The organism is Candidatus Goldiibacteriota bacterium, assembly GCA_016937715.1.
Lineage (GTDB): Bacteria > Oederibacteriota > PGYV01 > PGYV01 > PGYV01 > PGYV01.
In genome coordinates this window covers 1-56,339 of the sequence record JAFGWA010000086.1, presented here as the reverse complement: position 1 = coordinate 56,339, position 56,339 = coordinate 1, and the positions used below count along the sequence as shown (strand labels likewise).

Below are 56,339 nucleotides of genomic sequence, written 5' to 3'. Positions count from 1 at the left end.
GTCGTTCTCACAAACAACATAATAACACAAGTGAGCAGTGGGACTTTTTGTTACTTCAAATGTTGCACTTCATCTTACAATTTTTAGGCATTATTTCCAGAAAGGCGGGCTGTCAGTTTTTCTTATGAAAAACAGCAGCCATTTCACCTTCGGCAAGGTCAACAGCGCTTTTATTTTCAAGGTTTTTAACCGTGGGGTCGGCCCCCGCCCTTAACAATTCCTCTGCTATTTCCTTATTACCGGACCTTACCGCGTTTATAATGGGAGTATCCCCGTATTTATTGCTTACATTTACGTATGCTCCGGCTTTTATTATGTCCCTTACCGCTTCCACGCTGCCTTTTTCAGAAGCAAGCAATAACGTTGTATTTAAAAGCACATCCCTTCCGTTTACATCCCCGTTCGCGTCAATAAGTTTTTTCATTATATTCCTGAAACCTTTTTCAGCCGCGCCCATAACCGGGGTTGTGCCAAAAAGATTTTTTGCGTTTGGCGACGCCCCGTTATTAACAAGCATATCCACAATTTCAGGATGATTGTGTTCCACGGCAAAATGAAGCGGGGTATATCTTCCAAAACCCTTCGCGTTTACATTAGCGCCGGCCGAAATAAGTTTTTCAGCTATCTTAGCATGGCCGTTTTTAGAAGCAAAATGAAGGGCCGTATAGGTGCCAAACCCGCGTTCGTCCACATAAGCTTTCCTTTTTATAAGTTCTTCCACAATGGCGGTTTTCCCTTTTTCAGCGGACCTTATTAAAATAGTATTCCCTTTAATATCTTTGATGTTGTGCTGCGCTCCCGCCTCTATAAGTTCCTTGACCATCTTTAAGTCAGCGCGCTCCGCGGCAATCATAAGGGCGGTGGCTCCGTTTATATCCGCCGCATTGGCATTGGCTTTATAATTAAGCAGAAGGGTTACCATTTTAATATTGCCCCTTTTTACCGCCACTATAATCGGGCTTTCTCCGTCGTTATTTTCATCGTTTACCCTGGCCTTTGCCGAAAGCAGTTCTTTGACCGTTTCATAATGTTCATTTTCAACGGCAAAAATCAGCGCGGTGTAATTACCCATGCCTTTTATATTCGGGTCAGCCCCTAAAATAATAAGCTCCCTGCAGATATCCGTGTCACCGCGGATTGAAGATATTATCAGCGCGGTATTGCCGTCATAATCCGTGCCGTTTATTTCAGCTCCGGCTTTTACAAGCTGCCTTATAATTTCCAGATTCCCTTTTTCCGCGGCGGCAAGCAGTGCTGTTTTTCTTGAAGATGTTTTGGCATTTACGTCCGCCCCCGACCTTAGAAGCACCCTTACAATATCAATATTTTCCCTGGACGCGGCCATTACAAGCGGCGTATTACCGTCCATATTTTTCGCGTTAATGTCAGCGCCGGCTTTTATCAGTTTTTCCGTAAATTCCGCCGAAGCGTCCGCCTGAATCGCAAGAAGCAGGGGGGTATTTCGTTCAAAATCTTCGTCGTTTACATCGGCTTTAGCGTCAATTATTTCAGAGGCTATTTCCATATTACCTTTTTTTATCGCCTGAATAAGTTCCGAAATTCCGGATTCCTTGTTTTCCACCCTTGCGCCGGCCCTGACAAGCGCTTTTATAATTTCAGTGCTGCCCCTTTCAATCGCAAGGCTTATGGCGGAATAACTGCCGAACCCTTTGGCGTTTGGATTGGCGCCCTTTGATAAAAGCATATTTACTTCTTCAAGGCTGGTTTTGAAAACCGCGCTTAAAAGCTGTTCTTCAAGCCCCCCCATTATTCAACCGCCTCTTTTGCCGTAAGCAGAATGCCTATTTTCTGCTGCGTACGGTTTTTTATAAACGTGCAGTTTACAACAAGCACTTTTGCTTCGCCGCCTTCGTTAACTTCCACCCGAAGGTCATTTGAAACTTCCGAACCGAATGTAAGCTTCATAATAACTTCTTTTACAGTCGCGGGGATTTCCAGTCCTGAAAACGGGGTGTTAAAAGCGCCCGCATTTTTCATCCCAAGTATTTTATATGCCTTTTCATTTATCAGGCGCAGATTCCCCGAAACATCAAATATTACCACCGCTTCATTAAAACTGCCGCACAGGTCCCTGGCAAATTCCTTTACCAGCCCCAGTTCCGTGGTTTTCATAAGTATTTCGCCGTTTAAATAATTTTTTTCTTTTTCAAGTTCCTCTTTTTCTTTTAATTCCACGTTTGCTTTTTCGGCAAGGTAGCTGCTGTGAAGCGCCACGATAAATATAAACGGAATGTTAAGAAGCGTTTTTTCGGAAAACAGATTATATCCTTCGCCGCCGGATATGTACCTTATATAAAGATAGACGGCGTTTACGACAAGGGCTATCAGAATGCTTAATTTAACAGACTGGCTTAACGCGGCCATAAAGATTGTCAGAAAAACAGCCAATACAAACTGAATATCAAGCTGGGAATAGATGTGCGATGATATTACGATAAAAGAAATGTCCATCATAAAAATCAGATAGTGCAGCCTTACTCCCGTATAATTGGAAGCGGGAATTGATATAAACAGAAAATTGCTTAACGCAATCAGCACAATGAAAACAATTGAGACTAAAGGGTCTTCGGCAATTACTTCATGATTGTAAAACGCCAGAAGCACGATGGAAAGCGAGAGTATTGCCCTTATGTAAACAATGTACCGTTTTGAATCATCGGCGGAATTTTTCAAATACAACTCCTTTCGCGGCTGCCTGCTTGCTTATTTTCTGTCCAGGATTTCCTTTACCTGTTCAATAAGTTCGTACGGGTCAAAAGGTTTTATTATGTAATCATCCGCGCCTGACTGCAGCCCCTCTTCGGCGTCGCCTTTTTGGCCTTTGGCGGTAAGCATTACTATCTTTGTGCTTTTAAACAGGGGGTTTTTTCTTATTTCCACGCATGTTTCATACCCGCTTAATCCCGGCATCATTATATCAAGCAGTATAATATCCGGTTTCTTTTCCGTTTTCAGTTTATCAAGGCATTCTTCCCCGCTGTTGCATTCAATCACTTCATAATTGGCAAGTTCAAAGGATATTTTTACTATTTTTACTATATCCGGCTCGTCATCCACTACCATGATTCTTGTTTTCTCAGACATTTTCCACCTCTTTATTTTGAAATAAGTTTAAGATAAAGCCAAGATGCCGCCGCCACAAGCAATGACGCAACAAAGAAACACGTAAAAGAAAATGCCTTAAGCAAAAGCAGCGAGTTTTTTACAGCTTTAATAGACTCCTTAACAATTTCTGTTTTCTGAGGGTCAAGAAATACGCTTTCTTCGGAGAACATCTGAATGTTTCTGCCTAATTCGGGTAATAATACAACAGAGGCGTAAAAATGCGCCAGCGCCGCCGCCGCGAGAAATGCCGCAGAAATAAGGGGCAAAACCCAGTAATTGTTTTTTTCCTTCACTATGCCGGTTAACTTTCTGATTGCTCCGGACATATATAATGCCGCGGCAGCAAGAAGCAATAAACCCACTTCATAAATTATGACATCAACGCTCATTTTACGCTCCTGTATTTTTCAAGTTCATCAAGCAGTTTTCCGAATTTCATAACCGCCGCCACGCATAAAGCCGCGGAAACAAAGAGAAAAACATACGCGCCCATCTGTATCAACGAATTAACTTCGGGATTTTTTATAAAAACAGCAGACCTGAAAAACAAAAGGACAGAATATATCAGTATCCCCGACGGCGCCGCCATCATAAGCCCATAGTACGTCGCCTTATTAAAAACAACGCTGTATCTTCTTGCAATCATGCCGAAAATAATAAAACCCAGCCAGAACAAAACGCCTCCCGCTACCGCCATTATAAGACTGTAAGCCTGTAACAATTCTTCCGTCATCTGCCCACCTTCGCGTTAAATTTGCTTATATTACCTTGTGCTGGCCCATATCTTTTCAATTACCTGCGCTGACTTTGTCTTTCCCACTATTTCCGAAAAAGAATTTTCAAGGGAATTTAACAGCAGGATAAACTCTTTCATACCCATCCTGTTCCTGTCTATTCCATGTTTTTTAAATTCGCTGTCCACTATCGCCAGCCCTATATTGCCAAGACTTTCAGCAGCAACCCTTCCAATTTCCGGGGTCTTAAACCTTGACCTTTTCAGCAGGCCGGCAGCCAAAAGCCCAAACAGCGCGGTTTTCGCTTCCTTTTCGTCAATACCTGAATGTTCAAGCACAAAATCAATATTATTGCTGCCGTCAAAAGCCGCCATAAGGTTCCATTCGCGGCTTAGAAAATCAACAGACACTTTTTTGTTTTCGGAGAACGTTGAAATCTTTAAAACTTCCCTGCCCAAAAGAAGGTAATCGGAAATGTCCATACCCGCGTCAAGCAGTTTTCTTGAACTTTCAAGTATAATATTTTCAACGGAAATATTCAGCGGCTGTTTTTCCACGTCGCGCGTCTCTTCAAAATAAAAAGAACCTTCATCAATTACAAGAAGCATTTTATAAAGCGCTTCTTTAACCTCTGCGGAATCCGCTTCCCGCGCGAAAGTAACAGCGCCTTCAAATATATGAATAAGCCCTTTGGCTTTATTGTGGTCAACATTAAGAATCCCGGTTTTTTGATAGTTGCAAAGAAGCCTTAACATACCGGCAACGCTTATGCTGTTTACAGTTCCCTTCATTCCTTCCTCCTTTAAAACCCTTTATATATACATATATTACATCACTTTAACGCACTAAACAAGCACTTTTCAAACGTAAAAAAACGGTTGAAAACGGCTGCTTTATTTACCCCTGATTTTCATCCATTTCCGAACCGTCAGGAAGAAGTCCGGTTCCCGGAGACTCTCCTTTTTCTAAAATCCTGTACCTTAAACATTTTTTATACTCCGAATTACAGTACTTTTCGGTAAGTTGTTTCTTCTTTTCCGTGTCTTTTAACCTGCCCATTACAAAACATCCCTGTGCTTTATCGCATTTTTCACTTTCATTTTTTATCGGCAGTATTATATTAAAAACCGCGCCTTTCCCCGGCCCGTCAGATTCAGCCCAGATAGCGCCCCTGTGCGCTTCCACTATATTTTTGGAAATGGCAAGACCAAGCCCTATGCCATACCCGCGGTTCTTGATATTTTTCACCTGATAAAACCTTTCAAAGACCTTATCAAGATTTTCTTTCGTAATACCCGGCCCCCCGTCTTTTATGGCTATCCTAAGGTATTCTTCCCCTTCATCAAAAGACGCGTCCGCGTAATCAGGCGCGTGCAGCTGCCGGCCGGCTATCTTTTCCATATCAATTATAATTTTGGTTTCTTCAGGGCTGAATTTTATTGAATTGTTAATGATATTTATTAAAACCTGCGAAAGCCGCATAGGGTCAACCGGCAATACCGGAACAACACCGTCCGGATTGACTATCACCTGAATTTTCTTCTGCTGCGCCACGGATGAAATGTCTTTCACCGTGGACTCTACCACGTTTTTAATATCGGTATCTTTCTTATCCACTGAAAAAGTGCCTGATTCAATCTTGGAAAAATCCAGCAGTTCATTTATAAGGGAAAGCAGGCGGTTGGAATTATTTCTGATGATTTCAAGGTATTCTCTCTGCTGGTCTTCAACTTTACCCCCCACACCCTTTAATAGAAAAGCCACAAACCCCTTTATTGAAGTCAAAGGCGTCCTTAATTCATGCGATATCATTGCAATAAAAGTGGACTTTAACATATCCAGTTCTTTTAATTTTTCATAACTTGTTCTCATTATTTTTTCTGATATTTTAATTTCAGTCATATTTTTCAGCATAAGCCCCATACCGTCCCCGACTTTAAACGCCGACCCGCTGAAGACTATCTGCTTTAATTTAACATCAGGAACCATATCATCTATGACAAAAGGAACGCCCGTTTTTATCACTTTGACGAATTCATTATAAAGTCCGGATATTTTCACGTCATCGTATACTTCTTCAATAGGCTTTCCTATAACATTTTCTTTTTTTGTGCCGTCACCAAAAAATGACATAAAAGCCGCATTAGCATCAATCAGTTTCAAATCCCCGTCCCAAATACTTAATGAGTCCGTGGCATTTTCCATAAACAGCCTTAGTTTTCTCCCGCTTAATTCAACTTCTTTTGAAAGCCTGGTACTGTCAATTGAATATATGATAGTCTGAATAAGATTAACGCCGTTAATATCACCTTTGACAAAATATGACTGCGCTCCCATATTAGTGGACTCAATGGCTGTTTTTTCGTCTTCGTGGCCCGTTGTTATCATTACAGGCGTTTCACTTTCAATCGCCCTTATTTTTTCAAGCCCGTTTAACCCTGCAGAATCAGGCAGCGAAAGGTCAAGGATTATGATGTCAAATTTTTCATTGCGGAGTTTTTCAAGGCCTGCTGCTATGCTTTCAACCGGCACTATTTCAGGTTTGATTATGGATGAACCGGCAAGCATGTTCTTCATTAAAAAGACATCGTTTTTATTATCTTCAATCAGCAGAACGCGTATAGCCCTGATTTTCATATAACCACCCGTTTTGGTGCATTATAAGTAATTATTCTAATATTTAAATTATAACATAATTACTTCCGCTATTTGTATATAGTTGTTACAGGTGAAGCATGTGCCCCAGTTTTTCCATTTTAGTCTTTAAATACCTGCGGTTAATATCATTAGGCGTTATTTCCAGCGGAAGGCGCTCCACAATTTCCAACCCATATCCGCTTAAACCTATGACTTTTTTAGGGTTATTTGTTAAAAGTTTTATCTTTTTTATGCCCAGGTCGGCTATTATCTGCGCGCCTGTTCCGTAATCCCTTAAATCCGCTTTAAACCCAAGGGCTTCATTTGCTTCCACGGTATCAAGGCCTTTTTCATGCTGTAATTTATACGCTTTCATCTTATTTATCAACCCAATACCGCGGCCTTCCTGCCTCATATAAATAAGCGCGCCCCTGCCCGCCTTTCCTATCATAGACAGCGCGGCGTGCAGCTGATCCCCGCAATCGCATTTTAACGATCCAAGCACATCGCCTGTAAGGCACTCTGAATGTACCCTTAAAAGCACAGGTTCCGGCGTTCTTACATCACCCATTACCAGCGCAAGATGAAGGTCTTTTTCTTCTTTATCCGTATAAATAAAAAGTTTAAACGTTCCGTATTCAGTAGGCAATATGGTTTCCACAACTGATTTAACAGTCTTTTCTTTTTCCCTGCGGTATTTTATTAATTCTTCTATGGTGAGAATTTTCAGGTTGTGTTTTTTCGCGAATTCCACAAGCTGCGGCATCCTTGCCATTTCGCCGTTCTCCGTCATAATTTCACATATTGCACCGCCGCATACTTCACATCCGGCAAGGCGGGCTAAATCCACCGCAGTCTCCGTGTGCCCCGCTCTTTCCAGAACGCCGTTCTTTTTTGCCGCAAGTGGAAACACATGCCCGGGCTTATGAAAATCCGCCGAAGCGGCATTTTTATCCGCCGCAAGTTTTATAGTAATCGCCCTGTCGCGCGCGGAAATACCTGTGGTAGTTCCCTCTTTGGCATCAATAGAAACGGTAAAAGCGGTGCGGTGTTTGTCTTCGTTCTGTTCCACCATCTGGCTTAAACCAAGCCTTTGTATCTGTTCTTCTTCCATTGAAAGGCAGATAAGGCCGCTGCCTTCCTTTGCCATAAAAGTAATTATTTCCGGAGTTACCCTGTCCGCAAGGCAGATAAGGTCGCCTTCATTTTCCCTGTCTTCATCATCCACCACTATAACCATTTTGCCTTCTTTTAAGTCGGCAACTGCTTCTTCCACTGTTGCTAATTTATAACCTTCCATGATGATTGCTCCTGATGTCAGATTTTTCTTTAAGAATACATATCAACTAAAATACCCCTGATTCTGTCTATTGTGGCCAGCAGGTCAAGGGTTTCTTCCTGGGAATTAAGTATCTGCGCGGTTAATTTTTCAAGCTCTTCATCCACTTTTTCCACAAGCACATATACTTTTTTACGCCTTGCCATCACCTTTGAACTGTCGGAAAATTTCACCGTGTACATTGTCTCCACGGCTTTTTTCATAAAGTTTTTTACAAGGCTTTTATATTTATCAAGTTCGGTAAAAGTACGCCTTTTTACAAGCACCTTTGCCTGTTCTGACAGTTCTTCAATAAGCTGGTCAAGATTCTTTTTAACCTGATCCTCTGTGGCATCAGTAAGCTGCTTCATAAAATTCATTTCATTAACTTTGTCCCTGGCAATGAATTTTGTGCCTCTCTTCTCTTCCGCTTTTTTGTTCCTTCCGGTACCGCCCACGTTCTTGTCGTGAGGCATCCCTGCCGCGTCAAAAACCCTCATCTTTAATTCTCCATCCTTTTATTTGTCTGCCGTTCCACATACTTACTGATTATATCAAATTCCAGGTTTACTTTTGTGCCTTTATTATAGAATTTTACATTTGTAGATTTAAATGTCTCCGGTATTACAGAGACTTTAAAGCTGTCTTTCTTTACGTCAAAAGCTGTAAGGCTTATTCCGTCAACCGCAACAGAACCTTTTTCTATAATATATCTGGCAAACTTTTCAGGATAACTGACGGCAATAACAACATTGCCGCTTTTTTTATCCACAGATTCTATCTGCCCCGCGCAGTCCACGTGCCCCTGCACAATATGGCCGCTTAAAAAACCGTCCGGAGTCACGGGGAATTCCACGTTTACATTGCTGCCCGTGCGAAGCGCTGACAGGGTGCTTTTTTTCATGGTCTCCGCGGTCACATCAGCCGCAAACTCCCTGGCGTTTTTTATCAGAGACGCTGTCAGACACACGCCGTTGACGGCAATGCTCATCCCTTTTTCGGAATTTTTTATGTTTTTATTAAGTTTTATTTCAAACACTTTAAGCCCGCCCTTGGAACGCACGGCTTTTACCTTTGCAAGGTCAAAGACTATCCCGCTGAACACTTTTAACCTCCGGATATTGAATTTCACCGGAAATCAAGACATCCGGCCCGCACTGTTTAACGGTGTGATCCTTTAACTTTAGTACATCCTGCATCCTTTCAATTCCAAACTGACCCGCAAAAGGTATTGCGTCATTTCCCATTATCAAAGGAGCAATATGTATATTAGCTTCGTCTATAAGACGTTCTTTAAGAAAAGACGCTATCACCGTTCCGCCGCCTTCCAGAAGAACGCTTCTTATCCCCCTGCAGAAAAGTTCTGACAGCACTTTATCGGGTGCCGGCTTTTCTTCATTTCCTTTAAGATATATAATATTAATGCCCTTTTTTATCAGCCTTTCAGCTTTTCTTTCTTCCATTCTTTTTACCGCCACATAAATATCTTCAGGCGCGCTGTTTAAATATATATTGCCTTTTTCCGGCATCCTGCCGTTTGTATCCAGAATTATTTTTTTAATTTTTTTACGCCTGTCAATTCTGCAGTCTAAAAAGGGATTATCATTTATAACCGTATTAATCCCCACAAGTATCGCGTCGCACATTAAACGCAGTTTCTGCGCCTCCTGCCTTGCCGGCGCGGAAGTTATCCATTTAGATTCCCCGTTCTTTAAAGCCATTTTTCCGTCCGTGGAAACAGCCGCTTTCATTATTACATACGGCTTTTCTAAGGTTATATTTTTTATAAAAATTCTGTTTAAGGCAAGGGCTTCGCCATGAAGCACTCCATTTCTTACTTTTATCCCGGCTTTTTTAAGTTTATTAAAACCTTTGCCTGACACCAGCGGGTTGGGGTCTTTCATGGCACACACCACTTCTTTTACCCCTGCTCTTATTATAGCATCGGCGCACGGCGGCGTCTTTCCAAAATGGGAGCATGGTTCAAGGTTAACGTATAATACCGCGCCTTTCGCTTTTTCCCTTGCCTGCTTTAGCGCCTCTATTTCGGCGTGAGGAAGCCCTGCTTTTTTATGATACCCCTCCCCTATAATCCTGCCGGACTTTACAATAACACACCCGACCAAAGGATTAGGAGATGTATGGCCCGCTGCTTTTGCCGCAAGTTCCAGCGCTGTTTTCATGTAAAATACGCCTTTATTATCTTTCATCGTCCCGCCTTTATTAATATAGAATAATAAGTTAATTTTATCATATTGCAGTTGAAATGGTTAAAGAAAAATAGATTGGAGGGACGGAGGGACGGAAGTTACAAGAGCAGCGGCTTAAGCTATAGGCAGTTAAGCAGAAGCGAAAAACGTCAAAACAAACACAAAGGACATAGGGACAGAGGATAAAACAAATAATAAATCAACTGCCGCGCTCTAAAGGGACGCGCCTACCAAGGCATAAAAATCATAATCACATAGGCGCGTCTGCCGCTTCGTAAATCTAAATCAATACAGGGGTTGGGTGTGTTTTTTCAGTATGCGCCGCCCTAACATACTGTGTATACGGCAGGGACGGTTTAATGCTGCGGCGGCAAATCCGTATGTGCCGCGGGCTTACGATTGCCAATGAATTAACCTGAGTAATAATTTCAAGTTTATTTGGATACAAGGATACCAATTTGCGGCGCGTACTGAAAAAATATACCCAGCCCCGGTAAAAACCAAGTGACCTAGGCACGGATGCACAGAAGGACAGAAATTACAAGAACAGCGGCTTAAACTATAGGCAGTTAAGCAGAAACGTAAACATCAAGACAAGCAAGAGGAACAGAGAGACAGAGACAAATAATAAATCAACTGCCGCACCTTAAAAGGTGCGGCTACCAATACAAAACCAAGTTCATCTAATTCTGAATGAACATTTTCCCCGTAATCAGCTGTTTTGAATAATTGTTTCTTATCATATACATATAAATTCCCGGGGAAACATCAGCCCCGTTACCGTTTTTTACGTCCCAGGTTATAAATGTACTTTCGGCTTTTATTGACCTTACGTGTTCTCCGGTGATAGTGTAAACCACAAACACAGACTGCGGCACCATGTTGGCCACCTTAAGCATCCCGTCTTTTGCCGCTGATTTGCTGAAAGGATTCGGGAAAACTATAGGCTCCCTTAGCGGGTATTTGACTATCGCAGAAAAAGCGGTATTTGGGTTCTGTCCCGCGTTATACACAGAGTCATTCCAGTTTACCGCCACGCTGTTATCTATGGAATCCGAATGTATTGCATCCAGCGTCAGGCTGAATTCAAGCACAAGCTGTTTACCCGCTTCAAGCACATAGGACGGGTCAAGGACAAAAGTGACAGTACCGCCGGATAACACGGGGTCAGACGCCGTCCTGAAGTCCGTCCCCCTGAAACTTGTCCCCGGCGGCAATACGTCATTAATAGTTATGTTATATGCCGGCGACCCGGACTTGTTTGTTACAACCATCCTGTACTTTATCTCTGAACCTACAAGCGGGTTTTCCCCGGTGACTGAGAGCGTCACTTCAAGCACCGCGGGAGTGGGAACAGGCGTGTGCGTATGCGTGCGGGTAAACGTGTTGGTAAAAGTATAAGTTACCGTATTCGTGAAAGTTTTCGTGAAAGTATTTGTCACTGTAGGGGTAAATGTATTGGTATTCGTGGCGGTATTTGTATGCGTACGGGTAAAAGTATGAGTGCGCGTGTGTGTAAACGTCCTGGTAAAAGTCCTGGTATATGTCTGCGTGAAAGTGTTTGTAACGGTCGGCGTGTTTGTATGGGTGCGGGTGTTTGTAAAAGTCCGCGTGTATGTCGGGGTATATGTATTTGTGGGAGTATTGGTATCGGTGGGCGTGTTGGTATATGTGCGGGTATTTGTAAAAGTCCGCGTGTATGTCGGGGTATATGTGTTTGTGGGAGTATTGGTATCTGTGGGCGTGTTTGTGTAAGTACGGGTATTTGTAAACGTCCTTGTGAAAGTGGGGGTGTATGTGTTTGTATGGGTGAAAGTATTTGTAAAAATTGTCGTTGCCGTATATGTGTTTGTGTTTGTCCTTGTGGGAGTATGCGTGCGCGTATCAGTGGATGTATAGGTGTTTGTAAAAGTAAAGGTTTCGGTCGGGGTATTTGTATAAGTCCTGGTATTTGTGTTTGTAAATGTATTTGTAACCGTGGAAGAAGGCGGGACCGTATTGGTATGGGTAAATGTATTTGTGTTTGTGGGCGTGTTTGTATTGGTTCTTGTATTTGTATTTGTGAACGTATTGGTGACGGTGGCAGAAGGCACTACCGTGTATGTTTCCGTAAACGTATTTGTATTTGTGGGGGTGTTGGTATTGGTATGGGTGTATGTATAAGTCCTTGTATTTGTATTTGTGAACGTATTAGTGGCCGTGGCCGAAGGCACAACCGTATATGTTTCGGTAAAAGTATTTGTACTGGTGGGCGTGTTGGTGTTTGTATGGGTGTATGTATAAGTCCTTGTATGCGTGCTGGTAAAAGTATTGGTGGCCGTGGCTGACGGCACAACAGTGTAAGTCTCTGTGAAAGTATTTGTATAAGTACGGGTAAACGTCTGCGTGTGTGTAAAGGTGTTTGTGGGTGTATTTGTAAAAGTATGCGTGTTTGTAAAAGTATTGGTAAAAGTCCGCGTGAAAGTATTCGTATTAGTCATTGTATACGTGGGGCTGTTGGTGTTTGTAAAGGTATTAGTGGGCGAATTTGTATACGTGGGCGTCCTTGTAAACGTCGCGGTATTTGTGTTTGTGTTTGTAAAGGTGGCGGTATATGTCCTGGTATATGTAGGCGAATTTGTGTTTGTAAATGTCCTTGTGGGCGTCTGGGTAAACGTGGGTGTCCTTGTAGGCGTCAGCGTATACGTATACGTAAAAGTTCTGGTAAAAGTCGCGGTGGGTGTAAAAGTCTGCGTAAACGTGGGCGTGTTTGTCCAGCACCTTTTATCAAATTCAACGGTGTTGGAATTTGCGCTGCCCCCGTTCCATACCACACGCCCGTAATTATCTGCCGTAGCACAGTTATCCTGCGCCTGGCTTATCTGCCAGGAATAATCTTTGATGACAAAACTTACATTCAGACATTTATTGCCTTCAAATCCCATAGGAAAAGTAATATCCGTAAGATGCCCGTCAGCGGGTGCCTGATCAAAATTAGGGCCTGTGCTTGTGTCATTAACCCCCGTGTAAACAAACTGAAAATCAAGCGCGGCGGCGGACGGCACCACCATGTCCGCAATATCATGAATTACAACCGGGTCTTCCGTAAACCCTCCTGTATTGCATATCTGAAAAGTAACTGTTACATCCTCTGTAGTAATGTCAGATACTTTGCTCATGGATTTTACAAGCGTAAAATTCGGCGGAGGCGGAGGGTCTTCCGGCACAAGTGTGAATCCCTGCCTCATATAAAGGCACGGATGCCCGGAATTTGACGCAGTGGAGGAATACGATCGCATCTTTACCCTTAAACCCGTTCCCGGGTCAAACATCTGCTTGCCCCATGTGGTCCCCGTAACAACAACTGCATTACCCCACGAAGAATGGTCATAAGCGGGCTGGTACCAGTCCGCAGCAGGCGGAGAAGAGCAGTCAAAGGTGGATGTATTAAGTTTTACCCCGTCATCAGATGACATATAAGCGTGCTGCCCGTCGCTGTAAGTTACATCAAGAACCCATGACGTATAAATTTCACCCATTCCCGTGTCCCTGTTTAAAGCCGCAATTACGTTTCCGCCGGTGGCATTAAGATACGCAATCGGAACACTGACACAGGGTACGGGGTCTGTTGAATCCCAGTTCACATAATTAAAAGAACCCATAGAATGGCCGTTAATCCAGACATCAGTGATGTCATCGCCATTTACGCATAATGTGGCGCTTGTCATTGTGGCGGAATATAGATTAAATGCGACAATATAAAAAAGGGCTGCCAAAAGAACTTTTTTAAGCATAAATTTCATACCGACCTCTTTTATATTAATAAATTCCTTTAAATATATTATCTCACAAGGCATTTCGGAAGTCTATTTCATAATGTAAAACGGCATGGTATTTTGATTTAACGTTTAATCAAAAAGGGACGGAGGTTACAAGAGCAGCGGCTTAAGCTATAGGCAGTTAAGCAGAAGCGTAACCGTCAAGACAAACACGAAGGACAGAGAGAAGGAAACAAAATCAAATATCAATTCAACTGCCGCGCCCTAAAAGGACGCGCCTACCACTGCATATACCCAAGCCCGGTAAGGTTGAGTAGCGGAGGCCAGATACAAGCCTAGATGCGTACTAAATACTTTTTATTAATTTTGAATGAACATCTTCCCTTTTATCAGCTGTTTTGAATAATTATTCCTGATTATATATAGGTATATTCCGGGCGATACCCTTGTCCCGTTCCCGTTCTTCATATCCCAGTATATTTTTGTATTTTCCGCTTTTAACGAAATTACGTGTTCCCCGGTAATCGTATAAATTACAAAGACCGACTGCGGCACCATATTGTTTACCTTCATCTGCCCGTCTTTTACCTTTGATATGCTGACAGGATTCGGGAATACCACAGGAGCGATTAAAGGATACACCACAGTATTGGAATATGCCGTGTCCGGATTCTGTGTGTTTGTAAAGACTGAATCATTCCATTTAACTGCAACGCTGCTTTCAATATAATCAGCCGTAATTCTGTTAATTGTAACTGTATAATCAAGGGTTATCTGCCCTCCCGCGGGCAGCACATAAGACGGGTCAAGCATAAACACAACGGTATTTCCTGTCTGAACCGGATCTGATGCCGTCCTGAAATCCGTGTTTTTAAAACTTATGCCGTCAATAAGCTGCGCTGTTATCTGCAGATTATAAGCCGGCGAGCCTGTAAGGTTAATTATTTCCATCCTGTATTTAATCTCCGCGCCCGGCCTGGGATTCTGGCCCGTTACAGACAAAGCTACCGCAAGCATGGCGGGAGTGGGGATTGGTGTGGCGGTAAATGTTGCCGTGAAAGTATTCGTAAACGTGGGTGTATGCGAATAAGTATAGGTCTTTGTAAACGTATTGGTAACCGTGGGGGTAAACGTTCGTGTAAATGTAGGAGTGAAAGTATATGTCCTTGTATTAGTAAACGTCCTTGTGTTCGTGAATGTACGCGTATTGGTCCTTGTGAAAGTATGCGTGAAAGTATTAGTAACTGTGGGCGTATTTGTATAAGTCCTTGTGTTTGTTTGCGTCCGTGTATGGGTGGGCGTGTATGTATCAGTGGGCGTATTGGTGTTTGTGTAAGTATTTGTGTTCGTCCTTGTGTTTGTATGCGTTCTGGTATGCGTAAAGGTCCTTGTATGCGTAGGAGTGAATGTGTCAGTAGGCGTATTGGTGTTTGTGAAAGTGTTTGTATTGGTTCTCGTATTCGTATGCGTCCTTGTGTGCGTAGGCGTGTATGTATCAGTGGGCGTATTGGTGTTTGTATAAGTATTTGTATTGGTCCTTGTATTTGTATGAGTCCTTGTATGAGTAAAGGTTCTTGTATGCGTTGGCGTGTATGTGTCAGTCGGCGTATTGGTGTTTGTATAAGTATTTGTATTGGTTCTTGTGTTTGTAAACGTCCTTGTAAATGTAGGCGTGTATGTGTCAGTGGGCGTATTGGTATTTGTGAAAGTGTTTGTGTTGGTCCTTGTATTTGTAAATGTCCTTGTGAATGTCGGCGTGTATGTGTCAGTGGGCGTATTAGTATTTGTATGCGTGTTTGTATTGGTCCTTGTATTTGTAAATGTCCTTGTGAATGTCGGCGTGTATGTGTCAGTGGGCGTATTGGTATTTGTATAAGTGTTTGTGTTGGTCCTTGTGTTTGTAAATGTCCTTGTAAACGTAGGCGTGTAAGTGTCCGTGGGCGTGTTGGTATTTGTCGGAGTGTTTGTATCCGTATGGGTATTTGTAAACGTTCTTGTATATGTGGGCGTATAAGTATCTGTAGGCGTATTGGTATCCGTAAAAATTTCAGTGGGCGTATGCGTATTTGTATGCGTCCTGGTGTGCGTGTTTGTCCTTGTGTCTGTGGGCGTATAGGTATTTGTAAAAGTAAACGTCTCTGTTGGGGTATTGGTATAAGTCCTTGTATAAGTCTGAGTGAATGTGTCTGTGGCGGTGGAAGACGGCGGAACAGTATTGGTATGGGTGAATGTATTTGTGTTGGTTGGCGTGCTGGTTTCTGTGGGCGTATCTGTAAACGTCCTTGTATATGTGCTTGTATATGTATCCGTGGGCGTATTGGTAAATGTCGCGGTATTTGTATCGGTGGGCGTACTGGTATTTGTATTTGTGTCCGTGGCTGTACGCGTGAACGTGACTGTGGAAGTTGCCGTTGCAGTAACAGTTATTGTCGCGGTAGGGGTAACCGTCCTTGTGTTGGTCATTGTGTCAAAGAATGTATTTGTAGCTGTCGGCGTCGCTGTTCTTGTTGACGTGTTGGTCCTTGTAACAGTAACCGTAGCCGTGAACGTGACTGTGGGAGTGGCAGTATAAGTAATGGTGGTGGTGGCAGTAGGCGTTGATGTGCGCGTGACTGTTACTGTTGCCGAAGGCGTGGCTGTTATTGTGACAGTACTTGTCGGCGTTGCCGTGGCAGTACTTGTAAATGTATTAAAAGGAGTCGCCGTACTTGTAGATGTGACAGTACGCGTAACGGTTACTGTTGACGTTCCGGTGGCAGTGCGGGTTGCGGTAAAAGTAACCGTCCCTGTCGCCGTAAAAGTTACAGTTGATGTGGCAGTAGATGTCCTGGTGGCGGTGGATGTGCTGGTAGCCGTAAAAGTCACTGTACCCGTAGCTGTAAAAGTAACAGTGGCAGTCGGAGACGCGGTAACAGTCATTGTGCTTGACCTTGTGGGCGTGTATGTAACCGTCTGGGTATTTGTCCTTGTAGGCGTGGCTGAATTTGTTGAAGTCCTTGTAAACGTCGGTGTCGGCGGCTGAATCTGCACAGTGGCAACAGATGTCATAAAAGGTGTGCCAAGCGCGTTTTCAATCCATACAATATTTGTTACGGATTCCCACGTATTTGTGGGTGTTGCAGTCGGAATGGAACACGGCTCCGCTCCTGTATCCGGATCAGTAACTCCCGGCGCTGTTTCTTCAAGAACAACACCAAGCGTGTCATATAAAACAAACCATTTATAATCATCTTTTACAAGCACTCCGTGTCCTGAATAATCATCATTCACCGGATCAAAAGGATTAGCCCCGCTTATCGCGCCGTTTAACCGTATATTTTGCCCGGGCTGAAGCTGTGAAGCCGCGCTTAAGTTAAGCTGTATATACCTGTTTGCAATCCTGTCAGCCGCTTCTATACATTCCGGAATTACGGCAGTTGTTGAATTTACGGTTACCGCGTTGCTAAGATTTGGATTCTGAAGGTCACGGTTGTACCATGAAGCCGCAGGGGTAAATGTGCCGTTAAACCACGCCCTGACATATAACCCTGTTATATCCACCGGCGTTGTTCCGGTATTATAAATAAATATTTCTATATTCATCCTGTCATTAGTTGCCGGATTATTTGATACCGCAATCTGCATATTAAGGCCCGCTGAAGCGTACGCGGAAAAAAACGCAATAAATGCCGTGGCAAGCAAAAACACTCTGCGCGCTTTTATACCGCTTCTTTTAAACACTTCATCACCCTGCCTTTAATCTATTCTTCCCGTCCAGGTAAAACACCCGTCGCTTCCGGGCAGTGAATTATTCACGGTCCATCTGATAGTTCCGGCACTGACGGTTCCCCCGCCGTTACTGATAACAGTGGTCCTTGGCGGAATCGGGTCTCTGATAACTATATTTGACGGAAGTTCGCCTGTATTTTCCCAGCATATTGTAAATGTAACAGTATCGCCCACTTTTATTACATTCGGGTTTGCCGTTTTAGTGACGGACAACGCTTCAATACATCCCACATGCAGTATAGTTTCATTTGATACAATAGGCTCATTATTAGTACTTTCCATCCTTGCAACGTTTGTTATGTTGGCGCAGGTTCCAACAATACCTCTCCAGGTAAATGAACCCGCGTCATTTGAAATGCCGGCCGGAAGATTCCACGTAAAGGGAGCTCCGCCTGTGCATCCCGAACATACAGGGCTGTTGACTCCCGTGGGAATATCATCAATTACCCTGCCGTCAGAGACGCTTTTGGGAACATATACCGCAAAATTATCATACCCGTCGCTTACAGGATAAGCCGCATCATCTCCGCCCTGATTGCCCACCCCCGGGCGCCAGTCATTATAAGTCCCGCTTCCCCTGCAGTCCCAATCCGCGGTGTACATTGACGTGTCAAGATAATCAATATCCCAGCCTGCAGGCTCCGCGTCGCCCCTTGGCCAGACTTTAGCCTGAATCCTCTGCCCTGTTGCTTCGTTTATAACATTTATCCTTACCCTGTACCACTGCCTTGCGTACACAGGGCCCATTCTTGGCGGATTTACTTCAGCCGGAATATCAGGATAAACTTTTTGAACAAAAAAGTTGCCTGGCGTCTCATCAATTGAAATACCGACGCCTATTGACCTTGCCGCGGTGCCGGTCTGGCCGTTTGTCCTTATAATAACCATCGCGTCCGCGCCGCTGTAGCCTTCATCCTGAATAATTACATCGGTCACTATCATACCTTCGCAGAACTGGTCGCTTGTATCGGTTCCGCTTCCGTCATCTAAAACAAGCGACGGATAATGCCCGCTGGCTGTCGGATCCCATCTGTTGCCCTGAAGATAGTTGTCGCCAGTGTCACAATCATCAATCATACGCCATCTTCCATTATAACCGTCTTCAGGTATGTGCCTCCACCCTGTAGGCGCGGTTGCATAGTATTCCGAACCGTCTGTAAACTCGTCAAAATTATGGTAATTTTTTACAGCCATCCCGTTTACTTCCCATTCAAGATAATAGGTTATTGTGTCTCCCTGATTCAACACATCCGCGCTTTGGGATTTTTCAAGGTTCAGCGTTGCCTGGCCTGTTGTAATTGAAACCGTTGAAGAGTCAGTCAAAGTCCCCATAGCCGCGTTTACAGTATTATCTATTGTTGCCGGAGTAACATCATGATCCCCGTTTAGTTCATAAACTATCCACAAAGTTCCTTCTGTATATCCGGGAACGCCTGCCTTTGACGGCAGCGTCCACGTAACCGTGCCTGATGTGGCACCCACAGCAGGTGCGCTTGAAAGCCTTAACGCAGGCCCCGCTTTTACAAACCTAAGGTGGCTTCCCGCGGGGACAGCATCTGTAATGGTCACAGGGCCGCCGTTGGCATATTTATAATTAATAGTGTAAACAAGCTGGTCGCCGTCTTTTGTAACAACACCTTCCGCGGCTTTATGCACATCAAGATAAGGGGGAGGAACAGGAATACTAAAAGGAAGCATTATGGCGCCGCACGCGGGCGCCGTAGGTGTTACCCAATGATCTTTGTTAAGCGGGGCTTTTTCCACAACTATACTTAAATATAAACTTGTCTGATTACATCCTGAAAAATCATCGGCAGAAGGCATAACAAGGTTATAAACAACCGTTTTTTTCTGCCCTTCTCCGCCTTCGCAGTCTGTGCAGTCCATTACGTCGCCGTAAACAGGTCCGTCTCCCATTGTGGTATTATCGCCAAACCTATCGCCGGATGAAGAAGCAGGTCCTAATGTCTGAACACCTATACCTTCATTGCTTACAAGAAACCACTGACCGAATGTGGAAGGCGGTTTTCTTGAGCTTTGGTCGTGAACTGCAATAAGGATATCGTTATCAGTATTATCACCAAGACAGACTTCAACCGTTACCGTAAAAGGCTCGTCAAATCCCGGATTGGTTGGCACCATTGAATAACTTAATATTTTAGGATTATCAGCGTATGCAGCTGCAGAAAAAAGAATAAATATAAATAAAGATAAAATTTTCCCTGTAAAATTCTTTTTAATCATTTATTTTCTCCCCGTACAAATATAAATATCTTGTCAGGAATTACATTTACTTATAAACAAACTCCCTTTATTATTATATTCAATTTTTATTGTTTAGTCAATAAAAGACGGCAGCTCGGCAGCTCGGCAGCTCGGCAGCTCGGCAGCTCGGCAGCTCGGCAGCTCGGCAGCTCGGAAGGTCGGAAGGTCGGAAGGTCGGAGGGACGGAAGGTCGGAGGGTCGGAGGGTCGGAAGTAAGATCGGAGGTTTGACGTCTTGATTTAGATCTGGTAGGCGCACCTTTTAAGGTGCGGCAGTTGAATTAAAAGAAAACGCGGACTGCCTTCTCCGCCATAGCTTCGGGAAAGACCCGCGTCTACCATACCTTTAATACTAAACACAAACAAAAACGAGACGAAATTTATTTCGTCTCTACATTAAAATCAAATAAATTTAATAATGAAGAGGCGCAATACATTGCGCTAGTTTTATATTTTTAGATTTGTTTTTGATATTTTCGGGTTTACTTCCATCCCTCTGTGCATCCGTCCATTAGGTTTTAGTGCCGTACCGCCGACTTTACTTCCATCCCTCTGTCCCTCTGTGCATCCGTCCCTCGGGTTTTAGTGCCGTGCCGCCGATTTTACTTCCGTCCCTCGGACCATCCGTGCATCCGTCCCTCGGTTTTTATTTGGTGCGGATGGGGGGAGTTGAACCCCCACACCCTTGCGGGTACTAGTACCTGAAACTAGCGCGTCTGCCATTCCGCCACATCCGCACAAATATAAACGGGATATAAAGATTTACCACATAATTAACCCTGTGTAAAGCGTATAAATTTACCGTGATTAACCGCGAAAGACAGGGATTTAAAACAAAAAGGGCAGAGAAAATTTAATTTCCCTGCCCTTTTCAAAACATCTCCCCGACCCCTGTTAATTATCTATTTCACAAAAGCAAATGACGCTGAAATAAAAAAAATAAACAGCATGAACAGAACAACATTTACCGTGGCCTTTGACAGTTTCATGCGCTTTCCTCCGCTTTGTATTTATCATTCCCTTGTGTAATAGGACAGAACAAGCGGAAAAAAAGTTCCATCTATTTAAAAGGAAAACATAAGATTTTATCCAATAACCTTTTATCCCATATCCCATAAATAAAAACTGACGCGGACTGCCATCTCCGTCATAGTAGTGTTCTTGCTGCGACGGCCGGGAAAGACCCGCATCTACCACTTCATAAATACCAAGACAAAACAGGGGTTGGGTGTGTTTTTTCAGTGCGTGCCGCGTAAATACCGTATGTATGCAGCAGTAGGGATTTAATGCAACGCCGGCAAATCCGTATTTGCTGGAAGTTCCCGGTTGCCAATGAATTAACCTGACTGATAATTTCAAATTTGTTTCGATACAAGAATACCAATTTGCGGCGCGGGCTAAAAAAATATACCCAACCCCCTGTGGCGTTGGATGCTTGGAGGCTTAGACGCTTGAAGGCTTGGAATTAAAAATAAACAGCAAATACAACTGCCGCGGGCTAAAGACCCGCGTCTACCAAACCTTTAGTTCCAATTCAACGGCGAGGCGCAATATATTGCGCCTCTACATTATTTGTTTTATTTATTGGATATGGGATAACAGTTTATGGGATAGTTCAGTTATTAACTACAAACAGTTTCGCCCTCTGCACCTTATTATTCGCCTTATTATGAATGGTTATAAAATACAGCCCCGGCGATACGTCGTTTCCGTATTTATTCTTGCCGTACCAGTACGCTATTATATTTTCCGCCTGTATAGATATTACGTTTTCACCCGCCACCGTGTATATCTGTATTATGGAACCGGGCGGCACATTATCTATCTTTAAACGCCCGTCTTTTGCTTTTTTCGGGTTAAACGGGTTGGGGTATATCACAGGCATTCCGCCCGGATAGTACTTTACGTCAGACTGTACTTCATTCTTAGGAAATAACGGGAATGCATTATCATTATATGCCGCGGTCGCGGTATTTTCAAAAACCCTGTCAGCCGGCATCTGTGTTATTTCCACCGTAAACTCAAGCGTAATTTCATCCACGCATGACGGCGTTCCGGGATAACACTGCGAGTTAAGCGTAACTCCCTCAAAATCCCAGCTTATTACATCCCCGTCCAAAGAGTAACTGTACGGTGACGGAGATGACGCGGATACAAACCTTGTCCCTGCCGGCAGCGTGTCCCATATATCTACATTCCATGTATCCGAAGGCATTGTGTTTCTTATCACTATCTGATACGTGATTCTTGCCCCGACTTTGGGAGTCTCCCCGCTTACGTTAATTTCAAGTGAAAGTTCCACCGGAGTAGGCCCGGGTGTAAAAGTTAATGTGACGGTCGGCGAGACAGAAGGCGTTGCAGAAGGCGTTGCGCTTTGAGTAAATGTAAATGTTATTGTCTTTGTGGAAGATGATGAAGGCGAAACCGTCTGCGTGGCGCTTTGTGTTGCCGTAAATGTAATTGTGGCGGTGACGGAATTTGTGGGTGAATCAGTCGCGGTGGCAGTGGGCGTTCCTGTTAAAGTCACAGTGGGAGTATTTGTAGCCGTATACACCGGCGAATCTGTCGCCGTTAAAGTCACAGTAACCGTATGCGTCACAGTATAAGTAATACTTGAAGTAACAGTCATAGTAGATGTGGGAGTTGAACTTGCAGTCGGAGAATCTGTAAAAGTAATAGTCAGCGTAAACTGAGGCGAATTGGTGCTTGTCGCTGTTATTGTCGGCGTAGAAGTTGCGGTATTGGCAGGGCTTGCGGTGGACGTTTCGGTTACCGTAACAGTTTCTGACGGAGTTAAGCTTGGCGTGTAAGACGTGGTCCATGTCTCTGTTATTGTCGCGGAGATTATTATTACAGTCTCTGACATTGTTATTGTTGACGTAGATGTTACAGTAAAAGTTAAAGAAGGCGAAGCTGTCGCGGTCAATGTAGGTGTTGCTGTTGCGCTTGAAGAAGGCGAGGCCGTCACAGTATTAGTTACTGTAAGCGTGGCGCTTGACGAAGGTGACGGAGTTACCGTCGATGTAAAAGTAGATTCCGGTGTTAAAGTTGATGTCGGCGATGCAGTTGCAGTTACAGTAGCAGTAGAAGTTAATGTAGCCGTGGCAGTCAAAGTTGAAGTACTTGTAACAGTTGAAGTTATGGTAGCTGTCACCGTGGGCGTGTTTGTGGGTGTTGTCGCCCCGCATATTACGTCAACAGAAACCTGGTCAGCTACCGTATAAGTTATTCCCTTTGGTTCAACATACGCTGTATTTACAACCGGCCCGCAGACAGAACCGTCTGCCTGTGCCACCCACGAATAAGAAATCTGCTGGCCCACGGGCATAGACGGTATAAGCGGCCATATTACTTCGCCTGTATTTAAGGCGCCTGAATCAGAAGCGCTTACAAATGCCATACCGGCCGGAACAGGGTCACGGACAAGCACGTTATAGGCTGTGTCAAGTTCTGTCCTGAAATAGGATATTGTATGATTGCCGGAAGTGCCTTTTCCCGCCGGCCCGCCTGCCACACTGCCGTGAACAAATCCCGCCATGCCGGACGCGGCAGGCATTGAACCCGAAGCTAATAGCGGCGTAGGCGACCAGGCTGTAATACTGTGGTCTTTTACAAAAACACTTACAGTCGTGCCGTTCATAACTATTTTAATATCCGCAATAGCGGGTATTTTTCCGCCGCCGGTTGCCGCGTAAGAATCCATTACAGTAGCGCCGCTATAAAGCGTCGCGCTTTCGCTCCATGACTTATTCATATAAAGGAAGCAGTTATTTCTGAATTTCATTCCAAAATCCTGGCTGTCAGCAAAAGCTACCGTTGCGTAAATTGTACCGTTTACGCCGCCGGAATAATCATAAGTCATAAGGGTATTTATATTTGAAGGTGTGATTATATTTCCGCCGGAAAAAGTATAATAGGAAGGAGCTGCCGTCCAGTCCGCGTTAGACGCAAATACAGTGGAATCAGACGAAGAATCAATCACACATCCTATCAGATTCGTATAATCAATTGTATATGTAATATTGCTTCCCTGCGCCACGCTTGCCGCGCTTGCGGTTTTGGTAAGAGAAGACGGCGGAGGCGGAGGCGGAGGTACATAATTACACGTAACAGAAAGCGTCCACGAATCCGCGACAGGCGATTCATTATCGCCGTATATCCAGGCGTTGTTGATAACTGTTTTATCGCCCATAGGGCAAGAACCCGCCACAGTGGCCCAGTAAGAGACATAGCCGCTTTCATTTACAAGCATATCGCCCACATCCCAGTCCATTGTCCGGGTTACTGCATTCCATACGCCGGCAGGAGTCGTGGTTACAAATCCGCCAAAATTCAATTCCGCGGGCAGGCTGTCTATAATATGAATGTTCTGTATCTGGCGTCCGGGCTGCGGGCCATTGCCAAATACCCTGCGCCACGTATATCCATCCCATTCTTCCACTAATATATTTGTCACATTTGTCGGCTCTGTTTCGCACGCGTCTTTGTTCATCTTTGTGACAGGTATGCCGGGTGTTGTCGGGTCGCCGTCAGTATAGTCTTCGCTTATAGGAGGCGTTCGCATGTTCTGGCCGCCAAGTACGGACAACTGCGACCAGTCATCTGTCCAGTCCTGCCCTGTTGAATTCGCGTTGCCAACCCTTATCTGCGCCCAAAAAGGCCTGTCATCTTTTCCCGCGTTCCCGTTTACCGGATCCGGAAAATGCACCATGTAATTTAAACCAAAATATTTATGAAGATAAAAAGAAGGTAATGTATATGACGGGTTAGCAGCGTCGCCAAACCGCACCATTAACCGCTGATTCCAGCACCCCTGCGCGTCGCAGTCAGGTACAAGGTCCTGTGATTCAAAAAACATTCCGCCTTGTATTCCCTGATAATTCTGCGGAAAAAATTTCCACCCCGCGCCGTGGGTGTCTGAATTAACAAAAAATGAAATCCTGTAATTTGCCCAGTCTATCATCGGCTCCGCGGCCTGATGCATAGCGTATACGGTATAAAGCGCGTCCATTGTTGAAGTCCCGGGTATAGAACCGTCAGGGCCTATATTAAAAGTAACGCCATATCTTCCGCCGTCAAGCCACCCTGCCTTGGAAGAATTTTCGTACTGAATTGTGTATGTGACAGTATCACCGGGATTTGCCGCGTAAGCATTAGCGGTCTTTGTTATAACCAATGCCGCCGCTATTATGTCAACACAGTTTCTTCTCATCACTGTGGAAATATCATTGGGTTCGTCAGACGTTGTCCAGCCGGTACCGTTTGCCGCGGAAATATCGGCTGTGTTGCATATCCTTCCGTTGGGAGCGGTATCCTTGATTCTTGCAACAAGCGTTATGCCGCCCACTGTGGCTCCGGTATTCTGGTTATGCAGCCCTGTAACGTTAAACGGCCCCCAGCGTAAAATATTTCCGCTTGAATAATCCGGACTTGGAGTAGAGCTGATAAATTCCAGGTCAGATGGAAGCGTATCTGTTATATACACTCCTGTCGCATCAACAGAGCCGTAATTTCTGTAATTAAGGTGATAAGTAAGAACGTCACCCGTAAAAGCGTATGTCTTATCAACCGCTTTGTAAATTTTCATATTTGCCTGCGGAACCCAATTACACGGGTCATTATAATTACCGGTAAACATTACAAGGCCAAGAGTCCTGAAAAACCCGTGAAAATAGCGGGGCACTGATGTAAGATAACCGTCACCGCCCGTGCCCTGAGAATCCCAAAGACCCATCAATTCCCTGAACCAGTCTTCCATCTGCCCGAAGTTCTGTCCCACTATTACGGCAGACGCGCTTGCGCCAAAAATATTGTTTATGTGCTGACCGTCTTCCGCGCCGTCTAATCTATAATTGGTGACCATGCCTGCCGCGCCCTGCGCGTGAAGAGGAAATGTCCACCACTGGTTACAGTAACCGTGATTGTCATAAAAATTCGCAAGCTTTACCGCAGCCGTATATTCATCCGTATTTCCACCGGCTATTACCTGATGCGTTACAGGATCCCACGAAGTTGACGGATTTCCATACAGCATATAATATAGAGCGTGCCTCCACGGCGACCGCAAATCTTCCGCAAAAATTTCATTTGAAAACGATACTACAGAACCGTCATTATTAACGGTAAACGAGCCCGCTATAGGCACAGTATGCATTGCGGCAAGTTTGCCTTGCAGCCACGTGGTAGACGCAGCCGCGCGCCTGTGCTGATTTACGTTTGACCAGTTACCGGGAAGCAGTGTTGTATCCCTTGTATCGCCGTTTGCTTCAAGGGTATCCGCGAAACATTTAAAATATGAAGGCCCTACGTAATCATAAAAATGCGAAATGCTTCCCATGCCGTCCGGCTGTGCCGGGCAGTATGGGGATGGGCCGGGGCAGTTTGCCCACATAGTCGTGTCGTGCCACGTGTTGCCGCCTTTGTGGTATCCGTCAAAACCCACGTCGCCGCTTGTGTAATTATCAATATTGTTTCCGGGGCCGCGTTCAACAAGAAACCTCATCATATCAATTGCCATCTGTTTATATTGAATTTCCGGGTTTCCGGCGGTGTTATTGGATCCGGTACCGCCCGGCGCGTAATAACCCGTTCCATCGCCCCACTGTTTCCACGCAATTAACGCGGCCATTGCAATATCCATATCGCCGTCAGTAGCAGAATCCTGATTTGTGCCATAAACACCGGGTACATGAATACCGTATTTATATAAAGGATTTACTTCCACGCCCGTTGAATATTTGTCAGTCCTTGCAAACCACCCGTTTTCATTCATCCAGAACCAGATTCCGTCAAATGTGTCTTTATCAGCCATTAAAGCCGCGGCAAGCAGGTGATAACCATGCCCCTCGCTGCATAATATTCCGTCGCCGTCCCAATCAAGAATAAGCTGTTTATTTACGTTTACACCGGCCGCGTTCTGATATGTCACGCTTCCGTCATAGCTGAACCTGTTGGAATGAATTTTCCACGCTTCACTTCCCCATCTTTCCATTTCCGCGTGTGATACACCGTCCGGCATGTGAAGCCAGTGGGCAAGCGTATAAAGGTCAGCCTGCGCGCCCGCCGCGTAAGTCCCATGAAACTGCGGAAAAGGCATAGTGGGGTTGCCGGAGTTAATATTTATATTAATAGCGGCAAACGCCATCGCCGAAAAACACAATGTGATAACTGTAAGTAAAAATCTTTTCATATAACCCCTTTATATTCTGTCTTCCGCTATTATTTAACTGCCTATAGCTTAATTCGCTTCTTTTTTTACGCTTCTGCTTATCTGCTTAATGCTTAATTACTTATTTATTAACATCCACTTCCGCGGATAATACCGCATAATGTTTGATATAGATGCGGTATTAAAGACCCGCGTCTATCCCGCCTGCTTCAGCTCGCAGACTCGCTTCATTGCCGGGATTTCCGCTTCGCAGGCTCGCTCCAACCAAATCTAAACCGAGACGTCAAACCGCTGATCTTACTTCCGTCCCTCTGTACCTCTGTGCATCCGTCCCTCGGTTTTTATACCGAGCTGCCGAGCCGCTAAGCTGCGGCTTAGTTCCCCACCACAAACAGCTTTGCCCTCTGCACTTTCCCATTCGCCTTATTATGTATGGTTATAAAATACAGCCCCGGCGATACGTCGTTTCCGTATTTATTTTTGCCGTACCAGTACGCTATTATATTTTCCGCCTGTATGGATATTACGTTTTCACCCGCAACCGTGTAAATCTGTATTACCGAACCCGGCGGTACGTTGTCTATCTTTAAGCGCCCGTCTTTTGCCTTTTGCGGGTTAAACGGATTCGGATATATCACAGGCATTCCGCCCGGATAGTATTCAACACCTGTGTCTATTATAGGATGCTTTGGATAATTCGGATACGCGTAATCATTGTAATCAGCCGATGCCGAATTTTCAAAAACCCTGTCAGCGGGCATCTGCGTTATTTCAACGGTGAATTCCACCGTGATTTCATCCACACATGACGGCGTTCCTGGATAACACTGCGCGTTAAGCGAGACTCCCGCAAAATCCCAGCTTATTACATCCCCATCCAAAGAGTAACTGTACGGCGATGGGGTTGAAGCTGATACAAACTTTGTCCCTGCCGGCAGCGAATCCCATACATTTATGTTCCATGTATCTGCCGCGTACGGATTTTTTATAACAATCTGATAAGTAATCTTTGCCCCGACCTTAGGATTCTCTCCCCATGCTTTTAATCCCATTTCAAGTTCAACAGGAGTAGGGCCGGGAGTATTTGTATGTGTTGCCGTGAATGTTGATGTAAACGTGGCGGTATGCGTGAAAGTGTTTGTAAATGTGTTTGTGTTTGTCGCGGTAAAAGAAGGCGTACGTGTGTTTGTCGCCGTAAACGTGTCAGTAAAGGTGGATGTCTGCGTATAAGTGAACGTCTCCGTAAAAGTATTTGTAAAAGTGCGGGTATTAGTGTTTGTTGCCGTGTCTGTGTAAGTCATTGTATTTGAATGCGTGAAAGTCTGGGTAAAAGTATTAGTCGGCGGCGGCGTGCCTGTCACGGTATCTGACGCCGTGTATGTATACGTTGCCGTACTTGTAGAGGTATCAGTGCTTGTGGCGGTGTATGTGTACGTGTAAGTCTCTGTCGGCGTGTCTGTTGCCGTATTCGTAAATGTGCTTGTGGCAGTCTCTGTATCTGTTGACGTGTTTGTGGAAGTAATTGTAACGGTTGCGGTCGGCGTTGCCGTCATGGTGGGAGAAGCTGTCCACGTTAATGTTATTGTCGCGGAAATTATTATTGTCGTCTCTGTCTGCGTTATTGTTAAAGTGGGCGTCTGCGTGAAAGTTGATGAAGGCGAAACAGACGGCGTGGATGTCATCGTTGAAGTCATTGTGGCGCTTGACGACGGCGTTGACGTTAAAGTTGAAGTCGCGCTGGACGTAACAGTGGCCGTGGATGTTAATGTTGAAACCTTAGTATCCGTTGAAGTGGGCGAAGCTGTTATGGTTACGGTGGTTGTCGCTGTAAGCGTTACAGTGGATGACGGCGTTATTGTATTGGTGGCTGTTGAAGTCGGTGATGCTGTTTGTGACGGGCTTGAAGTTATGGTTACTGTAGAAGTGCTTGTGCGCGTGGCAGTGGGCGTTGATGTAAATGTGGGCACCACCCCGCATCTTATTGTGACTAAAGCGTCATCACTTACAGGCGCCTCTTTATCGCCGTAAACAAACGCTTTATTAATCTGCGGCGTATCAGCCACAGGGCATCCGGGATCAGTCACAACCGCATAATACACTATCTGCCCGCACTGGTTTATCTGCATATCGCCTATTGTCCAATCAAGCGACTTGCCGCTCTGCGCGAGAGTGGCTCCGGCCGGAGCCGATACAACGCCGCCAAAAGTAAGATACGCGGGTAAAGAATCAACCACATGCACGCCGGTGACTTCACGGCCCGGCATCGGCCCGTTGCCAAAAACCCTTCTCCAGGTATAACCATCCCACTCTTCAACTAAAATATTATCAATTGATATCGGCGTGGTTTCGCACGCGTGCTTGTTTACTTTATTCCATGTTACGGATGTTCCGTCCCCTTTTGTCCAGTCCGGGTTTATGGGAAACATGGGCTGGTCCGGCCCGCTTACATTCATAGCCGTGGTCTGCTGCGACCAGTCGTCTGTCCAGTCCTGCGGGTTCATATACGTTGAATCAAAAAGCCTTACTTCAAAATAAAAAGGAGATGTGACAGTGCCCATATGGATTCTGCTCATCATTCCGTAATAATTATAAAGGTGGTGCGTGGGCGTGGACGGCATTGAATTGAAAGTCATCATAAGCCTTTGGTTCCAGGACTGCCCCGTGGCGTCGGTGCAGGCGGTCGGCATGCACGCCACAAAATCTTCAGTTGTCATTGAAATAGTGGCGTCAAACGGAGCGCTGGAGTTTTTGGCTATGCCCCACTGAGTGCCGTGAAGTTCTGAATTTACAAAATAAGAAATACGGTAATTGGACCAGTCTATTACCGGCTCTGCCGCTTCGTGGTGCGCCGCAAAATCCAATTTGTATTCCGAAGAGTTTGTTTCAAGCGGATTAACTCCCGCAGCCCAGTTAACCCCTGACCTTCCGCCGTTTATCCATCCCGCGGCCGCCGCGGAGTTACAGAAATCTATTGTATAAGTAACGGTATCGCCAACACCCACCAAAGACGCTCCGGCGGTCTTTGTAATGGTTAAAGCCGCAGATACTATATCAATGCAGTTTCTTCTTAACACCGCGGATACTTCATTCGGGAATTCACTTGATGTCCAGCCGGTACCATTACTGCAGCGGATATCGGCAAAGTTGCAGTAACGCCCCTGCGCCGCGTCGGATTTTACACGCGCCACAACTGTTATGCCGCCCATTGTCGCGCCGTAATTCTGGTTTCTCATGCCGGTTACGGTAAACCCTGACCCTCCCCATTCATAAATCCCGTTCGCGGAATCAGAAAAAACAGGCGCGGGAACGGAAGAAACAAATTCAATAGCGCTTGGAAGCGTGTCACGGACCGTAACATTTGTGGCATCCATTGAACCGTAATTGCGGTAATTTATCCAGTAAGTTATTATATCTCCCGGGAAACCGTAGGTTTTGTCAGTTGACTTATATACCTTCATATTTGCCGTAGGCATTATATCGCAGGCATTGGGCCAGTTGCCGGTTAAAATCATAAGCCCCACCTGGCGGAAGAATCCGTGAAAATAAGCGGGCACAGAAGATAAATAATTATCACCGGGAGTAGCGACATCCCATTCAATCATAAGTTCCCTGAAGAACTGCCCCATTAAATCAAAATCCTGTGAAGCCACAATAGCGGGAGCGGACGCACCAAACCTGTTTAAATGAAATGTCCAAAATTCCGACCCGTCAAGGTTATACGCGGTTAAAGCGGCAACCCCGTTAAAAGTAATTTTGGAAGATCCATAAGTTTTACACGCAAGCCCTGTTGCCTGCGGGTTTCTGTAAAAATTCGCCTGCTTTATAGCGGCGTTATACTGCCATGTGTTGCCGCCTGCGGTTATAGCGTGATTTACAGGGTCCCAGTCTTCTGTCGGATTACCGTTCCATAAATAATCAAGTATATTTCTTAAAGGCGCGCGGAAGTCTTCTCCGCCCACGTTAAAGTTCTGAAAAGTAACTGTGGAGCCTGTTATAGAATACTGTCCTGCATCAACAACTTTATGCGAACTTGCGGCAAGCCTTCCCATAACCCAGTTGGAAGCGGCGGTTGCGCGGAAAAACTGATTGTAATTCCACGCGGGGTCTCCGTTTGCCTGAAGCGCTTCACCAAAACACCTGTAATAACCCGGCGCGGTATAATCGTAATATGAATTTGACTGCGGGCCCGCCCTGTTTGGTTTGTCCCCGGGCTGCGATATCGCCCAGTTTGTAACTTCGGGCCAGGTATTGCCGCCCTTTACGTAACCGTCAAAACCAATATCGCCGGAGTCATAGTAAGCGTCTCCCACAATATCACCTTCATCTTTTTCAACCATAAAACGCATAAGGTCAAGCGCCATTTGTTTATACTGAATTGCGGGCTGGCTATTTGTGTTATTTGCGCCGGATCCGCCGGGCGCGTAATAACCTGTATTATCGCCCCACTGTTTCCACGCGATAAGGCAAGCAAGGGCTATGTCATCATCGCCGTCAGTGGCAGCGTCAGAACCGGGACCTGCCCACGCCGGCGCCCACGCGCCAAAGTTGTATCCGGGATTGTAAATTGTATTTGTGGAATATATTTTGGATTTGTTAAAATAATTGTTTTCAACCAGATAAAACCAAAGCCCGTCAAACGCATCCTTGTCGCACATTAAAGCAGCACCCAAAAGCGCGTAACCATGGCCTTCAGAACAATATGGGCTGGACGTGTCTTTGATTAAGTTGACATTGACGTTTGCGCCGGCAGCGTTCTGATAGGTTATTGTGCCTGCGTAATTAAATTCATTTGAATGTATCTTCCACGCGTCGCGCATCCACATTTCCATTTCCGCGTGTGAAACCCCATCAGGCAGGTGCGAAGCAAGTGTTTCCCCGCCAACGTAATCCATAAACTGCGGAAAAGGCATAACAGGGTTTCCGGAATTAATATTTATATTAATAGCCGCAAATGAAGAAATAGATATGCCTATGGCCGCTGAAGCTGTAAGTAAAACCTTTAATAGCTTCAAAACATTTACCTTCTTTCATGATATGAAATCCCGTTCTATTGATTTATTATATATATCGCGTATATAGAAGTCAATAAACAGTTTACACGTTTAATTTAGACAACACAAAAGAAATAAGGTTTCTCTATTTCTGTCCATAAATAACCTTATTTTTAAGGACTTTTGTGGTTTTTGTAAAAAAACAAAGATGACAAAACAGTTGTATTCAACAGTTATAAAATTTTGAATTTCAGTTTATTTATAAAATACTATCTCATCCCCAAAATTATCCTGTCTTTTATTTCATTTGATATACCGCCCGGTTCATATCCCCAAATTAGAACATTATCCGCATATACAGTGATTTTATCCCAGTTAATAAACCATGACTGAGTACCAAAAGAATAATCATTTGTCTGTGTAAAGATATTATATGGCTGCCATGCCGAATGATGTATCCTTAAATGAAATTCCGCATATTCTCCGGGAGGAATAGTGCCCGCGCCCGAGGTATATGAAGTTGTCTGTACCCTGGTTTGTCCTCCGATAGATGTGTTTTGTATAACTGCATTGGTATAATTCTTAATATCTTGTCCGCTGGCAAGCCTTCTTGATTCATCAATTTCAACAACATCCGGATCGACGCCCTCATACGTATACCAGTATTTTACCTGAAGAGCACTTAATGGAATTTCCATACATCCTTCATTATATATTCTTACATTTATGTATATAGTATTGTTTTCCGCGTTTGAGTTATATGAAAAATACTGTACTCTTACATTTCCCGTTCCCGGTTCCGGTGTAATTGTACCTGTAGGCGTTACAGTAACAGTTTGTGTCACTGAATGAGTCACGGTTAATGTACTTGTGGCTGTATTTTCAACAACTGCAGTGCAAGTAATAGTCGCTGTAGGAGAAAGAATGCTGCTGCAAGGCACTTTTCCTGTGTTTATTTCATCTTGGGTAGCAGGTCCTGTCCATTCCGAAACAAGCACGCCGTTCTCATATAACGCAAAGTAAGGGCTTTCCGTATATTCCACGAAACCAAGTTTTGAATAATCATTGCAACCCGCATCAAACGGATTCTGCCAGTTCCTGTGTATTTGTCCGTCAATACCCTGAGCATACCCGCCTCCGGCTGGTATTGTCGCGCTGTTAGTAAACGAAAGCACCGCTTCTCTGTTAGCTTTCCTGGTCTCATCCTGTGTGCAGGCAGGCCAGGAAGGATTGTTATTAACAAATACCGTAGAATCAACGCCCGAAATCCATGTACCGGAAACATCCTTTATCTCGCCGTTATACGCTCCGTTCAGATAAATATTATCATCCGAATAAAACCACATCTTTATCTGAAGGTTCTGTACATTTACCGGAGTATTATCATAATTTGTTATTTTAAAATCGTATGCAAAAACCTGTCCGTTACATGCATCCGTGCCTTTTACCTGAAGATTTAATTTATGAGAAATCAGCACAGGCGTTCCGGTAACGGTTGCGGTCGGGCTAAACGTGTAAGATATTACAGGTGTATTCGTACCGGTTATAGATGCAGTGATGGTCATAGTCCAGGTTCTTGACGCAGTTAAAGTTGCCGACATAGTTTCTGTCATTGTCGGTGTCCCTGTCATAGACGGCGTATTTGTCCCTGTTGCCGTCCCTGTTGCCGTCCCTGTTGCCGTCCCTGTTGCCGTCCCTGTTGCCGTCTCTGTTACTGTCTCTGTTGCCGTCCCTGTTGCCGTCCCTGTTGCTGTCCCTGTTGCTGTCCCTGTTGCCGTCCCTGTTGCCGTCCCTGTTGCCGTCCCTGTTACTGTCTCTGTTACTGTCTCTGTTACTGTCCCTGTTACCGTCCCTGTTACTGTCTCTGTTGCTGTCTCTGTTGCTGTCTCTGTTACTGTCTCTGTTGCCGTCTCTGTTGCCGTCTCTGTTGCCGTCTCTGTTGCCGTCTCTGTTGCCGTCTCTGTTGCCGTTATCGTCGATGTTGAAGTAAATGTAGGACAGAAATCCTCCGGTTCTTCGCCCCATACATGCTCCCCATCAATATAAAGGCTCATACGGAAATTATCAGTGTATTCCGTCCTTGGTCCGTAGCTCCAGTCATTACTCTGATCATACTCTCCATGGTCAGCTTTTGAAAAACTAAACTGCAGGTACAGTTCCTCACCCGTTCCAAATGTTCCCGAATCACCGGCAAAAGTTATCTCTACAGCCCTATTCTGAGTATCGCGGCAAATAGTTTGTATATTTCCTTCAATATGACTGCCCATCTGTTCACCCGAAGGCTGTACAAATACATTATCAAACTTAAGTGTTTCCTGCGATATTTCACCTTCATATTTATACCAATATATTATCTTTACAGAAGAATACATTATATTTTCCGACCTGTTTATTACACGCACCTTAACCGCAGGAATCTGAGTAATTCCGTAAACACTCTCTTTACTCATAACCTCAAACAGGACAGGAGTTCGAGTCACAGTAGCAGTTCCCGTGGCCGTACAGGTTTCCGTCACAGTTTCCGTTGCAGTATCAGTCATTGTGATTGTACCTGTCTGTGTCAGAGAAATGGTGCAGGTGATAGTCTTTGTAACAGTCGGCGTAGATGTATTTGTCAGAGTCGCCGAAAGGGTTTCTGTAACGCTTGGCGTAACCGAAAGCGACGGTGTTTGTGTTGAAGTTACCGTAGCAGAAGGGCCCTGAGGCGTTACTGTAGGTGTAACAGTGGGCGTATACGTGGCAACAGGAGCGCAGTTCCTGCAATTATCCTGATATTTCCACAAACCTGCATCATACGCTTCACCCCTGTTGAAATACGAACCACCCATTAACACTTCTCCGGATGATGTAATAGCCGTCCTGTCAGTACCGCTTAAAATGTAATTATAAGTGCCGTCAAGAACTGTTTTAATCCCCTCTTCCGGCGCCATTGTGTCAAATACATAAAGCATAAGGCTGCTTGTTTTGTTCGCTCCAATAAATATCCTTCCACAACCGTCAATAGAAGCATCCGCAAACAAATCACCCATCCCTGAATCAAAAACGTATTCGCCCGACTGTAAATTGCCTGTATACCTTACCGCAAGAATATCGGTATTCATTCCGTTATCTTTTGTTCCAAGCCCCCAGATATTTCCATTCATATCTTCAAGCACTGTGTAAAAAATATCCGCCCCTGCTGTATCATATGCATACTTTATATTCAGCAATTGCGAACCGTCATATTCCCATATAACAGCCTTCCTGTTTGAGTTCTCTATTATATATCCTGAAACCAGAATATTACCTGTCTTATCATGAGACAAACCTGTAATAACGGCATTAAACGACTGACTGCCATAAGAAGCAATAAGTTCAAATTTTGAAGTCTGTGGGGAATACTTCCATAGTACAATGCCAAGATTTCCTTCAACTATGTTCATGCCTGCCGTATATATACCGCCATCCTGTGTTATATCTATGCTTTGAACGGATGAACCTGCATAACCCGTAAAAGAACCTTCTTCCTGTACCATATCCCCTGAATAACGCAGGACAGCCGGGCCATAATATGAGCCGTCAGAGTACTGTTTGTTAACAGCTATCCATACCGCACCTTCCCTGTCAGCGGCAGTGTCAACCGCATATACATCACCGTTTATTGAATACTGCACGCTATTTTCATCCGGGATTCCCGAAGAGCTGTATCTGATAATTTTTAAATAATCAGTCCCTGATACGCCAGGATTTTCGGAATTAATTACCGATACAATATCTCCTGAAAATTCTTCTGCAATACCCGCATAGTATTCATTCCTGTTATAGGTATTCTCCGCGAAAACCACTCCATTAACGCCAAAGCCATCATCAGGCACAAGACATACTGTTGCCGTAGATGTCGGCGACGCAGTTGCCGTTACAGTTGGAGTAAATAAAACGGAACAAGGTTCTTTGGCGCTGCTGTTATCTTCTATTACTGCCGAAGTCCATTCACTAACAAGCACTCCATTCTCATAAAGAGCAAAATAAGGAGTATCAGTATATTCCGTAAAACCAAGCCTGGAATAATCGTCGCAGTTCTCATCAAACGGCGTCTGCCAGTTCCTGTGTATCTGTCCGTCTACACTTTCCGCATAACCACCGCCCACAGGAAGAACAACAGCCGACGTAAACGACAGTACAGCTTCTCTGTTGGCCTTTCTATTTCCATCCTGCGTACATGACGGCCATGAAGGTGCGTTGTTTACAGTAACAGTGGAATCTGCCGTTCCGACCCACACACCTGATGAATCCCTTACGTCTCCGTTATACGTTCCGTTTAAAGTTATATTGTCCTCTGAATAAAACCACATCTTTACCTGCAGATTCTGCACATTTACAGGAACACTGTCATAATTTGTTATTTTAAAATCATAAGCAAAAACCTGCCCTCCGCATGCATCCGCTCCTTTTACCTGAAGATTAAGTTTATGCGTTAACTGCTGTGTAGGTTCCGGCGTTACCGTTATTGTAGCCGTCGGAGTAGACGAAGATGTTGAAGTAAGCGTTTCAGTTACCGTCCGCGTTACAGTCTGTGTAACTGTTACGGTCATCGTCACAGTGGCTGTCGGCGTCGCAAAACAACTTTTGCATGTATCGGCGTATTTCCAGAGAGCCATATCCGTTGTTCCGCCTGACTGAGCATATCCTGCAATATATATGCCCCCGTCCTTATCAACATCTACCGCATTACCGCCAGAACCGGAAATCCCGTATATATTTGATGTTTCCAGCGTATTAAGTTCTGTATCAAAAGCAAATACAGACGCATAATCCCCGGAGAAACCTGCAAGCACAAGATTTCCGCAATAATCAATATCCGCATCATATATCAATGAGTTATCATCCGTGCTTACTGCAGCCAAAGATACCATGCCGGAATCATATTTCCATACCGCGGCATGGGTATTTTCCACAGAACCGCTATACCCGCATATCCAAAGAATTCCGCTATTATCTGCCACAACCGTTTTTGCAGCGTTATAAATACCTGATGCTTCATATACCAGTTCAAGCATTCCTTCAATACTGTTATACAGCCAGAGCGCCATGTGCCGTTCATTATCAGTATCAATATATCCCGCAAGCCAAATGTTGCCTGAATTATCTTCTACAACAGATTCAGCAAACGAGTTTATATTTGACATATATACCGCCTGAAGCTGAATACCGTCAGTATAATTGTAGAGTGCTGCATGAACAACTTCTGTTGAATCATCCTGCGTGTAACCCGCGCCATAGACCTTGTTGTCTTCCGACACTAATAGATCCCTGATACTATCCTGTGCTCCGCCGTCAAATCCCGAAGCATTTATTATCCTGTCTCCGTTAATTTCCCATATATACGCATTATATGATTGTCCCGGCACATACGATTCACCTGCCGCATAAATAACGCCATTTTCACCTTCAAGAAGCGCCCTTATGGTGTCGTAACTGCCGCCGTCATATACCAAAGGAGACAGTTTTGCCGCGCCATCTTTCCCATATTTCCATACAATCCCGTCTTTTATATAATCCCCGTTATATGAACCAACACGATTACCTGCCGCGTAGACACTTCCATCCCGCGCAATAATAACCGCCCTTGCGTATTCATCAATTCCCATACCTGAATCATAAAGGACTTTTCCTGTAAAATTAAACTCCTTAACCGGTATTACACACCTTTCAGGTTCAGGCGTAACTGTTACCGAAGGAGTTGCGCTTGGTGTTGCCGTACGTGTGGAAGTAATAGTTATCGTCATTGTCTGCGAAGGCGTCGGTGTCATTGTGGGTGTAACTGTACCTGTATCCGCTTCCGTATACGTAGGGCTTATTGTAGGCGTTTCTGAAACCGTAAAAGTAAGCGTCGGTGTAGGACACGGACCGCAATTATCCGCAAATTTAATAATAACCGCGTCCCTTGTACCGGACACATTTTCAGAAGTACCCGCAATGTATATTGTTCCATATCCGTCTGTATAAACATCCCTGCTGCCGTCAAAACCACTGCCTCCGGCAGTCCCGTTAATATATACCGCTCCGTTACTGCCAAAACTGCTGTCTATACTACCGTCACTATAAAGGCGCGCAAGCACCATATCCCTGCCTCCGGACGAATCAATACTATGCCCGGATATAAGCAGCCTTCCGCATTCATCATATGTTATTGAATTTGCTGAATCCACCGAAGACGCTGAAATGCCGTTCATTACAAACACTCCGTCTGCTCCAAAGGCCCTGCAGGGAGTGCCGTCAGGCAGCAATTTCCAAAGTGCCATATCGTCACTGCTATAAGCGTTAATACCGCCGTTTATATATCCCGCGACATATATCGAATCATACGCATCCACAATTATTTTCTTCGCGCCATTATACTTTGAATCTTCATATATATATATGCCATTAACTCCGTCCAAATCATTTGCAGCAAAACTTGTGTCTAAAGCGCCGGAACCGTCAAGTTTAAGCACCGCCATTGAAGGCCCTATATTTGCCGCTATTACAGGATTTCCTGATACATCAAGCGTTATTGCAACAGCCGAATCATTGGTTCCGGCAGCTGAATAAACATACCCGCCTTCTTCTGCAATACCGCCATTACCAAACAAGGTATCAACCTGTCCATCTGGCATAAAACGTAATATTATTATATCGTTTCCTGCAGTAAGATTATTGTACACATAACCTGCCGCATAAATACTGCCGTCAGAAACAACAGCCGCGTCAAGGCATTCCGCGTTTCCCTGCCCGGCATATTTGTACTGATGTATCAGCCCGCCGGATGAAGAATACTTTAGAATAACAATATCAGTGTCATATCCATTGCCTGACGAACCTGCAATTAATATATCCCCGTCATTTCCGGCATTAACAGAATACGCCGTATCATTGAATCCGGCGTCAAATACAACCATACCTGTACCGGCGAAACCGGTATCCTGTGTCCCGTCAGCGTTATAATGCAGCAGCGCTATATCATCAGTGTCTCCCGAACCGCGTATAGTGGCAGCCGCGAACATACCTCCCTGACCGTCAGGAATAATCCCGGCAAATGAACTGTTTCCATATACAGAATGATAAACAGCAGCCCCATTAAACCCATATTCCGCATCTTTCCTTACACACTGCGTGGATGTGGCTGTCGGCGTTGCTGTCATAGTGGGTGTCATAGTAACAGTCGGTGTAGCAGTGAAAGTAGGAGTAACAGTCGGCGTATGTTCTTCAATTGTCGTCCCGCAAGAAGCGCACGTATTGGCATACTTAAGCAGAACCGCATCCATACTGCCTGATGAATTTTTCGAAGTACCGCCAATATATATAGCACCGGCATCATCTTCCGCAATTGCGTTTGCCCCATCATAACTGTACAACCCTGTGTAAATATTATGCACACCCTGAAGTTTCCCGTCAGTTCCGTAAATATCAACAAAGACAGAATAAACAGACAGATTACTGCTGCGTTTTATTCCCGCAACATATACATAATCACAGTTTTCAGCCGCTTTTACCGCGCTTGCCCTGTAATAATAGCCGGTTCCATCATAAGCAGATATAACCACATATCCCGTTCCATTAAAAGACGTATCAAGCGACCCCGCATCGGCAGCACTGCCTCCCTTTACTTTCCATACAGCGGCACAGTCAACTCCCCCGGCATTTGTCATACCGGAAACATATATGTTATCAGCAGAATCAACGCTGATTCCATATGCAAAATCACCGCTATTGGCTGAAAGGTTACTTGTCATATAACCATCGCCGTCAAAATCCATATCCAGGCCTCCGTCCTGAAGCAGCCTTACAACAAGCATTTCAAGGCTTGTCCCCATGTACGTAAATCCTGCTATCACAAGCTTTCCTGAACTGTCAAAAGCCGCTGCCTCCGGATATGTGGCGTTATAACCGGTATCAAATATTTTAACTCCGTCAACCGCGTCATCACCGGAAGAATAAGAAATGTCAATTGTCCCGTCAGTGTTAAGCCTTACAACCGCCATATTGCCGGATGTATAGGTACATACAAGTATGGGCTTACCCGATTGTTCCACAAGAACAGCCCTTGGATTTGTATCCGGTATTAAGACAAGCCCGTCAATACCATCACCGTCACCCGCGCCAAATCCTCTATCCACACTGCCGTCAGTATTAAGCCTTAAAACCGCAGTAACGCTGTTCATAATACCTGTGACATATATTTTCCCGTCAGAAGCAACTGCTGCATCTTCGCCTGTCATGTCAACCCTTGAATATATACCGGCAGAAGCAAATGCTGTATCAACCGAACCGTCTGTATTGTGCCTTGCAAGTTTAAGCCCGTTGCCGTCCTGTGCAAGAGCAAGTATCCTTCCGTTCCCGTCTCTTTTGACCGAATTCACTGCACCTGTACCGTAATTATAAACTCCCGCATTACCAAAGTCCGTATCAAGCTGAGTGCACTTATTGAACTTAATGTATACCGTTTTATGCACTTCCTCATTTCCAACGTTATCAATACTGTAATACGTAACAGTAACATCAGAAGTCAGGGTATAGTTTATCTGCCCCATATATTCAGTGAATGAAAGATATGTCCCAGGCGGCACAACACCGCTGGTTATATTATAAAATATGCGCCCTCTTGTAGCTCCGCACCATCCGCCCTGATATACCATGTCAGGCCTGGATATGCCGGACCCGTTAAGCCCGTTTATTTTCGGGTCTTCAGCAGAAAGGCTTATGGTGACATTACCTTCTCCTGCAAGATCAATACTGCCTGTATCCACTCGTTCCTCATTTACATACATTAAAGTAGCCGGAGGCGTACCGTCAACAATAAAGTATCTTACGTTCGGTCCAAAGCCGCTAAGTCCGCTGTCATTTTTAAGCATGTCTTTTGCTGCAAATTCTATTGTATTTATTCCTTCTCTCATAGTATCAGCTTCTACTCTGGGAGACCAGTTACCCACACATCTTGACGGTAAACCCGGCACTTTAGGCGGCCATTCAACCTGACATAACAGCTTTGTCTCTGACTGATCAGGATCCACCCCTATGGGGAATACCCTGTATCTTACCTCATATATATTGTTTGGGTCAAAACTACTTACAGGAGTTTTTGTTAACAATCCGTAATCTGCCATTATCCAGCCATTTGCCCTGCTAAGATAATAAACATTCATGACCGGCCCTGCTTCAAGCCTCCACGTTTTTACAAAATCAGAGAACTCTTCGTCGGTCATTGCTGTTACCTTGTCTATAAGTTCCTCTCCTGCATTCTGTGATGTAAGAAGCTGTATGGCTTCTTCCTTTGTTATTGATGCAGAAGGGGCATTGTTGCCGTACAGCACATCATAAAAGTCGTAGAAATCATACACATCAGGAGAGCTTTCAGCAGGGAGTCCCTCTATATAGTTCATAAGATCTTCCGAAGTACCCTGCGCCCTTAGCATATCTATTATCTGCTGTCTGTCAAATGCAGTCCCCTTATCAATAGTCATAAGCTGGTCTGATTTATACGCATAGCACTCGTTAAATGTTATAGGTATCAAAGGAGGTTTTGTATCTATCATTATTCTTGCTTTATGAAGTTCTTCTATATTACCATTATTGTCTACAGCTCTATAATAAAGTACAAAGTATTCATTTTCTATAGGTATACTAATCGATACAGAATAAGTCTTTAATTTCGGCATTATCTCCGTAGAATCTCTTGCCGTATCACTTAAATCAAGATAATATTCTATCCTATTCACGCCTGAAACATCATCGACAGCAGATATACTTATTAATGAACTTTCCCTAACAAATTGCGAAACAGGAGGATGATCATCATAGACAGCCTCTATGTGGTTCTTCAGGCCCTCATTCCCGGAACGATCAACCGCTGTAACATAGTATGCCCATTTAGAACCCTGCGGTAAAACCACAGAATCAGTAAAAACATTAACGCCATATAGAACAACACCTACTAACACATCATCCTTATATATCCTGTATTCCTTCACATCGTCATCATCAGGCGAAATCCACGAAAGTTCAGGAACGCCGTTCACCATTATATATGTAAGTTCCTTAACCATTCCCGGAGCCTTTGTATCAATTTCTGCTTCATACACATATACACCCAAATTTCCGGCCATATCAGTTCCGGTAATTTCAAAATTTACAGGCCCTGATTTAAATATAGGCCTTACTTCCACAAACGCGGAATAGCTGCCGTTATTTTCGATTATTACGGGTATTTCTTCGCTTATCCCGTCAGTTACAAATACAGCTTTTAACTTAACCGGTTCAAGAAGTGTTTCAGAAGGTATAACATTCATAAATATCCTGCCCGTTGCAGCAGGCGCAATTTCAAATTTAGAATCTGTTACCACCTGATATGCCGGCCTTGTCCTGTCTATTCTTACTGTTTTTTCAACAGTGCTTATTGAGCCGTTATTATTAACAGACGCCCTGATTACAAGGTCATAATCCTCACCTTCAGTTTCCGGAACCGCAAATTCATATACTATTTCCCCTGTTTCAATGTCCGTTCCCGGTATTACGACCTTTTTTACTATTAATTCATCAGCAATATTTTCCCCGGAACCGTTCACAAGAAGCGTCAGTTCAGGCAGGCATCCGGCTATATATGATTTTGATTTTATTAGTACAGTCTTTCCAAGACCGGCCAAATCCCTGTCGGTTTCAAGGGTAACGGGGCCTTTGTCTTTTTCTATACGGAAATACCCTTTGCCATTACCCTGTGTATCTTCCGCATCCATACCGCTGAAACGCACTTCAGCTTTACCTTCAAGCCCTCCCGGAACCTGAAGCACAGCTAAATATTCATTTACAGGCGCGTAAACAGTCCATTTTCTTCCTTCCATGACAGGCGTAACTTCCACCGGCTGGCCTTCAGCATTCAGTAAAAGAGCACTAAACTCAAAACCTGTTATTTCGGAACCGTCCGCGTTAACATCTGTCAGGTAATAATCCCCGTCTATTCCCTCTATTTTAAACCGTTTATTATGCCACCACACAGCCGGAGGTATTGATACGCTTTCACCCGGTTCTGTTTTCACAATGACCAGCCTAATAGAACCCTGCCCGTTAAATACAAAACTGCCTGTTACAGCCCCTTCGTTTCCTGTCCAGGACCATGTGTTTGCGCCATTCACGCTGTATATATCGCTGACCTTAACTTCTTCCTCTGATGTGCCATCTTTAACGGTTACCCAGAATGATTTTTCTATCGCAGAACCGTCTTCTGCATATTCAACAGCCACTCCTGCTTTATTTATCAGATAATTATTTCCGTTTATTATTATATTTGTACCGATAAGTTCTGTGTTTGCTATTCCTCCATTAGGAAGCTGCCTTGCAGTTGAACTTCCCGTATACCTGTCAAGAACAAATTTATATTCATTTTCCAATCCCGGCTGAAGCCTCCATTTCACCTGAAGAGAACCCGTCCTATACTCCTTGTCTATCCTTGTGAAAGAAACAGGAACAGGAGTCGGAGCCTCCACCGGCCAGTAAACATCGCCTGTAAGCAGCCCGTCCTTCAGGTTCTTATTCGACTTAACATATACCGTCACTTTGCTTCCGGAAGCTACAGGGTCAGGCGCCGCATAAAATTCAAACGCCGGCGGATTGAAATCAGGCATAAGAAATACTGATGAGAACGAGGTTATTTCCGCTTTTACTTCATTAATATCCTTGTCTATTACGGAATTCACCTTCATGACCTCTGTATTACCGCTGTCAGCAATGTGCACCTTATATACGCCAAGCATTTCTTCATTCAAACCTTCAACCTGTACCTGATCGTAATAAAGGGTCATTATCGCGGGCTTTTGAACCTTACCGCCCTTCTGGAAAAAGTCATTTGATGTAAGCGTGTCAGGCGATGAACTTCCTGTGTTAGCCGCTTTAAATGAATATATTAATCCCGGAGGCACAAAATTATCGGGATTAACCGGAATCTCCGTGCGTTTAACCGGTGTTATTGTCACAACTTTGTCATTTTTAACAGAGCCTTTAGGGAACAAAAGTTCACACTGTTTGTAAGCATCAGTGGCTGTTCCTCCTGTTGTGCTGTTAATATAATGCCCTATTATAACCGGCTTATATTTTTCTATCGCCTTGTTCTGTGCCGTATCAACCACTGTAAGTTTAATCGTATAATACCCTATTTTATCCCTTACATTAAGGTAACCAAGAATACCGTCCTTAACCGTCTCGTTCACATCAGACGTTAAAGGATCGTCGCTTATTTTTGCTATCAGATGATATGAATCATTCTCTGACGCATTGGTTTTCCTGTATTCCAGAGTATAGTATGAAGGATTAAATACAACAGGGGATGATGATCCAACCGGACCCGGGGTTTCAGAATCCGCCACAGATTCTTCGGGAGTTTCACCGGCGCTTGTATCACCCATAATTTTTATATATGTCCTTGCCTCATACGGCTCTATGGACGGTTTTCTTAACTGCATTTCCAGATTGTCGCCCGGATATTCGGAATAAACCTTACCTGCCATGTATCCGTCCGAGGACAATCCGTTGGAATTAAATCCTATTGTATAGGAATTAGACTGTTGAGTATAATTTTTGTCACCTTCCGAATAAATCCCTTTTAATCTTTCAGAAAGAATTATATCTTGGTCTATTTCGTCGCTTTCAGGGTAAAAAGGCCCGTTTACTGTCCATGAGGATTTGTGCGGCACTTTATCCGGCCCCAGCGGGTACATATGGTCCTCCGGTCCTGAGAAAAATATAGTTTTTATCTGATCTATCTCTTCCTGTTTTGGGAAAGGAGGAACAAACTGTTTTTCGTTATCATCAATACTTTCAAAAATATTATTTTCTATACCTTCCCTGTTCCTGAAATCAATAACATTGTCATGGACATTTCCCGCAAAAGACCATGAATCATATCTCTTTTTTATGGTAAGCCTTGCGGAATAATTTATTGTATAAGTTCCCCTGTCATAATTCTTATTTAATACTTCAAATTCCACAAGATAATTGTCAGGCTGTATTTCCGGCTTTATATCAAAGGATTCCAGATAGTCCTCCGAACCATACAAAAGGCCTGTTCTTGTTACTGTACTTATAACCTTATTCTTTGTATCCTGCCTTATTTCTTCAAGCTTTCCTGTTATTGTATCAAGCATCGGTACTTGTCCTGTTACATATTGTGTTCCTTCATTACCGCTTAAAGGAATTTCCAGCACAACTTTATTCAACGCAGGCGCAGTTCCCCTGTAATTATTTGATTCATATCTGAAATTTACAACAGCAGCCATTGTGACCCTTGCATATGACCCATATCTTGAAGTTATAGAACCTTCCTGATACCCTATCTGCATTTCAGGCCCGGCAGGCTCTCCTGAAGGTTCCCTTCTGTTCCCGTAAGAATAATTAATTTCATTATAGTATCTAGCCCCGGTGTTATATAAATTCCCGGTGAATCCTGTGATTATTCCTTCCAGTACAGGATTTGAATATTTTGGCGCCGGCCTCACAGCATCGTCTTCAGTGACATTTATTTCACCTGAACCATCGCTTTTCCAAAGGTTAGTTTCTATAAGCCCCTGCATAGGTTCGTCTTTTGTACGGTCAAGCAGCCCTCTTGTGTCCAGATTTATACCGCCATAATTATCAGGCAAAAATTCTATCTTAAACAGATTTATAAGATCCCCGTGCCTGTATAAAATATCTTTTATTTCCTGACTATTCTTAACATTCTCTTTTCTTCGGGGATGTATGGAATTAATCCCAGGATAAAGGACTATTATGTTTGAGTTGACAGGATTAACACACGACAAATTCTTTTTTGCCCATGTATGGGGTTTTATCGTATCGCCTATCTCCGCATTAAACCTTCCCCACCAGTCATCTTCACCGCCTACACGCCCGTTATTCAGGCTTATCTCCCAGTCTGCATTGTCACCAAGAGTGGGGCACCCAAAATTATTGAACCCTCCGAAATCATACTCCCACCTCACAAGGCTGTTCCACGGCAATCCCACTTCCCATTCAGAATCCCGACACTTGTCATTGCATACTCTTACACCTGCAATCGTTGTGCAGTTACAACCATACCCGTCCGTATCTGCAGTTGCATTGCAGTCACGTATTGTATATCCGTGCTCTATGTATCCTTCAGTGGCAGAACCCTGCACAAAAAGTCTGAAAGGCATAGGCTTATCATATTCCCCGGAGCCTGAGACTCTGTATTCAAAATATGGTTTGGGCAGTTTAAGCATAACATTACTTTCGTTATTATCTTCAAGATATACCTGTCCAAGAAGCCCTGTTTCTGTAACAGAATAATTAACACTTACCTGGTCGCTCTTTGAATCGCCGTATGAAGGCCCGCTGAATATCATTGTTATTGTATATCTTCCGACAGGCAATACAGAACCGGCATTATTCCTGCCGTCCCATACTATCCTGTGAGCGCCCGGCGACTTAAGGCTTTCATCAAACACAAAATTATTCCTTACTATTTCACCGGCAGAATTAATCACTTTCGCATTTATCGCTGTAACCGCTTTATTAACGTAATAATCTACATTTACAGTATCGTCAGTATTGTACATTATTGATTTAGGGGACGCTTCCACTTTTGGAATAAACGGCACCGAATACATTTTTGTCACAGCAGGAGATAAAACATTCCCGGCGTTATCCTGCGCTTCAAGCCTGAGTTTAAGCACATCGCCCTGCAGGTCATCAAGTTTTATATCCCCAAGCCTGTTTTCAGGGTCTATATTTACTATTCCCCCGCCTATAAGCTTTTCAAGATTGGAATCAGTCTGAAGGTAAAGCTTATATTCCCCAAGCTCAAGAGGAACTGGCGATTTGGGCACGTTATCCGTTACAAACACCCTTCCAAGAACCATATCCTCTTCGCCTGCTGTTTCAGGTTTATTAATTTCAGCTGTTATATTGGCGCTTGTAGAATGCTTTCTTATTATAAATTCCTTGTTGTATGCTCCTGCTGATACTTTCACCTTATAGTGCCCGTCGGCAAATCCCTCGCTGTCAAACAGGGCTTCAAACCTTAATCCTTCTTTAATTTCGCCTGAAAGTTCATTTACAAGATTCCCTTCGGTCACATTGCCGTCCGCATCCACCGCTGCTTCATATATCTGAAATACAACCGGCTCTCCGTCCACATTGACATTGGCAACAAGAGTGGTTACATCCTTAAAAATATTATTTTCCGCGTGCGGATTATATATACCCGGAGGGTTTGTAACTGTTATGTCCTGTACAGTTACACCGTCAACCGGTATAACGACGGTCATCGGTTCGCCGTTCTCATCAACCGCGGCGGATTCACCCAGAATAAAAAGAGTAAGGTCGTATACTCCGGACGGCAGGGCAGAAATATCCCAATCCGCCAGTTTTCCGTCATTTATGGAAATAATAGACGTCGTAACGTCATCACCATAATAATGTGACGGTTTCGCGGGCACAGTAACAAATGTATATCCGTCAATATCAAGGCTGTCGCCTAAACGCAGTTCAGACAGCCTGTAACCTATTCTATAACCCTTAAAACCTTCAACATCCGGGGCAACTCCCATTACCACCGCTATCTCGCCGTTATCTGCCGGAATAAGTTCTGTGTCCCCGGAAACAGCAGGCAGCCCTGCAATCTGTTTAATCTCCGGAACTATCCTTCCCTTCACTATAGGGCATGACGCAACAGATGAATTGCCGAATGAATCAACAACTGTTACAAACGCCCTGTAAAGCCCGTCTTCAACAACGCCCGTGCTTCCATCAAGCCTTTTCCCGATTCCGTCCCATTCCACCCCATCTTCTATTGCAGGCGCGGGTTTAAGATACCCGTCATCAATGGCGTTGCCTTCGCCGTCTGTTTCCGCAAAATTATAAAAATAATGCTTCTTTGAAGTATATCTGTCCAGCCTGAATTCTTCCGGTTCTCCGTACTTCCCTGCGTACTTAAGGGTAATAGCCTTCTTTTCATCTATACCGTTATATATCGTCCTTATATTTTTGTATTGCCCGTCCATCTTTCTGCATATATCTATTTTCGCAAAAACATATTTTGAAGTGGTACACATAGGCGTGAAATATATTGAAGTTGTAAGCCTTCCTTTTGCTTCGTCCTCCGGATTAAATATCATCGGCGAAGCGGCAGGGGAATAGGCAAACACAGGAGCGGTATCCGCCGGAAGCAGATAATATTTCCCGCCGGCTTCATTCTGTCTTGTATATATTTTATATGTCCCTATAGGATGTTCTGTCTTTAAAAGCTCCCTTTTTACGGTTTTTACAGTTCCTTTAGATTCCTCTGTTTCCCTGTATATCCCAAGATTTTCTTCCACTATGCGTAAAGCTTTGTTTCTTTGCGCTTCATAGTCAGAAGAAGAAGGGTCAAGTTCAAATATTTCATTCATATTTTTTATTTCAAGGTCGTCTTTTGTATAACTTACAGTTATCTCCAGTACCGGCGTGGGTGCAGCAGCCGGGTCAGACCCTTCCGCCGTTTCCTGTGCGGTTATATTTAATCCACCCTTAATAATTCCTCCCGGATACGCGTATACGCCAAACTTATTAGTCAGCATTTCGTATTTATCAGAAAGAAGCGGCAGGCCGGGAGCGGTATTTTCGGGATATACCACGCCAAACAAAGTTGAAATGCCGCTCTGTATTATTCCCTGAGGAACTTTTATCATGAATTTCGCGTATGAATCCGCTATTAAGGTAGGCGCGGTATTATCTGCATCTACCGGAACCCCGACAGAAAACCTTGCGCGGTCCTTTTCAACATCCGCATCATTAAGTTTTGTATCTGAAATTATTGTCCTTAACGTATAAGGCCCCACCATCTTTTTTGACCAGACATCCCAAACTTTCATTTTCGTGAAAAGAGGGCCTGTAACCCTCTCATTGGTATCAGCAATAATTCCGGCAGAAAATTCTGTTTCTTCATCCGGGCTTCCTCTGTCAAGCCATCCGTCAGCGTACTGAAGCTTATAATTTTTAAACCCTGTGGAATCCGCCGCTCCCACACATGTAATAAACGATGTGCAGTTATACTTATTCTTTATGCGCAGCCTGAATCTGCCCCCTTCAGGAACTTTGTCCGATACAACGTACTTACCGTCAACTTTATTTTCGGAAACAATTTCAAGATCATTATTTTCCGTGTTATCCGGATAAAATATCTTAATTGTATCCCCCGCATCCGCAACAAAAACATCAGTTACCGGCCTTTCGCCAAGTTCGGCGGTAAGATAGCTTACAGTGCCTCCGTCAACTTTTTTTACCGTCCCAAACAGGCCATAAGTCCTCCATATAAAACTGGAAAGCGGTATTGCCCTGCTTTTTTCCTGCGGAAAAGAAGTACCGTCAAGATACGCAAGGAAAGATTCTTCAACTGTGTTACCGCCTGCGTTTACGGTCCATACCCTTACCACATGTTTCCCGGCGTGCGGCAGCGGTACATCAAGTTTCCAGTCCGCTTTACCCCATCTTCCGCCATTGGTGGTAACAAGGCGTTTGTCTATATCAAGCGATGTACTTACAATTGGGCCCTCATCAGCCTGCGCGTACACTTTAACAAACTGCGGCATGTAATCCGCGGCCCATCCTTCCACGTGTATAATGGACTTGTTTGTGGAAACACCCCTTACCCATCCATCATAATTCGGGAATACCGGGTCGTTTGGTTCGCCTTCTCTTGGCGGTTTATAGGGATAAAATATCCCTATCTGTCCGGGTTCATCAATATCGCTAAGGAATTTCTGCGGGTCACAAAGAAAACCTTCAGCCCCAAAAGAAAGCCCTTCTATTATTGATGAAACCGCATCATTTATAAATGGCACCGCGTCAAGGTCAAATGGAAATTTGAATCCAAAGAGTTCATTTGGAAGTTTTGGAAAATTATCAGATATTATTTCATGGGCTATTTCTTTTCCTTTTGTCTTCATCTCTCCCTGTATTTTCTGCATCACAGGAGAATCGCTTCCAAGCTGCGACTGCACTGTACTCATCAAATCTCCGCTTTCCGTGTTCATGATGCTTGAAACAACATCCGCTATTGTCAGAATTGATCCTGCAACCTCGCATCCCGGGGGCAGAAGGCTTTGCAGTTGTTTAAGTATGCCCAGCGCGGATTCTCTTATGGTTGTCTTATCTTTACCGCTTGAAGCCGCATTAACCGCTATACTGTCCATTTTAGAAACAACACTTTTAACCATTTCAAGATCCCTGCTCTGAAAATTATCTATCCACTCCTTCATCTGCGAAAGCCCGTTATCTTCTTCTTCCGCATCCATCAGTTCTTTTACAGCGCCAAGTATAGTATTAAACGCATCCAATTTCTGCTGTGTGGTTGAGGAATCTGACTTAAGAATCTTATATTGTGCTTCCCAGTCTATTATAAGCGAACCGCCTTCCGGAGCCGCGCAGTCAAATACCCCGTTAAAACCGCCTTCAAGCTGTTCCGGTGTGACTTTAAGATCCCCAATGCTTGTTATTTTTCCGCCTGAAACACCTTTAAGAAACTCCTCAAAAGCAGTCTGATTATTTTTAATGGTGGTGTTAATAAAATCAGATGTGGATTTAAAGGCAAGCGTTTTTAAAGTACCTTCGCCCCAGGTCCTTAACTGGCCAAGCGCGCCTGTGGCAAGGTTCTTTGCAAATTCCGGATTAGTGGCTGTATTTAGCGCGGCAAGAAAGCTTAATCCCGCGCTTGCTATCTGCGCGTTTTCCTGCAGCTTCACTATAAGGGCAATTGCTTCGCCGTCAAACTCCGTGCCTAAATTCGCGCCGGAAAGTACAACATTTGCAATATCCTGGGAGAATGCTTCGTTCGTTGTAAGTACATCAAGTATCGCATTGGCACCGGCGCCGACACCTGTCATTTTTATGCTTCCGCCTGTACCTGCAGGCTCAGGTGTAGGAGTAGGTGTCCCCGGCGCAGGAGTGGGAGCCTTTGTTGCATCCGCGGCTATTGTAGGAAGCCCGCAAAGGGTTCGCGCCTGATTAATAACGCCGCCCGCCGCGTTTTTTGTCTTATCATTCAACTGACACGGTGAATTTTCCATAAGCGAACCTACCCAGTCATCTATAGGAAGGTCAGTATTAGGCAGCTGTGGAGCAAAGAACTGAGGAAGATTTATGCCCCTGAAAAGACCCGACAGGTCTACATTTAATAAAGACCTTAGGGACTTCAAAATAAGTTCCCACGAGTCGGATCCTGATTTTCCAAAATCAGGAAGCATAATTACACCAAAATTAAGTCCGTCAAATCCCCACGAATCAAAACGCCAGTCAGGACGCGGTATATTAAGTTTGCTAAGGTCAACACCAATATCCGAAATATCAAACTTAGGAAGCGGTACATTTATATCAGGCCATTCTATATTTGGAAGCTGCACAGAAAACTGAAACCCTCCGCCAACACTATCCCCTGCCTGAGGCGGTTCCTCTTCAGTCCTGTCCTCAACATCCTCCGCTATCTTCTCCGGATCCGCATCCGCAGTTTTCTCAAAACATATTGTATGATATTCATCCGATTCAATTTTATCCTCCCCTATCCCTTGAGGTGCAATTTCTTCTTTGGTCTTCTTCATGTCAATATTAATATACGCAGGTACTTTCAATTTATTTTTATTATCGTATGAATACTTTCCCAAACAAATAACATGCAGTTTAATTGTCGCCTTATCCTTGTCCCCCATAACCATATTTGCCCGAAAGGGATCAAGAGTAACTTTATAAACAGCTGCGCAACGCGCTTTTACAGCTTCCGTCTTCATTTCGGTAAACCCTCCGGCAATTCCAGACAGCACAGTTGTGTGATTCGAAACAGCATTATCCAACTTAACTATTAAACTTTTTACATCTATTGGTTCAGTAAAATACAAATAAAAATCAGTTGGTGAAGTGGGATCTATAGTTTCACCCTCAGGAGCTTTATCTTCTTCATTTTGCAGTTCTCCTGTTTCTACATTAAGTTGCGCAGTATCCCATTCAAATTTATATTTTGTTAACCCGCCCTTTGTACATAATAATTTTTTCAATCCCGGCGTCGAGTAATGAAATGTCTTATCAAGAATTCCGTATGCAGTATCTTTTTTGTCCCCTTTCTTATCAGCTAAAGCCATCGCCCCCCATACACTTAAACCCAATTTAGGGCTTAAACCGGCCATTTCATTGCCATATTTTTCAGTGCCTGTAATTTTTTCTCTGTATATAGTCGGCCTTAAATATACCTTTCTATCGGATTCTATTGTTAAGAATTTTTCACAGTAATCAGTACTCGTGAGAGCCGCATTTTTGTCAACATAAGGGAAATAAAGAGTTTTCAGATCCGATATTTCAGGCTTGGTGCCATCAGAATATTCTTTAATCACTTTATTGTTTGCCTGATCCATAAGGTACACTTTCATTTTAAACGTGCCGCCCGCGGTATCATTTTCTGACAATTCCGCAATTACACCATTAATAATTGTCTTAACTTTATCCGGCGCATCTGAAAATTCCGCATAAGGTATAAAGTATTCCTGATTATCACTTTTGCCATTTATAAGAATATCAAATAACTGACCCTTGTTTTTTTCAGTTTCGTGCATAAGTAGCGTATATGCCGCAAGAGCCAACGCTTTATATCCTTCAGTATATCTGGAATCAGCAAAAAACTCAGTTTTTGCCGTACCGCCCCATATCATGCCTTTGATAAATTCTCCGACTTCAACCTTCATGATCTTATACTCCGGCGTAGGTACTACGGTTGCAGTTTCTGACACAGTTGCCGTAGCAGTACCCGAAGGAGTCGAAGCAGATGTGGCAGATGCCGTTGCAGTTGGATAAGGATAGTAAGCCACGATAACATACTTCTGCTTGCTGTCATTTGAAGTTACATTGCTTTCATAAAGAACAGTATCAGTTAGTCCAACCTGAACAGAGTGATTTTCATCGGTTCCCGCTTCATGTTGAGCTTTGTCCTCTATACCGTCAAAACTTACAGTCTTAGGATTCTTATCTAACTTCCACGTGGTGGCATATTTGTGCGTCGCATCAACCTTAATTGTAAGCTTTCCCTTGGCGCATTTTTCCAATACAGAACCTTTTATTACGCCTTTCCAAACACACGGTTTTCTATAAGTACTATCATCAACAAAAAGCAAATTACTATGCTTCAAACTATCAGCAATCGTATCCCCCAGTTTTACACTTTCAACTTTTACATGTTCGCTAAAATATAAAAAAAACTGCAGATCCCTATTCTGGTTTGCCGTTTTATCAACAAAAACTTTTTTTCTCTTGTTGGTTTGCCGTCATCATCAAGTTTTAGCTCTTCCCATCCGGCATCATAAATAATTTCATCATCCTGTTTTAATACAACCCTTGATAAAATAGGAGGAGAAGGATGATAATAGTGTCTAATGATTTCATCATATTTTTTTCCGGCTTTGGCAAGGGCAATCGCGCCATGTTGATACATACCAACACAATGTACATTTGTAGGATACGGTCCTGTTATTCCCGGTCCCCCTGTGCTTGCCCTGTTATATATGCCGTACCTAGTTGTTCCATCTTTTTCATTCGCCCAACCAAGATAGTCTTCTGTGCTTTTTGTAAATGTAGTTGAGTTATTACCGCCAAAAAACAAACCTTCAAAAGGTTTTAGATCAGAAGAAATTCTTTTATCAGTTTCATTATATTTATTAGTATAACTCTCGATACAAAAATATTTCATTATCTCTTTTTTAGCAATATATTCCTTTAAACTACCTGTATGTGTAGTACTCATAGGCATACTTTCAATTAATGTACATGCTTGTACCTGATCTACTCCATCAATTCGATAATTCTTAATATTGCAATACATCTTATTCATAGAGGCAAGAGCTTGAGCTTTTAAAGCTTCTTTTTCCTGCTCCACAGATAAACCAGCATCGGGATCTACGACTTCATCATATATTTCAGCCCTGACAACCCCTAAAATATATTCTTCAAGGGAAAGCGGGTCTGGTATTTCTTCATCTCTAATTACCCAACCTCTTTCATCATCCCATTCCTTATATTTAGTTACAGTAATCTTATCTTTTGTTTTTTCAGCGTAATTAAAACTAGGTGTTATAGTTATAGATTCATTTGATGCTAGCGCTACAACAAAACTTAGAAAAAAGAAATATATAGTAAAAAGTGATGTTTTTTTCATTTTTTCAAATTCCACTTTGTCACCCTACATTTCAGCATTTCATTTTCTTTTTTACTACCCAATTGAAAAACAGAATTTTCAGAAAAATACAATCGCGGATAAGCTGCCGCAGTTTCAAGTTTTATCGTATATAAAAGTATATTATTTTTATATCCCACTACCCAATGTGTATTTCCAGGAAGCCGCTTTCCATGTACAGTTTCATAATAAACATTTTCATCTTTAGCTGTAATAAGAATCTTATATTCTCCGTTATCTGCATCCAGTATTCTTGCATCAAAATAATCAAAGCCTGTATCGGGAAGTTGTAAAACCAATTCTTCAGGATTGATAGTTATGGTCTTTTTTGACTCAAGGTTGTCATAATTAATTTCATGCTTATTAAACATATCCTTTTTATCACAGTTTTTTTCCTGCGACCAGATTACATTACCGGAATCTCCAAAAAAACAACCTTCCTTGAAATATATGTGGCTGGTATTATATGATTCATCAAGTTTGTGTATTTCTTTAAACACTCCTTCGTAATCAGTAATAATAATTCCTTTATATTCACCTGTCCAAAACCGAATATATAATTTTTTATCATATGTAAAAATTTCTTTACAATACACGGGTACGTCTTTATGCGTAATAGTTATAGTCTTTAGAAAAACACCTTGCTTATCATATTTATATATAGTATTTTTCGCAGGAAACATTACATAAACACATTCGTTTTCGTCAGCTGCAAATTTCGCACCAAGCCAAACATTAAAAAGAACACTTTCCCCTTCTATGATTTCCCCACTATCAAGAAGTTTTATAGATACAATATCCCCTTCTTTTTCAACGCCAACTTCAGCAATTGCAGCAAAAGCAAATAAGAGATATAAAAAAATTAATACTGTTTTTTTCATTTTCCTGCCCCTCTCTTCTTTATCCACTCAAACTCCACTCCCTCATTAACCTTTATCCCCGTAGTCTTGATCTTATATTTGCTTTTACCTATAGGGGTGATGTTTTCCCCTTCAGATTCTGTTGTAAATTCCAACTCTTTCCCGTCCCCGTCAGCCGCGGCTGCTTTTCCAATTTTTTTATGCTGCCTGACTTTTATTTTTTCCCTGTTTTTCACTTTCATCCAGCCTATCTTTTTCCCTTCCTCGTTGAACATTTCCTGTTCCTCAACGGTTCCGGTCTTCATATTTATTTTTTCTATCCTTTTTTGAGCCATATTTTTAATCATGTTCTCACGGTTTTTTTCCAGATGGCGGACATAATTTCTTTTCAGCTTCTTCGCGCCGTCAGATTTCATGGCCATTCCCTTTGCTTCCATAAGCTGTTTGTCTATCTGCTCTTTTGCCCTAAGCACCCTTTTATTTTCATATTCAACAAAAGCAAAATCCCTGCTGCTTTTTCCCCTGTTAACTCTTATTTTTTGATCTCCGGTCTCTATTTCAGGCGAATCTATTTTCCCCTCAATCCCCGCGTCTGTCGCAATTCCGCCTTTATTCTTGCCGTACGCAAAAACTGTCCCGTTGGAACCAAAAAGGGAATTAAGCCCCATAAGTTCCTGTACCTGTGACTGGACATTGGCGCTTAACGTGACCTTTTTAAGCCCGCCGCCTGCATAAGATAAGTTACGCTCATGTCAGCTTCATCAACCAGTATCTGCATCTGGTACTGGCCAAGGCTGGTTAACATAACTTTTTTCTTCCCCTGTTCGTCTACCTTCATCTGCATATTATATGAAAATGTATCCTGCCTGCCATTGGCATCAGTTTCCACAGAAACCATCTGCTGCATATCCTCAACACCGGCCATGGCATTTTCCTGGGCTGTAATAACATCGGAAAGATTATAATCTTCGGCGCAGACCAATGACGCAGACAAAAATATAGAAAAAGAGACGATTAGTCCCCGCCCGAAGATATTCATTATTTCCTCCCTGCGTATTTACGCAAAAAATTATTAAAATAAACAGCTATAACATGATTATAAACGCAGATTAAACCCCTCAAATTTAACCTTTATCATGACATTTCCGAATTCCTGATTCCCTGAAATTTAGTAACGTGATTTTAGTACCACAAACTATTTTTGTCAAGTTTTTTTTGACCTTATATGATTTCTTTTGCTAAAAAATGTAATATGAAATGCACCACTTAAGTAAATAAAAAGTCCCACCAAGCACTTG

At 43.6% G+C, this 56,339-nt stretch carries 21 protein-coding genes and 1 tRNA gene; all 22 read right to left on the bottom strand.

Annotated features, from left to right (window positions below):
• Nucleotides 1-112: 112 nt before the first annotated feature.
• Nucleotides 113-1,768 (bottom strand): ankyrin repeat domain-containing protein, encoded by a 1,656-nt coding sequence (locus JXR81_08965; protein ID MBN2754973.1) that lies wholly within the window; start codon nucleotides 1,766-1,768, stop codon nucleotides 113-115.
• Nucleotides 1,768-2,694, bottom strand: coding sequence for a hypothetical protein (locus JXR81_08960; protein ID MBN2754972.1), 927 nt, complete (start codon nucleotides 2,692-2,694; stop codon nucleotides 1,768-1,770). Before JXR81_08960 ends, JXR81_08965 begins: the two co-directional genes overlap by 1 nt.
• A gap of 30 nt (nucleotides 2,695-2,724) precedes the next feature.
• Nucleotides 2,725-3,105: a response regulator gene (locus JXR81_08955; protein MBN2754971.1), complete on the bottom strand. Its 381-nt coding sequence runs from the start codon at nucleotides 3,103-3,105 to the stop codon at nucleotides 2,725-2,727.
• An 11-nt stretch (nucleotides 3,106-3,116) separates the two neighbouring features.
• Nucleotides 3,117-3,515: a hypothetical protein gene (locus JXR81_08950; protein ID MBN2754970.1), complete on the bottom strand. Its 399-nt coding sequence runs from the start codon at nucleotides 3,513-3,515 to the stop codon at nucleotides 3,117-3,119.
• Nucleotides 3,512-3,859: a hypothetical protein gene (locus JXR81_08945; GenBank protein MBN2754969.1), complete on the bottom strand. Its 348-nt coding sequence runs from the start codon at nucleotides 3,857-3,859 to the stop codon at nucleotides 3,512-3,514. The genes JXR81_08950 and JXR81_08945 overlap by 4 nt, the downstream gene beginning before the upstream one ends.
• A 30-nt stretch (nucleotides 3,860-3,889) precedes the next feature.
• A complete protein-coding gene (locus JXR81_08940; protein ID MBN2754968.1) occupies nucleotides 3,890-4,651 on the bottom strand; it encodes a DUF4388 domain-containing protein in 762 nt (253 codons plus the stop codon).
• Nucleotides 4,652-4,757: 106 nt separating this feature from the next.
• A complete protein-coding gene (locus tag JXR81_08935; GenBank protein ID MBN2754967.1) occupies nucleotides 4,758-6,497 on the bottom strand; it encodes a response regulator in 1,740 nt (579 codons plus the stop codon).
• An 85-nt stretch (nucleotides 6,498-6,582) separates the two neighbouring features.
• Nucleotides 6,583-7,797 (bottom strand): bifunctional 3,4-dihydroxy-2-butanone-4-phosphate synthase/GTP cyclohydrolase II, encoded by a 1,215-nt coding sequence (locus JXR81_08930; GenBank protein MBN2754966.1) that lies wholly within the window; start codon nucleotides 7,795-7,797, stop codon nucleotides 6,583-6,585.
• Between the two features lie 29 nt (nucleotides 7,798-7,826).
• Nucleotides 7,827-8,315 carry a YaaR family protein gene (locus JXR81_08925; GenBank protein ID MBN2754965.1) on the bottom strand — a complete coding sequence of 163 codons (489 nt, stop codon included), beginning with the start codon at nucleotides 8,313-8,315 and terminating at the stop codon, nucleotides 7,827-7,829.
• 2 nt (nucleotides 8,316-8,317) lie between these two features.
• The gene (locus JXR81_08920; GenBank protein MBN2754964.1) at nucleotides 8,318-8,920 is read right to left on the bottom strand and encodes a riboflavin synthase; all 603 of its coding nucleotides are present in this window, start codon (nucleotides 8,918-8,920) and stop codon (nucleotides 8,318-8,320) included.
• On the bottom strand, nucleotides 8,898-10,025 hold the full coding sequence (gene ribD / locus JXR81_08915; protein ID MBN2754963.1) for a bifunctional diaminohydroxyphosphoribosylaminopyrimidine deaminase/5-amino-6-(5-phosphoribosylamino)uracil reductase RibD: 1,128 nt from the start codon (nucleotides 10,023-10,025) through the stop codon (nucleotides 8,898-8,900). The genes JXR81_08920 and ribD overlap by 23 nt, the downstream gene beginning before the upstream one ends.
• Before the next feature lie 683 nt (nucleotides 10,026-10,708).
• Nucleotides 10,709-13,807 carry a DUF11 domain-containing protein gene (locus tag JXR81_08910; protein MBN2754962.1) on the bottom strand — a complete coding sequence of 1,033 codons (3,099 nt, stop codon included), beginning with the start codon at nucleotides 13,805-13,807 and terminating at the stop codon, nucleotides 10,709-10,711.
• 336 nt (nucleotides 13,808-14,143) lie between these two features.
• Entirely contained in the window at nucleotides 14,144-17,503 is a 3,360-nt protein-coding gene (locus JXR81_08905; GenBank protein MBN2754961.1) for a hypothetical protein, read from the bottom strand.
• 15 nt (nucleotides 17,504-17,518) lie between these two features.
• Complete coding sequence (locus JXR81_08900) at nucleotides 17,519-19,795, bottom strand: DUF11 domain-containing protein (protein MBN2754960.1); 2,277 nt, start codon at nucleotides 19,793-19,795, stop codon at nucleotides 17,519-17,521.
• Between the two features lie 671 nt (nucleotides 19,796-20,466).
• Nucleotides 20,467-20,552: transfer RNA gene (locus tag JXR81_08895), tRNA-Leu, on the bottom strand.
• Nucleotides 20,553-21,430: 878 nt separating this feature from the next.
• The gene (locus JXR81_08890) at nucleotides 21,431-27,004 is read right to left on the bottom strand and encodes a DUF11 domain-containing protein (GenBank protein ID MBN2754959.1); all 5,574 of its coding nucleotides are present in this window, start codon (nucleotides 27,002-27,004) and stop codon (nucleotides 21,431-21,433) included.
• 353 nt (nucleotides 27,005-27,357) lie between these two features.
• Nucleotides 27,358-31,995 carry a DUF11 domain-containing protein gene (locus JXR81_08885; GenBank protein ID MBN2754958.1) on the bottom strand — a complete coding sequence of 1,546 codons (4,638 nt, stop codon included), beginning with the start codon at nucleotides 31,993-31,995 and terminating at the stop codon, nucleotides 27,358-27,360.
• Between the two features lie 248 nt (nucleotides 31,996-32,243).
• A complete protein-coding gene (locus tag JXR81_08880; protein ID MBN2754957.1) occupies nucleotides 32,244-53,141 on the bottom strand; it encodes a hypothetical protein in 20,898 nt (6,965 codons plus the stop codon).
• A 41-nt stretch (nucleotides 53,142-53,182) separates the two neighbouring features.
• Nucleotides 53,183-54,178 (bottom strand): hypothetical protein, encoded by a 996-nt coding sequence (locus JXR81_08875; GenBank protein MBN2754956.1) that lies wholly within the window; start codon nucleotides 54,176-54,178, stop codon nucleotides 53,183-53,185.
• Entirely contained in the window at nucleotides 54,160-55,089 is a 930-nt protein-coding gene (locus tag JXR81_08870) for a hypothetical protein (protein ID MBN2754955.1), read from the bottom strand. Before JXR81_08870 ends, JXR81_08875 begins: the two co-directional genes overlap by 19 nt.
• Nucleotides 55,059-55,709, bottom strand: a complete 651-nt coding sequence (locus JXR81_08865; GenBank protein ID MBN2754954.1) for a hypothetical protein — start codon at nucleotides 55,707-55,709, stop codon at nucleotides 55,059-55,061. The genes JXR81_08870 and JXR81_08865 overlap by 31 nt, the downstream gene beginning before the upstream one ends.
• Nucleotides 55,710-55,741: 32 nt before the next feature.
• Nucleotides 55,742-56,080, bottom strand: coding sequence for a hypothetical protein (locus JXR81_08860; GenBank protein MBN2754953.1), 339 nt, complete (start codon nucleotides 56,078-56,080; stop codon nucleotides 55,742-55,744).
• Nucleotides 56,081-56,339: the final 259 nt, after the last annotated feature.

Coding starts and splice junctions, on each gene's coding strand:
- JXR81_08965 (MBN2754973.1), bottom strand. CDS start 1,768: ATGGGGGGGCTTGAAGAACAGCTTTTAAGCGCGGTTTTCAAAACCAGC.
- JXR81_08955 (MBN2754971.1), bottom strand. CDS start 3,105: ATGTCTGAGAAAACAAGAATCATGGTAGTGGATGACGAGCCGGATATA.
- JXR81_08950 (MBN2754970.1), bottom strand. CDS start 3,515: ATGAGCGTTGATGTCATAATTTATGAAGTGGGTTTATTGCTTCTTGCT.
- JXR81_08945 (MBN2754969.1), bottom strand. CDS start 3,859: ATGACGGAAGAATTGTTACAGGCTTACAGTCTTATAATGGCGGTAGCG.
- JXR81_08940 (MBN2754968.1), bottom strand. CDS start 4,651: ATGAAGGGAACTGTAAACAGCATAAGCGTTGCCGGTATGTTAAGGCTT.
- JXR81_08935 (MBN2754967.1), bottom strand. CDS start 6,497: ATGAAAATCAGGGCTATACGCGTTCTGCTGATTGAAGATAATAAAAAC.
- JXR81_08930 (MBN2754966.1), bottom strand. CDS start 7,797: ATGGAAGGTTATAAATTAGCAACAGTGGAAGAAGCAGTTGCCGACTTA.
- JXR81_08925 (MBN2754965.1), bottom strand. CDS start 8,315: ATGAGGGTTTTTGACGCGGCAGGGATGCCTCACGACAAGAACGTGGGC.
- ribD (MBN2754963.1), bottom strand. CDS start 10,025: ATGAAAGATAATAAAGGCGTATTTTACATGAAAACAGCGCTGGAACTT.
- JXR81_08910 (MBN2754962.1), bottom strand. CDS start 13,807: ATGAAATTTATGCTTAAAAAAGTTCTTTTGGCAGCCCTTTTTTATATT.
- JXR81_08900 (MBN2754960.1), bottom strand. CDS start 19,795: ATGATTAAAAAGAATTTTACAGGGAAAATTTTATCTTTATTTATATTT.
- JXR81_08890 (MBN2754959.1), bottom strand. CDS start 27,004: ATGAAAAGATTTTTACTTACAGTTATCACATTGTGTTTTTCGGCGATG.
- JXR81_08865 (MBN2754954.1), bottom strand. CDS start 55,709: ATGGGGCTTAATTCCCTTTTTGGTTCCAACGGGACAGTTTTTGCGTAC.
- JXR81_08860 (MBN2754953.1), bottom strand. CDS start 56,080: ATGAATATCTTCGGGCGGGGACTAATCGTCTCTTTTTCTATATTTTTG.